General features: G+C 73.7%; 53 protein-coding genes and 1 pseudogene (2 of these 54 running past the window's edge). 32 read left to right on the forward strand and 22 right to left on the reverse strand.

Translation table 11 applies throughout. The features are described from left to right. The 6 genes from Dvina_RS16110 to Dvina_RS16135 all read left to right on the forward strand — a co-directional run. Positions 1–1,823, forward strand: partial view of a hypothetical protein gene (locus tag Dvina_RS16110; protein WP_223103290.1) — the 3' portion only. 145 nt of this gene lie to the left of the window's left edge; 1,823 of the gene's 1,968 nt are visible here — the last part of the coding sequence; its start codon lies beyond the left edge, outside the window; the stop codon is at positions 1,821–1,823. Beyond that, positions 1,820–3,601 carry an Hsp70 family protein gene (locus tag Dvina_RS16115; RefSeq protein ID WP_223103291.1) on the forward strand — a complete coding sequence of 594 codons (1,782 nt, stop codon included), beginning with the start codon at positions 1,820–1,822 and terminating at the stop codon, positions 3,599–3,601. Before Dvina_RS16110 ends, Dvina_RS16115 begins: the two co-directional genes overlap by 4 nt. 105 nt (positions 3,602–3,706) lie before the next feature. Then, the gene (locus tag Dvina_RS16120; protein WP_223103292.1) at positions 3,707–4,786 is read left to right on the forward strand and encodes an RNA ligase RtcB family protein; all 1,080 of its coding nucleotides are present in this window, start codon (positions 3,707–3,709) and stop codon (positions 4,784–4,786) included. Continuing rightward, a complete protein-coding gene (gene prfH / locus Dvina_RS16125; protein ID WP_223103293.1) occupies positions 4,783–5,391 on the forward strand; it encodes a peptide chain release factor H in 609 nt (202 codons plus the stop codon). Before Dvina_RS16120 ends, prfH begins: the two co-directional genes overlap by 4 nt. Before the next feature lie 76 nt (positions 5,392–5,467). Beyond that, complete coding sequence (locus Dvina_RS16130) at positions 5,468–7,120, forward strand: methyl-accepting chemotaxis protein (protein WP_223103294.1); 1,653 nt, start codon at positions 5,468–5,470, stop codon at positions 7,118–7,120. Between the two features lie 53 nt (positions 7,121–7,173). Further along, the gene (locus Dvina_RS16135; RefSeq protein WP_223103295.1) at positions 7,174–8,271 is read left to right on the forward strand and encodes a hypothetical protein; all 1,098 of its coding nucleotides are present in this window, start codon (positions 7,174–7,176) and stop codon (positions 8,269–8,271) included. A gap of 30 nt (positions 8,272–8,301) precedes the next feature. Here Dvina_RS16135 and Dvina_RS16140 read toward each other — a convergent pair whose 3' ends face one another. The 3 genes from Dvina_RS16140 to Dvina_RS16150 form a co-directional block, all read right to left on the reverse strand. Continuing rightward, the gene (locus Dvina_RS16140) at positions 8,302–8,745 is read right to left on the reverse strand and encodes a protealysin inhibitor emfourin (RefSeq protein ID WP_223103296.1); all 444 of its coding nucleotides are present in this window, start codon (positions 8,743–8,745) and stop codon (positions 8,302–8,304) included. A 121-nt stretch (positions 8,746–8,866) separates the two neighbouring features. Next, positions 8,867–9,502 carry an SHOCT domain-containing protein gene (locus Dvina_RS16145; protein WP_223103297.1) on the reverse strand — a complete coding sequence of 212 codons (636 nt, stop codon included), beginning with the start codon at positions 9,500–9,502 and terminating at the stop codon, positions 8,867–8,869. Positions 9,503–9,556: 54 nt separating this feature from the next. Next, positions 9,557–10,054, reverse strand: a complete 498-nt coding sequence (locus tag Dvina_RS16150; protein ID WP_246656247.1) for a hypothetical protein — start codon at positions 10,052–10,054, stop codon at positions 9,557–9,559. Between the two features lie 160 nt (positions 10,055–10,214). Here Dvina_RS16150 and Dvina_RS16155 point away from each other — a divergent pair, with 160 nt between their 5' ends. The 6 genes from Dvina_RS16155 (at position 10,215) to asnB (ending at position 15,643) form a co-directional block, all read left to right on the forward strand. Beyond that, entirely contained in the window at positions 10,215–10,580 is a 366-nt protein-coding gene (locus Dvina_RS16155; protein ID WP_246656248.1) for an RNA polymerase sigma factor, read from the forward strand. Next, the gene (locus Dvina_RS54240; RefSeq protein WP_246656249.1) at positions 10,564–11,556 is read left to right on the forward strand and encodes a hypothetical protein; all 993 of its coding nucleotides are present in this window, start codon (positions 10,564–10,566) and stop codon (positions 11,554–11,556) included. Before Dvina_RS16155 ends, Dvina_RS54240 begins: the two co-directional genes overlap by 17 nt. Positions 11,557–11,597: 41 nt before the next feature. Next, entirely contained in the window at positions 11,598–12,119 is a 522-nt protein-coding gene (locus Dvina_RS54245; protein WP_246656250.1) for a SigE family RNA polymerase sigma factor, read from the forward strand. Positions 12,120–12,121: 2 nt separating this feature from the next. Then, positions 12,122–12,805 (forward strand): hypothetical protein, encoded by a 684-nt coding sequence (locus Dvina_RS16165; protein WP_223103298.1) that lies wholly within the window; start codon positions 12,122–12,124, stop codon positions 12,803–12,805. A gap of 94 nt (positions 12,806–12,899) precedes the next feature. After that, a complete protein-coding gene (locus tag Dvina_RS16170; protein ID WP_223103299.1) occupies positions 12,900–13,856 on the forward strand; it encodes an ADP-ribosylation family protein in 957 nt (318 codons plus the stop codon). A gap of 32 nt (positions 13,857–13,888) precedes the next feature. Further along, positions 13,889–15,643 carry an asparagine synthase (glutamine-hydrolyzing) gene (gene asnB / locus Dvina_RS16175; RefSeq protein ID WP_223103300.1) on the forward strand — a complete coding sequence of 585 codons (1,755 nt, stop codon included), beginning with the start codon at positions 13,889–13,891 and terminating at the stop codon, positions 15,641–15,643. A 221-nt stretch (positions 15,644–15,864) separates the two neighbouring features. Here asnB and Dvina_RS16180 read toward each other — a convergent pair whose 3' ends face one another. Both Dvina_RS16180 and Dvina_RS16185 read right to left on the reverse strand, forming a co-directional pair. Then, positions 15,865–16,239 (reverse strand): hypothetical protein, encoded by a 375-nt coding sequence (locus Dvina_RS16180; protein WP_380028925.1) that lies wholly within the window; start codon positions 16,237–16,239, stop codon positions 15,865–15,867. Beyond that, a complete protein-coding gene (locus Dvina_RS16185) occupies positions 16,236–17,003 on the reverse strand; it encodes a DinB family protein (RefSeq protein ID WP_223103301.1) in 768 nt (255 codons plus the stop codon). The genes Dvina_RS16180 and Dvina_RS16185 overlap by 4 nt, the downstream gene beginning before the upstream one ends. A gap of 92 nt (positions 17,004–17,095) precedes the next feature. Here Dvina_RS16185 and Dvina_RS16190 point away from each other — a divergent pair, with 92 nt between their 5' ends. Then, a complete protein-coding gene (locus Dvina_RS16190) occupies positions 17,096–18,088 on the forward strand; it encodes a S66 family peptidase (protein WP_246656542.1) in 993 nt (330 codons plus the stop codon). A gap of 175 nt (positions 18,089–18,263) precedes the next feature. Here the strand turns inward: Dvina_RS16190 and Dvina_RS16195 are convergent, their stop codons facing one another. Both Dvina_RS16195 and Dvina_RS16200 read right to left on the reverse strand, forming a co-directional pair. Further along, positions 18,264–19,544: a multidrug effflux MFS transporter gene (locus Dvina_RS16195; RefSeq protein ID WP_246656251.1), complete on the reverse strand. Its 1,281-nt coding sequence runs from the start codon at positions 19,542–19,544 to the stop codon at positions 18,264–18,266. A 77-nt stretch (positions 19,545–19,621) separates the two neighbouring features. Continuing rightward, entirely contained in the window at positions 19,622–23,035 is a 3,414-nt protein-coding gene (locus Dvina_RS16200) for an Hsp70 family protein (RefSeq protein ID WP_223103302.1), read from the reverse strand. 161 nt (positions 23,036–23,196) lie between these two features. Here Dvina_RS16200 and Dvina_RS54250 point away from each other — a divergent pair, with 161 nt between their 5' ends. Further along, on the forward strand, positions 23,197–24,681 hold the full coding sequence (locus Dvina_RS54250; protein ID WP_246656252.1) for a histidine kinase: 1,485 nt from the start codon (positions 23,197–23,199) through the stop codon (positions 24,679–24,681). Between the two features lie 416 nt (positions 24,682–25,097). Here Dvina_RS54250 and Dvina_RS16210 read toward each other — a convergent pair whose 3' ends face one another. Next, positions 25,098–25,460, reverse strand: a complete 363-nt coding sequence (locus Dvina_RS16210; RefSeq protein ID WP_223103303.1) for a hypothetical protein — start codon at positions 25,458–25,460, stop codon at positions 25,098–25,100. A 392-nt stretch (positions 25,461–25,852) separates the two neighbouring features. On the opposite strand from Dvina_RS16210, the gene Dvina_RS16215 reads away from it, so the two are divergent. Next, a complete protein-coding gene (locus tag Dvina_RS16215; protein ID WP_223103304.1) occupies positions 25,853–26,494 on the forward strand; it encodes an RICIN domain-containing protein in 642 nt (213 codons plus the stop codon). A gap of 53 nt (positions 26,495–26,547) precedes the next feature. Here Dvina_RS16215 and Dvina_RS16220 read toward each other — a convergent pair whose 3' ends face one another. Continuing rightward, positions 26,548–27,186 (reverse strand): response regulator transcription factor, encoded by a 639-nt coding sequence (locus tag Dvina_RS16220; RefSeq protein WP_223103305.1) that lies wholly within the window; start codon positions 27,184–27,186, stop codon positions 26,548–26,550. Next, positions 27,177–28,841 carry a sensor histidine kinase gene (locus Dvina_RS16225; RefSeq protein ID WP_223103306.1) on the reverse strand — a complete coding sequence of 555 codons (1,665 nt, stop codon included), beginning with the start codon at positions 28,839–28,841 and terminating at the stop codon, positions 27,177–27,179. Before Dvina_RS16225 ends, Dvina_RS16220 begins: the two co-directional genes overlap by 10 nt. A gap of 289 nt (positions 28,842–29,130) precedes the next feature. Here Dvina_RS16225 and Dvina_RS16230 point away from each other — a divergent pair, with 289 nt between their 5' ends. Continuing rightward, a complete protein-coding gene (locus tag Dvina_RS16230) occupies positions 29,131–30,423 on the forward strand; it encodes a ricin-type beta-trefoil lectin domain protein (protein WP_223103307.1) in 1,293 nt (430 codons plus the stop codon). A gap of 72 nt (positions 30,424–30,495) precedes the next feature. On the opposite strand, the gene Dvina_RS16235 is transcribed toward Dvina_RS16230, so the two are convergent. Next, a complete protein-coding gene (locus Dvina_RS16235) occupies positions 30,496–31,650 on the reverse strand; it encodes a serine hydrolase domain-containing protein (protein ID WP_223103308.1) in 1,155 nt (384 codons plus the stop codon). A 111-nt stretch (positions 31,651–31,761) separates the two neighbouring features. Between Dvina_RS16235 and Dvina_RS16240 the strand changes: the two genes are divergently transcribed. From Dvina_RS16240 to Dvina_RS16250, 3 genes are all read left to right on the forward strand, one after another. After that, complete coding sequence (locus tag Dvina_RS16240) at positions 31,762–32,919, forward strand: sensor histidine kinase (RefSeq protein WP_223103309.1); 1,158 nt, start codon at positions 31,762–31,764, stop codon at positions 32,917–32,919. Then, positions 32,907–33,554 (forward strand): response regulator, encoded by a 648-nt coding sequence (locus tag Dvina_RS16245; protein ID WP_223103310.1) that lies wholly within the window; start codon positions 32,907–32,909, stop codon positions 33,552–33,554. Before Dvina_RS16240 ends, Dvina_RS16245 begins: the two co-directional genes overlap by 13 nt. A 105-nt stretch (positions 33,555–33,659) precedes the next feature. After that, a complete protein-coding gene (locus Dvina_RS16250) occupies positions 33,660–34,364 on the forward strand; it encodes a tetratricopeptide repeat protein (protein ID WP_223103311.1) in 705 nt (234 codons plus the stop codon). Between the two features lie 301 nt (positions 34,365–34,665). Here the strand turns inward: Dvina_RS16250 and Dvina_RS16255 are convergent, their stop codons facing one another. After that, the gene (locus tag Dvina_RS16255; protein ID WP_223103312.1) at positions 34,666–35,679 is read right to left on the reverse strand and encodes a pectinesterase family protein; all 1,014 of its coding nucleotides are present in this window, start codon (positions 35,677–35,679) and stop codon (positions 34,666–34,668) included. 172 nt (positions 35,680–35,851) lie between these two features. Here Dvina_RS16255 and Dvina_RS16260 point away from each other — a divergent pair, with 172 nt between their 5' ends. The 4 genes and pseudogenes from Dvina_RS16260 (at position 35,852) to Dvina_RS16275 (ending at position 39,372) form a co-directional block, all read left to right on the forward strand. Next, positions 35,852–36,754: an ABC transporter ATP-binding protein gene (locus Dvina_RS16260; protein WP_223103313.1), complete on the forward strand. Its 903-nt coding sequence runs from the start codon at positions 35,852–35,854 to the stop codon at positions 36,752–36,754. Beyond that, the gene (locus tag Dvina_RS16265) at positions 36,751–37,503 is read left to right on the forward strand and encodes an ABC transporter permease subunit (RefSeq protein WP_223103314.1); all 753 of its coding nucleotides are present in this window, start codon (positions 36,751–36,753) and stop codon (positions 37,501–37,503) included. The genes Dvina_RS16260 and Dvina_RS16265 overlap by 4 nt, the downstream gene beginning before the upstream one ends. A 50-nt stretch (positions 37,504–37,553) precedes the next feature. Beyond that, positions 37,554–38,705, forward strand: coding sequence for a sensor histidine kinase (locus tag Dvina_RS16270; protein ID WP_223103315.1), 1,152 nt, complete (start codon positions 37,554–37,556; stop codon positions 38,703–38,705). Then, positions 38,702–39,372: pseudogene (locus Dvina_RS16275) on the forward strand (response regulator). Before Dvina_RS16270 ends, Dvina_RS16275 begins: the two are co-directional and overlap by 4 nt. Here Dvina_RS16275 and Dvina_RS16280 read toward each other — a convergent pair. The 7 genes from Dvina_RS16280 to Dvina_RS16310 all read right to left on the reverse strand — a co-directional run bounded on the left by Dvina_RS16280 (position 39,269) and on the right by Dvina_RS16310 (position 45,819). Further along, on the reverse strand, positions 39,269–40,003 hold the full coding sequence (locus Dvina_RS16280) for a hypothetical protein (protein ID WP_223103316.1): 735 nt from the start codon (positions 40,001–40,003) through the stop codon (positions 39,269–39,271). The pseudogene Dvina_RS16275 and the gene Dvina_RS16280 sit on opposite strands and share 104 nt — an antisense overlap. Continuing rightward, a complete protein-coding gene (locus Dvina_RS16285) occupies positions 40,000–40,350 on the reverse strand; it encodes a PadR family transcriptional regulator (protein WP_246656253.1) in 351 nt (116 codons plus the stop codon). The genes Dvina_RS16280 and Dvina_RS16285 overlap by 4 nt, the downstream gene beginning before the upstream one ends. Positions 40,351–40,382: 32 nt before the next feature. Further along, positions 40,383–41,249 carry a cytochrome c biogenesis CcdA family protein gene (locus Dvina_RS16290; RefSeq protein ID WP_246656254.1) on the reverse strand — a complete coding sequence of 289 codons (867 nt, stop codon included), beginning with the start codon at positions 41,247–41,249 and terminating at the stop codon, positions 40,383–40,385. Continuing rightward, on the reverse strand, positions 41,222–41,806 hold the full coding sequence (locus tag Dvina_RS16295) for a TlpA family protein disulfide reductase (protein ID WP_223103318.1): 585 nt from the start codon (positions 41,804–41,806) through the stop codon (positions 41,222–41,224). Before Dvina_RS16295 ends, Dvina_RS16290 begins: the two co-directional genes overlap by 28 nt. Before the next feature lie 57 nt (positions 41,807–41,863). Continuing rightward, positions 41,864–42,370 carry a GNAT family N-acetyltransferase gene (locus tag Dvina_RS16300; protein WP_223103319.1) on the reverse strand — a complete coding sequence of 169 codons (507 nt, stop codon included), beginning with the start codon at positions 42,368–42,370 and terminating at the stop codon, positions 41,864–41,866. Positions 42,371–42,510: 140 nt separating this feature from the next. Then, entirely contained in the window at positions 42,511–43,311 is an 801-nt protein-coding gene (locus Dvina_RS16305; protein WP_223103320.1) for a hypothetical protein, read from the reverse strand. A 105-nt stretch (positions 43,312–43,416) separates the two neighbouring features. Beyond that, a complete protein-coding gene (locus Dvina_RS16310; RefSeq protein WP_223103321.1) occupies positions 43,417–45,819 on the reverse strand; it encodes a VOC family protein in 2,403 nt (800 codons plus the stop codon). A gap of 82 nt (positions 45,820–45,901) precedes the next feature. On the opposite strand from Dvina_RS16310, the gene Dvina_RS16315 reads away from it, so the two are divergent. Further along, on the forward strand, positions 45,902–46,798 hold the full coding sequence (locus Dvina_RS16315; protein ID WP_223103322.1) for a hypothetical protein: 897 nt from the start codon (positions 45,902–45,904) through the stop codon (positions 46,796–46,798). Positions 46,799–46,910: 112 nt separating this feature from the next. Here the strand turns inward: Dvina_RS16315 and Dvina_RS16320 are convergent, their stop codons facing one another. Then, on the reverse strand, positions 46,911–47,303 hold the full coding sequence (locus tag Dvina_RS16320; protein ID WP_223103323.1) for an NUDIX hydrolase: 393 nt from the start codon (positions 47,301–47,303) through the stop codon (positions 46,911–46,913). Positions 47,304–47,365: 62 nt separating this feature from the next. Here Dvina_RS16320 and Dvina_RS16325 point away from each other — a divergent pair, with 62 nt between their 5' ends. Continuing rightward, a complete protein-coding gene (locus Dvina_RS16325; RefSeq protein WP_246656256.1) occupies positions 47,366–48,079 on the forward strand; it encodes a GntR family transcriptional regulator in 714 nt (237 codons plus the stop codon). Here Dvina_RS16325 and Dvina_RS16330 read toward each other — a convergent pair. Together Dvina_RS16330 and Dvina_RS16335 are read right to left on the reverse strand one after the other, a co-directional pair. Continuing rightward, positions 48,016–48,429: a DUF6069 family protein gene (locus Dvina_RS16330; RefSeq protein ID WP_223103325.1), complete on the reverse strand. Its 414-nt coding sequence runs from the start codon at positions 48,427–48,429 to the stop codon at positions 48,016–48,018. The genes Dvina_RS16325 and Dvina_RS16330 overlap by 64 nt on opposite strands. Further along, complete coding sequence (locus Dvina_RS16335) at positions 48,426–49,067, reverse strand: TetR/AcrR family transcriptional regulator (protein ID WP_223103326.1); 642 nt, start codon at positions 49,065–49,067, stop codon at positions 48,426–48,428. The genes Dvina_RS16330 and Dvina_RS16335 overlap by 4 nt, the downstream gene beginning before the upstream one ends. A 162-nt stretch (positions 49,068–49,229) precedes the next feature. Here Dvina_RS16335 and Dvina_RS16340 point away from each other — a divergent pair, with 162 nt between their 5' ends. The 7 genes from Dvina_RS16340 to Dvina_RS16370 all read left to right on the forward strand — a co-directional run. After that, a complete protein-coding gene (locus tag Dvina_RS16340; protein ID WP_223103327.1) occupies positions 49,230–50,552 on the forward strand; it encodes an MFS transporter in 1,323 nt (440 codons plus the stop codon). Continuing rightward, positions 50,549–50,938 carry a hypothetical protein gene (locus tag Dvina_RS16345; RefSeq protein WP_223103328.1) on the forward strand — a complete coding sequence of 130 codons (390 nt, stop codon included), beginning with the start codon at positions 50,549–50,551 and terminating at the stop codon, positions 50,936–50,938. Before Dvina_RS16340 ends, Dvina_RS16345 begins: the two co-directional genes overlap by 4 nt. Before the next feature lie 571 nt (positions 50,939–51,509). After that, positions 51,510–52,742, forward strand: coding sequence for a VWA domain-containing protein (locus tag Dvina_RS16350; RefSeq protein WP_223103329.1), 1,233 nt, complete (start codon positions 51,510–51,512; stop codon positions 52,740–52,742). Positions 52,743–52,760: 18 nt separating this feature from the next. Continuing rightward, positions 52,761–53,345: a hypothetical protein gene (locus tag Dvina_RS16355; protein ID WP_223103330.1), complete on the forward strand. Its 585-nt coding sequence runs from the start codon at positions 52,761–52,763 to the stop codon at positions 53,343–53,345. Positions 53,346–53,430: 85 nt separating this feature from the next. Continuing rightward, positions 53,431–54,015 (forward strand): hypothetical protein, encoded by a 585-nt coding sequence (locus Dvina_RS16360; protein ID WP_223103331.1) that lies wholly within the window; start codon positions 53,431–53,433, stop codon positions 54,013–54,015. A 625-nt stretch (positions 54,016–54,640) separates the two neighbouring features. Then, positions 54,641–55,621: a prolyl aminopeptidase gene (gene pip, locus Dvina_RS16365; RefSeq protein WP_223103332.1), complete on the forward strand. Its 981-nt coding sequence runs from the start codon at positions 54,641–54,643 to the stop codon at positions 55,619–55,621. A 109-nt stretch (positions 55,622–55,730) separates the two neighbouring features. Further along, positions 55,731–56,986, forward strand: the 5' portion of a protein-coding gene (locus Dvina_RS16370; RefSeq protein WP_246656257.1) for a family 43 glycosylhydrolase. Its footprint extends 655 nt past the window's final position; the window shows 1,256 of its 1,911 coding nt (coding positions 1–1,256); the start codon lies at positions 55,731–55,733; its stop codon lies off the right edge, out of view.

The following is a 56,986-nucleotide window of genomic DNA, read 5'->3' on the forward strand; positions in this document are numbered from 1 at the left end:
TGCGCATCACCCGTGCGCCCGGGCGCAACGAGCGGCCGTCGCTGGCCTACCTGCGCGTCGACGCGTACGGGGTCGTCCTGCACAAGGTCCCGGCCCGCGACGACCACGGCCGGCCCGGTGCCGCCGTCGCGCACGCCCTCATCGGCCCGGCCGAGCTGATCAACGTCCAGCTGGCGCTGGGCCTGGAGCACTGGCCGCACTGGGCCGGGCGCAACGACCCCGGCGCCTACCCGCCGGGCCGGGTCGGCACCGTGCCGTTCGCGGTGCTGCGCGAGCACGCCGACGCCGCGCTGGCCCAGCCGGTCAACGACCCCGGCGGCGCCTTCGACGAGCTGCTCGACCGGGTCCTGGCCAACCCGGCCGCCCCGCTCACCGTGGTCATGCCCGACGCGCCCGCCACCGCCCTCGTCCGCGGCCTCGTCGACGTGCTCGGCGACGTGCGGGACCTGACGTTCGCGGCCAACGAGGACGACGACACCGACCCGGACCTGCCCCGGCTGGTCTTCCTCGACGCGGTCACCGGCGGCTCCGGCTACGCCGCCACCCGCGAGCGGCTCTACCCCGGCCAGCCCGGCGCCCGCGTCGACGGCTTCACCCAGCAGCTGGCCGACATGTGGCGCCGCGGCGGCGCGGCCGAGCTCGCCCCGCTGCGCGGCGGCCGCAGCCTGTCCCGCGCCGCCGACGTGCAGCAGTGGGAGCGCGAGGTCGTCGTCGGCGGGCGCATCCTGCAGACGACGCTACTGGAGGCGGTCACCACCGGCCAGGCCGCGCCCGAGCACCTGGAGCTGCTGCACACCGAGGCCGGGCAGCGCCAGATCGAGGCGGAGGCGGCCAAGCTCAACGACGGCGACCTCGCCACCGCCTACCAGACCTGGCAGCCCGGCGGTCAGGTCGCCACCCGCTACCCGGGCGCGTCACAGGTCATCACCCGCCTCGTCGTGCAGCGGGCCATGCGCAGCGGCGCCAGCAAGACGCTGCGGGAGGCGCTGAAGCGCTCCGCGTTCGACCCCGAGCTCGTCGACGCGCACCTGCGCGCCTGGGCCGCGCACGGCCGCAACGCCAACGCCGGGCCGGCCGCGATCGTGGAGCTGGCCCAGCTCGCCGCCTCGTTCGGGGTGCCACCGGCCCTGCAGGCACCCGGGATGCGGGCCCTCATGGACCGCATCTCGCTGGCCGACCTGATCGAGCTGGCCAACCGCTACACCGGCTCGAACGTCCACACGGCCGAGCTGCTGCTCAGCGCGGCCGAGGGGCGCGGGTTCGACCCGGGCGCGCTCGACGCGGCGCAGATGGCCCTGGAGCGCACCGACTACCTCATCTACTGCATCCCGTTCCTGCCCGGCGACGCGCGGATCGCCCAGGACCGCTGGCAGCGGCTGCTGCGGGCGGTCTTCGGGGCGCAGCTCGGCGACGAGCACGGGCGCGTGCACCACGACGTCCTGAAGTTCCTCGGGCGCAAGGACGCACCGGAGGTACCCCCGGCGCTGGCATTCGCCCTTCGCACGTTTCCCGGGACCCTGACCGGCAAGGCGCGGGTCGATCAGCTCGCGGCGCGGGACTTCTATCTGGCCGCCGGGCTCGAGGACATCTGGCCGGAGCGCGACGAGCTGCTGCGGGCCGAGCGCACCACGAAGGTGATGCGGCAGCGTTCGTCGCACGGCGACTCGGCCGGGACCGTCACCCGCTCGGCCGTTGCCGCCGCTCCCGCGCGCGTGCGCCGCAGCGTCGAGCCGCGGCTGCTGATGATCATCGGCGGGGCCGCGCTCGTCGTCGTGGCGCTCGTCGCCGTCGTCATCTTCGCCATGTCGGGGGGATCGCAGTGAGCACCGAGTTCCGGCTCAGCATCGACTACGGCACGACCAACACGGTCGCCTACCTGCAGCCGCCGGGCGAGGCGCCGTTCGCGCTGCAGTTCAACGGCGGGCCGCTGCTGCCGTCGGCGGTCTGGGCCGACGAGCACCGCTCGCTCGTCACCGGCCACAACGCGGTGCGCTCGGCCCGGCTCGACCCCGGCCGCTACGAGCCCAACCCGAAGCGGCGCATCGGCGAGCGGAAGGTGCTGCTGGGCGGCGACGAGTTCGACATCGCCCAGCTGATCGGGGCCACCCTCGCGCAGGTCTACGGCGAGGCCGTCCGCATGGCCCGCACCGACCGGCTGCGGGTCGTGCTCACCCACCCGGCCGCGTGGTCGGCCGACCGGCAGGGCGTCCTGCGCGCCGCCGCCGGGCACGCCGGGCTGCACCAGCCGACGCTCGTCAGCGAGCCCGAGGCGGCCGCGGCCCAGCTGATCGCGTCCGGCGCGGCCGTCGCCGACGGCGACCCGCTCGTCGTCTACGACCTCGGCGCCGGCACCTGCGACGTGACGGCGGTGCTGCGCACCGGGCGCGAGTTCCAGCAGCTGGCCAAGGCCGGCGTCGACGACGTCGGCGGCCTCGACCTCGACGAGGTGGTGCAGAAGCGGGTCGGGCGCACGATCGGCGACCGGTACCCGGACGAGTGGGCCCGCCTCATGGAGCCCGAGGGGACCGACCGCTGGCTGGCCCGGCTGCTCTGGGACGACTGCCGCGGCGCGAAGGAGCGGCTCAGCACCGAGCGGGTCGCCCGGGTCCAGGTGCCGCTCATCGACGAGGACGTGTCGGTGACCCGCGGCGACTTCGAGCGCGACGCCCGGCCGCTGCTGCAGCGCACGGTCGCGATGACCGAGCAGGTGCTGCGCCGGGCGAAGATCGGCCGGGACGACCGGGCCGAGCTGTTCCTCGTCGGCGGGGCCACCCGCACGCCGCTCGTCGGCACCCTGCTCGGGCAGGCGACGGGCCGCTCGCCCCGGCGGGTCGAGCACCCGGAGCTCGTCGTGGCCGAGGGGGCGCTGCGCTACCTGGCGATGCAGGCCAACGAGCCCGCACCCCGGCCCCGCACGATGCAGATGCCCGCGACCCCCGCCACGCCGATGACCCCGGTGACGCCGGCCGCCCCGCAGACCCTGCAGGAGCCGGTCGTCGTCGACGCGGCGCCGCCCACGCGCCGCGAGTCCGTCACGGTGAAGCTGCCGCCGCAGCCCGCCCCGGCCTTCGCCCCGCCGCCGGGCGCGTACGGGGCTCCGCCGCCACCGGTGCAGGACAAGCGCAAGCTGATCCCCAACCCGTACCGGTTCCACGGGGCGGCGACGTTCCGGTTCGCCGCGGTCCTGGCCGTGGGCCTGGTCCTCGGGTTCTTCGACGGGGTCCTGTTCACGGTGCTGAGCTGGCTGCTCATCCTCGGCGGCGGCGCGGGCACGGCGTGGAAGCTGTTCCAGTGGGCGCTCAGCGCCCGTGACACCCGGCCGCTGCGCATCGACGGCACCGGCATCACCGTGACCAAGGGCGGGCAGGACACGACGTTCCCGTGGTCGCTGATGGCGACGGTGTACATCCGGCCGTACCGCTCGACCCGGTGGCTGGTGTGCACGCCGGCGTCCAACACCGCGCTGGGCAGCGACCACGGCACGGCCCGGTTCTGGTCGCGGCCCTACAGCGTGTTCTTCCTGACGAGCACCGGTGGGTTCGGCGACGATCTGGTGAAGGAGGCGCTGGAGCAGTACGCGGGGGAGCGCTACCCGCACTGAATAATCGGTTGCCCGGTCGCTCCTTGATCGGCATCCTGGTGCCATGACGTACTGACGGGCTTGAGACGGGTATCCCCACCACCTCTCTTCGAAGGATTCTTCCTTTTGCCTGCCAGTGTTTCCCTATTCGCGTCCCCGAACAGCTGGATCGAGTCCGACGCCGTCGCGCAGTGTCACCAGGTGGCCGCGTTCGACGGGATGCGGCACGTCGCCGGCATGCCCGACCTGCACCCCGGCAAGGGGGCGCCGATCGGTGCGGCGATGCTCTCGTCCCTGCTGTACCCGTTCCTCGTCGGCTCCGACATCGGCTGCGGCATCGCCGTGTTCCCGATCGCCATCAAGAAGCCCGTCCCCGAGCGGCTGGCCGCCCGGTTCCCCGACCTCGACGTCCCGATCGACCCTGACGGCGAGGACGTCCCCGGCGGCTGGGTCGAGGGGCTCGGCACCGTGGGCCGGGGCAACCACTTCGTCGAGCTGGCCCGGGTCGACTCCATTGTGGACGCCGCGCACGCCGAGCGCCTCGGCCTGGCCGAGGGCGCCCTGGTGCTCATCGTCCACAGCGGATCGCGCGGGCACGGCGAGCGGATCCTCCGGGCGCACACCGAGGTGCACGGGGCCGGGCCCGCCCTGGAGCCGGCCGCGTACCTCGCCGCGCACGACGACGCCGTGCGCTGGGGCTCGCTCAACCGGCGGCTGCTCGCCGAGCGGGTCGCCCTCGCCCTCGGTGCGGAGCCGACCGAGCCCGTCATCGATCAGTGCCACAATCTCGTCGAGGTCCGTGACGGGGCCTATCTGCACCGCAAGGGGGCCGCGCCCGGCGACGGGCGGGATGTGCTCATTGCGGGGACTCGCGGTACCCCCTCGTATGTGGTGGCCGCCCACGCGGGGGCCGACGCGGGCTGGTCGGTCGCCCACGGTGCGGGCCGCAAGATGTCCCGGGCCGACGCCCTGCGCCGGGGCAAGGCGAAGCACACCGTCGAGGAGCTGCGCCGCACCCCGGTCGGCTCGATCGTGGTGTGCGGCGACCGGCAGCTGCTGTTCGAGGAGGCCCCGACCGCCTACAAGCGCATCGAGCAGGTCATCGGCGACCTCACCGGGCACGCCCTGGCCACGCCGGTCGCCGTCACCGTCCCGGTCGTCACCTACAAGACGGCCGAGCACGACCGGCGCCGGGCACGTTCATGACCGTGCACCTGATGCTGTCGGCCGGCCGCGGGCCGCTGGAATGCGCGTGGGCCGTGGCCAAGCTGATGTCACGGCTCACGGCCGACGCGGCCCGGCACCGCGTCGGCGTGGCCGTCGCCGAGCGGGTGCCCGGTGAGCGCCCGGGCACGCTGCGCTCGGTCGTGCTGACGCTGAGCGGCGCCGGAGCCGAGGCGTTCGCCGCGGCGTGGACGGGCACGCTGTGCTGGCAGGCGCCGAGCCCGTACCGCCCGAACCACGGCCGCAAGAACTGGTACGTCATCGGTGGGCGCTGCTCGCTCGACGCCCCGCGGACCGCGTTCCAGGAGTCGGACGTCTCGCTGGTGCCCTGCCGCACCGGTGGCCCCGGCGGCCAGAACCGCAACAAGGTCAGCACCGCGGTCCGGGCCACCCACCGCCCGAGCGGCCTGGTCGTCGTGGTCGACACCGAACGCCACTTCGGCCTCAACCGCAGCCTCGCGTTGCAGCAGTTGCGGGAGCGCCTGGAGCGCGAGGACCGGGCCGCCGCCCGGGCCCTGACCTCCGCCCGCTGGCACATGCACGACGAACTCGTCCGCGGCGACCCGATCCGCACCGAACGTCCCTAAAGCCGGGGGATGGGCCGCCGATGAGCAGATCATCGGCTGTATCCGGGCAGCCTCGCCCTGATGGGACGGAAACGGCATGAGCGTGAACACCGCGCCGATCGAGGTGACGGTCCGGCGCAACGCGCTGGGCGGGTTCATCGCCGACCGGCCCGTCGGCGTGAAGAACCTGATCGGCGTGGTGCTCGTCGCGCTCGTCGCCGTCGGGGTCGGGGTGCTGTCGATCGTCAGCATGGGCCGGGTCAACGACCGGCTCGACACTCTGAAGTCCGAGCATCTGGAGAGCGTGCAGCAGCTGGTGGTGATCCGGCAGGGGGTCGCCGAGAACTACCGGGCCCAGTCGCTGTTCGCCTGGTCCTCCTACGACCCGACGCTCGGGCCCCGCGCCAAGGACGCCCGCAGCAACGGCGACACGCTGGTGAACGGGGCCATCCAGGCGTACCAGGGGCACACCGCCGATTCACCGGCCCGCAGCGCCGCGCTCGCGGCGTTCGCGAAGGCCTGGGCCGACTACAGTAACCTGCGCAACGTCGTCGTGTTCCAGGAGCAGCCCGCCGCCGGCACCACCGTCACGGCCGACGCCGCCGAGCGCAACACGCAGTGGCAGGGCCTCGAGAAGCAGATGAACGACTCGCTGTCGCAGCTGCAGCAGCTGGAGGCCACCCAGGCCGACGCCGAGGCCGCGAATGCCGCCAGCGCCTATCACAGCTCGCGCGACTGGACCATCGGTTCGCTGATCGTGGGCCTGGTCGTGGCCCTGCTCGTGGTCGTGCTCATCGGCCGGCGCATGAGCCGGCAGCTGCGCACGGTCTCCGAAACGTTGCGTGCCGCGGCTGACGGCGATCTGACGAAGCGGGCGGAGGTCTTGTCCCGCGACGAGCTGGGTGCGATGGCGGTGGCCGTCAACCAGGCGAACGCCGGCATCGGCCGTACCGTCGAGACGCTGACGACCGCCGCCCGCACGCTGGGCGAGAGCACGCACCGCCTCACCGGCGTCACCGCGCGGATCGGCGACAGTGCGCAGGCGGCCGCGGCTCGGGCGAACGTCGTCGCCGGTGACGCGGGCACCGTGTCGCACAACGTGCAGACGCTCGCCGCGGGCTCGCAGGAGATGGGGGCGTCGATCCGGGAGATCGCGCAGAACGCCAACGACGCCGCCCGCGTCGCCTCCGAGGCGGTCGGGGTCGCGGAGCAGACGAACCACACGGTGTCGAAGCTGGGCGACTCCAGCACCGAGATCGGCAACGTCGTCAAGGTGATCACGTCGATCGCCGAGCAGACGAACCTCCTCGCCCTCAACGCCACCATCGAGGCCGCCCGGGCCGGCGCGGCCGGCAAGGGCTTCGCGGTGGTGGCCAGTGAGGTGAAGGACCTGGCGCAGGAGACGGCGCGGGCCACGGAGGACATCTCGCGGCGGGTGGAGGCGATCCAGGCCGACACCCACAATGCGGTGGCCGCGATCGGGGAGATCAGTCAGATCATCGCGCGGATCAACGACTACCAGCTGACGATCGCGTCGGCGGTGGAGGAGCAGACGGCCACGACGGGGGAGATGAGCCGCAGTGTCGGCGACGCGGCCCACGGTGCGCAGAGCATCGCCGGCAACATCTCCGGCGTCGCCGATGCGGCGCAGACGACCACGTCGACCCTGGCCGAGGTGGACCAGACGGTGGCCGAGCTGACCCGCGTCGCGGGCGACCTGCAGCACGCGGTGGGCCGCTTCCGGGTCTGACGTCTGACGCGAAAGTGATAGTGACAGTCGTCGATAGGTGACAGGGTGTGGGGATGACTCCCCACAGCCGTCGCTTCGTGGCCGCCTTCACCGCCGTGCTGGCCGCCGCGCTGCTGTTGCTCGTGCCCGGGTCGCCGGCCGCGGCCGCCACCGCTGATCGGTTCGGGTTCGCGCTCGTCGACAATCCGGCGGTGCCGACCTGGACGGTGCTGCCGGTGCCGTACCAGTTCGGCAGCTGGGCCTCGCCCGCCGTGGCGACCGGTGGCAAGGTCGCCACCGGGCGGTTCCTCGTGCGCTTCCCCGGCATCGGGGCCGGGGCGCGGGGCAACGTGCACGTGACAGCGGCCGCCCGTGACGGCCGGTTCTGCGAGACCGTGCGGTGGTACTCCTCCGGCCTCGACGAGATCGTCGACGTCCAGTGTTTCAAGGCCGGCGGCTCGCCCGCCGACACGCCGTTCACGGTGCTGTGGACGGTCAGCTCCGGTGTGCTGCCCACCGGCACCGGGGCGTACGCATCGCTCCAGGTCACCGGGAACACGCTGACCCAGGCGTACAACTCGACGGGCAGCCCGGTGTCGGTCACGCCCGTGGCGGTCGGCGTCTACGCGGTGAAGCTCGCCGGTGTCGGCCTGGCCAGCGGCGTGCAGGCGGGCAACGTGCAGGTCACCGCCGTGCAGCCCAACGCGCAGCCGCGCCGCTGCAAGATTCTCAAGTGGGGGGCCGCGGGCGTGGACGTCGTCGGGTACGTCGCCTGCCACGATCCGGTCACCGGCGCCCCGATGAACAGCGACTTCACCGCCTCGTACCACCGTGAGCGGTCGGTTTACGCGTCGTTCGGGCCGCCGAAGTACTTCGGGTACCTCGCCACCCCGTACGGCGGGCCGACGAACTTCTCCTACCCGCTCGGCGTCGGTGCCAACGGCTGGGGTCCGCTGGGCACCGGCACCTACACGGTCAAGTTCCCGGTGCTGCACGAGAAGGCCACGACCGCCCACCTGACGGCGATCGGCGACGGGCCCGGCTACTGCACGCTCCTGGACAAGTGGGTCCTCGCCGGCGCCGCGGACGCGGTGGTGCCGGTGGCCTGCTTCGACAACGCCGGCAACCCGGACAAGAGCGAGTTCAGCGTCGCGTTCTCCTCGAGCGTCTGACCCCGGGCCGCCCCGGGCCCGGCACCGACGTCAGGCCTGGGGCGCGAACGGGCGCACGCCGTAGCGCTCGGACTGGCTGATCACGTCCCACAGGACCTGCGGGGCCCGGGCGCCCTGCATGGTGGCGACGGTCTTGGTGCGCTCGCCGCGGTAGGTGACAGTGACACGGTAGGCGTACCTGTCGCAGCACGTGTGCTTCGGCAGGTACGCGGCGTGCAGGCGCTGGAACCGCCGGGTGCCGGCCAGCCGCAGCGCGGGCGCCCCGCCGACGGTGGTGGTGTCGACGACGAACGCGGTGTGCTCACCGGCGAAGCCGCCCGAGCGCTCCAGCACGATCTGCGTCGCCGCCTGCGTCGCCGCGCCCGCGCCCATCGGCCCCGCCGCCGCGGCCGGTGCGGCCGGTGCGATGAGCGCGGCCGCGGCCGCCGCGGCGATACCGATGCCGGCGCCGCTGCGCAGAATGGTGCGTTGCATGATGGCCACCCCCGTGTGCCGGGCACCGCCGTTCGATGCCTCAGCACGAGCACACCACGCCTCGGCGGCCGGGTGGCCCGGTATCGGCGGAAGTCAGCCGGTGGTGCGGCAACGTCCCGGATCAGCCGGTGAACGTTGCCGAGCGCTTCCGGTCCTCGTACTCGGCCGCCGTCAACAGCCCCTTCGCGTAGTCGTCGATCGCCCGCTCCAGGACGCCGAGCCGATCCGGAGTGCCGGGTTCGGCGAGGACCGCCCGCAGCCGCCGGTACTGCGCATCGTCGATGACGCCGTTGTCGTGCAGCCGCCGCAGCCGGCGCCCGGGCGACCCGGAGCTCTGCGGCTGCGCGGTCCGCCCGGACCGGCGCTGGACGAGGATGCCGAGGCCGACCGGGATGAAGACGCCACCCATGATGTAGCTGCCGAGCCTCGCGTCGGCCGGCATCGAATCCTGCAGCGCGCTCTTGAGGATCGCGGCGACGCCGAGCCCGACGAACCCGGCGACCCACACCCACTGCCCGGTACCCCGCCCGTTGAGCCCGTTGCGGCTGATCGCGATCCCGGCCAGCCAGACCAGCACCCCGCCCACGAGCACCAGCGTGAACGGCACCGTCCCGGGCGGGCACGCGTGCCGGCTGAGGTACGGCCCGCCCGACGCGCAGCTGCCGGTGTTGAGCAGCCAGTGCATCGCGACAGCCATCGCGGCGACCCCGGCCAGCCCGGCCACGACACTCAGCACGTCCCGCACGACGGGTTTCATGCGTGCGAGGGTGACACAGGCCGCGCCGCCACGCGCTGTCCGATTGGCGACGGGCTACCGCTGCAGCTGCTCCGCGACCCGCGCCAGGCCGTCGCGGATGAGGCGGCCGTAGTCGTCGTCGCCGAGGGCGCCGATCGTGTCGCGGGCACGCTGGAGGTACGCCCGGGCCTGATCGACCTCACCGAGCTTGCGGTGGCACTCGGCGAGGTTGAGGTACAGCGACGGGTAGAGCCCGGCCACCGACAGCGGCACGCCGGCCGCGGCGACCTGCTCGTCGGTGATCCGCCCGGCGGCGTCAAGGGCCCGCAGGTCCCAGACGAGCTCGTCGCGGGGGTCGTCCTGCACGTCGGCCATCGAGTGCGCCAGCACGCACACCGGCAGCGGGTCACCCCGCTCGCCGCCGATGTCCGCCCAGATCTCGGCGAACCGCTCCCGGGCCGCGGCCCGCCGGCCCTGGCCGTGGTGCAGGGCCACGGCCTCGGCGATGCGGGCCAGCGTCGCGTCGACGGGCAATGCAGACTCCTGGTGAACCTCGAGCAGTCCCGCGCGCATCGACCGGGTGGAGGCCCACGAGGGAGGTGGCGGTCGCGCACAGCGTACGACAGTCACGGGCGCGGGTGCCCCGGCCGTGTGACGCCGCTGCTGAGAAAAGGCCGGCGCGGCCGGTGACGATCGGGCCGGTGCCGGACACAGACGGGGTGGAGGTGGACGGGTGACGGCCGAGGACGAGTTCTCCGCGGTGTTCGCGCGGCACTACCGCGACGTCGAGCGCTACCTGTACCGGCGCGCGCCCGACGCCCCGGTGACGGACCTGGTGGCCGAGGTGTTCCTCGTCGCGTGGCGGCGCTGGGAGGAGCTCCCGGCCGGCCGGGAGCTGCCGTGGCTCTACGCGGCGGCCGGGCACGTCCTCGCCAACGAGCTGCGCGGGCGGCAGCGGCACCGGCGGCTCGCACCGCCGCGTTCGCGATGCGCCTGGCCCGCGCCCGCCGCCGGCTGCGGGCCGCGCTCGCGCCGCCACCTCCGGCACCGGCGTTCATCCGCACACCGACCGGGGAGCAGGCATGAGGAGACGCATTGATTCGACGCTGGCCGGGCTCGACCCCGCCGCCGGCCTGAGCGACGAGCCCGGCACCGCCGACCGCGCGGCGACGCTGCGGGCGATCCTGGCGACGCCGCGCGACGCGACCCGCCGGACCCCGGGCCGGCCCCGGCGCCGGCTGGTGCTGGCCGGGGCCGGACTGGCCGCGGCCGCGGCGGCGAGCGCGGCCGTCGGACTGCGCGGGGAGCCGCAGCCCGCGTACGCGGCGACGCCACCGCCGCTGCGCTACGAGCGGCCGGCCGGCGGGCGCTCCACGGGCGAGCTCCTGCGGGCGATCGCCACGGCCGCCGCGGGCTCGCCGGTGCGGGGGGTGGGGGACTACGGGTACATCCACCTGCAGCAATGGACGCTGGCCAACCCCAGCATGGCGCCGCGCGGGGCGTATCTGACGGTGGACCCGTCCGAGCTGTGGCTGTGGTACCGGCGGGCCGACGGCTCCGGCCGGACGGTCGTCGCGGACGCGCTCGGGCGGCGGGAGTCGCGGCTGGACCCGGGCTCGTTCAACCGGATCGGCCCCGGCGACCTGCGCGACGCGCTGCTGGTCAGCGGGCGCACGCAGATGTTCGACGTGACCGGGGAGTCGTCGCCGCTCGGCGGATACGCGCAGCTCGGGCACGATCAGGTGCCGGCGCCGGGGCTGCGGGCGGAGGCGTTGCGGCTGCTGGCGGAGCTGCCCGGGCTGCAGTACACCGGGCGCGTCCGCGATCGCGCTGGACGTACCGGAGCGGCCTTCTCTTTGGACTTCGATGCGAGGACGGGGCCGGTCCGCGACACCGTCATCGTCGATGCGGCCACCGGCGAGCTGCTCGGCTTCGAGCGTATGCTGCTGGCCCTGCGCGACCCCCGGTTCCTCGAGGAGCTGACGCCCGGGTGGGCGCCGCTGCGGGTCCGCACGCCGGCCGTCGTCGCGTATACCGTCTTCCTCGAAGCAGCACTTCGCGGGAACGACAGCTAGCCGGTGCAACCTCCGGCACCTCGGAGCCGGTCAAGGTGAACGTGAGACTCATTGGAAGGCCCGGCGTCACCGCCCGTGACCAGCAGTTCCACGAGTTCGTGGCGCAGCGGCGCGGTGCGCTGCTGCACACGGCCCGGCTGCTGACCGCGGGGGACGCGCATCTGGCCGAGGACCTCGTGCAGACGGCTCTGACCAAGCTGTACGTCTCATGGTCGGCGTTCCGGCGGGCCCACAACCCCGACGGGTACGTGCGGCGGGTGCTGGTCAACGCCCTGACCGACGAGCGCCGGCGGGTCTGGCGGCGCTTCGAGCGCAGCGTGCCCGACCTGCCCGAGCAGGCCGGTCCGGACGCCGCCACCGACGACCCCGAGCTCGCCGAGGCGCTGCGCGCCCTGCCGCCCCGGATGCGGGCGGCTGTGGTGTTCCGGTTCGTCTACGAGCTCGACGTCGCCGAGACGGCGCAGGCGCTGGGCATCTCGGCCGGCACCGTCAAGAGCCAGACCGCGCGGGCGCTCGGCAAGCTGCGCGAACGGCTCCAGTCAACCCCACAAGGAGTGAAGTGACAATGGATCTGCAGTCCCGGCTGGAACGCTTCGGCGGCCCCATTCAGCCGCCCGCGGCCGCGCACATCGCGGCCGACCTCGACCGCGGCCGCCGCGCCGTGCGCCGCCGCCGCACGGCCCTGACGGTGGCGGGTTCGGTCGCCGGCGTGGCCGTGCTCGGCGCCGCCCTGGCCTTCGGGGGCGGCCCGGTCACCACCCCCGACCGGACCCCGCCGGCGGCTGCGTCCTACGGCGGCCTGACCCTCGTGGCCTACCAGGGCCCGCAGCCGAAGCACTTCGTCATCGACAAGGTCCCCGCCGGCTACTTCGTCCAGGCCGACGACTACGGCGGCCTGACCATCGCCCCCGACCGCGTGCGGCACCCGAGCCCCGGCGTCGACCCGTCGAAGGACCCGATGTACGACCCGCTGGATCTCCAGGGCAAGATCGCCGTCTACGTCGAGCAGCAGTCCTACCACGCCGATGTGAGTGGCGAGCCGGTCACCGTGGGTGGCTTCCCGGCGATCCTGCACACTGTCGACACCACCCGGCAGCTGCTCATCAAGGTCTCCCCGACGGTCTTCGCCACCATCCAGGTCGACGTCCCCCTGACCCGCGACCAGATCCTTGAGCTCGGCGCGGGCCTGCACGTGAGCCAGGAGGCGATCGACCGCGCCGCGAACGCGAAGAGCAGCAAGCACGACTAGTGACAGCCCGAACACCCTGACCCACCCGACCGGATCGGCCCCCGCCGACCCGGTCAGGTGCATTGACCGGCCCGGCACCTGGTATCAAGGTCGGATGCGCAAGCACCGGACACCCGAAGGCATCGCACCGGCGGTGGCACTGGCCACCATGGAGGCGCGCTTTCCTCGCGTCGAGGAGCATTTCCGGCGGGTGTACTCCCTCAGGCTGCCCAGGCACCTCGCAGTCTTCGCCGCCTTCTGGGAGGGGCTCTCCCACGACGCCGCCGCGTGCCTCGGCGAGCGGCTCGGCCTGTCGCCGTGGGGGATCACCGAGTACTTCGCGGACGGTGGTCTGGACCGCACCACCCGTGACGGGCTCGACGAGCGGCTGCAGTACCGGTTCCGGCGCGACCCCGCCGAGTTCGTCACCGTCATGGGCGGCGACACCGACGGGCTGCACTTCGGGCTCTGGTACGACGACCCCGCCGAGCTGCCCAGCTTCGTCGCCTACAACTACGCGCGGGACTCGGCCGAGACCTGGACCCACCGCGCGCCGACGCTGCTGCAGGAGATCCGGGTCCGGCTGGCCGACGCGAAGCGCGACGTGGAGCTGGACGGGCCGGAGCACTACGAGGGTATGCCGCCGTTCGAGCCCCTCGAGGCCGCCCTCGACGCCTACGCCGAGGCCGACGCGGCGGCGCTCGCGGCCGACGGGGAGATCCGGTGGGCGCACGCGGCGCGGCCGCGGGTGGCGATCACGATCGGGCCGGTGCTGCCCGAGTCGGCCGGCGACCCGCGGGCCGCCGCGTCGGGGCAGCGGCTCGACACGTACCGGGACCCGGCCGCGGCGGCGCCGATCATCGCGGCGGCCCGGGCCGAGCTGGCCGCCGGCCGCCCCGCGCTCGCACTCGTCGTGGGCGGGGAGCTGCACTGGCTCGACGCCGACGAGTACCGGGCCGCGTCGACGCAGCTGCTGACCGGGGCGTACCGGGCCCTGGGCCGCGACGCCCTCGCGCAGATCGTGGAGGTCCACCACGCGAACCGGGATCTGCGCTCGGTCGACGTCTTCTGAGCATTGCCGGTTATCCGCCCTGACCTGCGCATATGCTGGAGGAGTGCGGGATCGCGGGCTGGGTCGACTTCGACGGTGACCTGCGGGGCCACGCCGCCGTGCTCCGGGCGATGACGGCCGCTCTCGCCCTGCGAGGGCCGGACGGTGAGGGCGTATGGCTCACCGAGCACGCCGCTCTCGGCCACCGCCGTCTGGCCGTACTCGACCCGGACCACGGGGCCCAGCCCATGCTCGCGCTGCGCGGCGGCCGGGTGCGGGCGGCCCTGACCTACGGCGGCGAGACCTACAACTTCCGCCGCCTCGGGCTGGACGGGCGGACCGGCACCGACACCGAGGCGGTCCTGCGGGCCTACCTGCGCTGGGGCGAGGCGTTCACGACCCGCCTGGAGGGCATGTACGCCTTCGCGCTCTGGGACGCCGACCGCGAGACGCTGCTGCTGGTCCGCGACCGGATGGGCGTCAAGCCGCTGTACTACCTGCCGCAGCCGGCCGGCGTGCTGTTCGCCTCCGAGCCGAAGGCCATCGCCGCGCACCCCCTGGCCCGGCTGCGCGTCGACCTCGACGGCCTGCGCGAGCTGCTCGCCTCGGTCCGCACCCCCGGCCACGCCGTCTACCGCGACCTGCGCGAGGTCCGCCCGGGCGAGCTGGTCCGGGTCGACCGCTCCGGCGTGCACACCGAACGCTACTGGCAGCCGCGCCCGGCCGAGCACCGCGACGACCACCGCACCACCGTCCACAGTGTCCGGACGCTGCTCGCCGCCGCCGTCGCCGAGCAGTCCCGGGCCGACGTGCCGGTCTGCGCGCTGCTCTCCGGCGGCCTGGACTCCACGGCGGTCGCCGCCCTCGCCCCGCGTCCACTTCGGACGGTGAGCCTGGCCGAGCCGGTCGACGCCGCCCCGGCCGCGGCCGCCGCCGAATACCTGGGCACCGAGCACGAGGAGGTCGCCGTCACCCCGGCCGCGCTGGCCGATCCCGTCAACCGCGCCGCCGCCCTGCAGGCCCTGGAGCTGCCGACCGGCCTCGGCGCGTTCCACACCTCGCTGTACCTGCTGATGCGGGCCGTCCGCGAGCGGTCCACAGTCGCACTGACCGGCGAGGCGGCCGACGAGCTGTTCGGTGGGTACCCGTGGTGGGGCGCCACCGGCACGTTCCCGTGGCTCACCGCACCCCACGCCGTCCGGGCCGACCCCGCGGGCCCGCCCACCGACGTGCTCGACCCGGACCTGGGCCGCGCGCTGGACCTGGACGCGTACCGCGCGGCCGCCTACCGCGACGCACTGTCCGAAGTGGAGCGCAGCGGCGATGCGGCCGCGGACCGGGTCCGCGAGCAGCGCCACCTGCACCTGACCCGGCTCCTGCCGATCCTGCTGGACCGCATGGACCGGATGAGCATGGCCTGCGGCGTGGAGGCCCGCGTGCCGTTCTGCGACCACCGCCTCGTCGAGTACGTCGCCAACATCCCCTGGCCGGCCGACGGCAAACGCCTGCTGCGCGAGGCCGTCACCGCCGACGTCCCACCGGCGGCCCGGGACCGGGTCAAGAGCCCGTACCCGGCGCCGACCGGCCCCGAGTACGAGCTGGCCCTGCGCTCCCAGCTCCTGGAGGTCCTGGAGGACTCGACAAGCCCGGTCCGGCCGCTGCTGGACGTCCAGCGCGCCTGGCACCTCGTGGTCGGCCCGATCGCCCCACCGGCCTACGACGCGGGCCGCCGGGCGGTGGAGCTGATCCTGGGCCTCGACCACTGGCTGCGCCGCCTGCCGGTCACCCTCGACGTCAAGGCCGGCTGAGCGCCCGCCCGGCCGCGGCCCGGGATCGGTGACCCGGGTGCCGGCCAGGTGCACACCGCCGCGGATCTCGGCGCGCACGACCGCCTCCGCGCCGGGCGGGGGATCGCACCAGTCGCCGTGGCGGTACGCGGACCACATCGCGCGCTCGGTCGGCGACCATCCCGGTGGTGGGCCGTCGCGGTCGCGTCGTTGCCGGTGGCCGGCGATGCCGCGCGTGGTCATCAGGGCGCCGGGCGGCGATGGAGGGCCGGGGCGGCGGCGACGGCGATGAGGGCGAGGGCGCTGATCACGGCCTGGGCGAGGCGGGCGATTGGGTCCGGATCGAGCAGGGCGTAGGTGGCGTAGGCGTTGGCCAGCGCGTCGGTGACGAGGACCGCGGCGGCCAGATACGCGCCGGTCGGCCTTCGGCGCCAGAGCAGGAAGGCGGCGAGCGGGTCGAGGGCGGTCAGCGCGGTGAAGTACGCGGCGAGCCACGGGGGTGCCCACGCGTACGGTGGCCAGCCGCTGGTGGCGAGCTGGTACACGTGCACCACCCCGCCGTAGAGGAGGACCACGACGAGCAGGACCGTCACGCCGCGCCGCCACATGGGGCTCACGCCTCCAGGACGGCCAGGTCGCGCTCGGCGAACGCGCGGTGGTGCCACTCCTCGTTCAACACCACCCGCAGGCAGTCCGCGACCACGCGGGAGCCGGCGGGCGGCCAGCCCGGGCCGGGCACCGGGGTCGTGCGCGCGGCCAGGGACTCGGCGGTGGCCCCGTCGATGAGGGCGCGTACGGTGGCCATCCGGTCGTGGCGCAGGGCGAGCGCCTCGTCGAGCGTGGGGCGGGCGGTGCGGTCCCGCGGTACACCCGGCGTGTCTGGCATCTGATCCCACGGAAGGTCAAGCGGGTGCCAGGGTGCGGGGTCGCCGAGGATCGCCCGGCGGACCCAGCAGTCGGTCGCGAACGCGAGGTGGCGCAGGGTCTCGATGAACGACCACTCGCCGTCGACCGACTCGTGCAGGCGCTGCGCCGGGAGCCGGCGGGCGCGCTCGACGGTCTCGGCCCATCGGCGTTCGATGATGTCCCAGGCCTCGCGGAAACCCTCGGGCGTGGTCGGGCGCATCTTGACCCGCTCCGGCTCGCGGCGGTCGAGCTCGGCCTCGACAAGCGGGCCGACCTCGACTCCGTTGATGACGAGGCCCTCGACGTCGCCGCTGATGACCGTGTTGCACAGGTCGACGCCGATGAGGTGCCCGCCGCTCAGGTCGACGCCGCGCATCTGCACGCCGGACAGGTCGACGTTGGTGAACTGCGCACCGTGCAGGGTGACGTCGGTGAACTGCGCACCGCTGAGGTCGGCACCGGAGAAATCGGTCATGCATCGACGGTAACAGCGTGCTTGAATCGACACCCGTGACCCGCGAACTCGTCCATCCGCCCAAGGCCCGGCCCGGGGACCGCATCGCCGTCCTGTCGCCGTCGTTCGCCGCGCCCGCGCTGTTTCCCGCCGTGCACGAGCGGGCGATGGTGCGCCTCGCCGAGGTCACCGGGCTCGAACCGGTCGAGTTCCCCACGACCCGCCGGCTCGGGGCGACACCGCAGGCGCGGGCCGAGGACATCAACGCCGCCTTCGCCGACCCGCGAATCCGGGCGATCCACGCCGTTGTCGGCGGTGAAGACCAGATCACGGTGGTGCCGCACCTCGACCCCGAGCTCGCCCGCGCCGATCCGAAGCCGTTCGTGGGCTACAGCGACAACTCGAACCTGCACCAGTGGCTCTGGACCCAGGGCATCGCGAGCTTCTACGGCGGCTCCACGCAGGTCCACCTCGGCCCCGGCCCGGCCGTCGACGACATCCACGCCCGCTCGCTGCGGGCCGCCCTCGTCACCGGCGAACGCCTGGAGCTCACCGACCCCGGCGAGTCCGAGGACATCGGCGTGCCCTGGGACGACCCGCGGGCGCTCACCGCGTTCGGCGAACGGACGGCGACGGCCCCCTGGGACTGGTACGGCCCCGAACGTTCGGTCACCGGCCGCACCTGGGGCGGCTGCATCGAGGTGCTCCAGTGGGTGCTGACCGCGGGGCGGTTCCCGTTCCCGCCGGACGCTCTCGACGGCGGCGTCCTGCTCATCGAGACCTCCGAGGAGCTGCTGGCGGCCCGCGAGGTGGCGTGGATCGTCCGCGCACTTGGCGAGCGCGGCCTGCTCGCCGCCGTCGACGCGGTCCTGCTCGCCCGCCCGCCGGTCTCCGACTTCACCCGCCGGCCCGATCCGGCCGAGCGCGACCGGCTGCGCGCCGAGCAGCGCGACCGGGTCGTCGAGGTCGTCACCGCCTACAACCCGGACGCCGTGATCTGCGTCGGCATCCCGTTCGGCCACACCCGCCCGCAGTGGGTGCTGCCCCACGGCGGCCTGGTGACCGTCGACGGCGCCGCCCGCCGGGTGTTCGCCGACTTTTCCTGACATTTCGGGGGTACTTCCACAGCCGCCACGGCCCCGCGACGCCCACCGGGAGCGTGGCCGCCCGGCCGCGGGCCCTGCACGCAGCCGAGCGGCGCCCTCGATCGCCGGGGACCGCCGGTCAGAGGGCGACGACGGTGGGCTCGATGCGGCGCCTTCGATCGCCGGGGGCCGCCGGTCAGTGGGCGACGACGACGGTGGGTTCGATGGTGTCGGTGGGGAGGCGGCGGGGGCGCACGACGACGTACAGGGTGAGGATCGCCGCGACCATCCCGCCGAAGACGACGATCGCCATGGCGACAGCGCCCACGCCGAGGACGCCGACGAGCGGGGCGGCGAGCGCACCGACGCCGAACTGGGTGGCCCCGAGCAGGGCGGCGGCGGTCCCCGCGGCCTCGCCGTGGCGGGACAGGGCCAGGGCGGGCGCGTTCGGCATGGCCAGGCCGACCATGGCGAGCACGGTGAACAGCGGCAGCAGTACCCCGAGCAGGCCGCCCGTGTGGGTGAGGGCGAGCACGAGCAGCAGGGCGCCGGCGGCGACCCCGGTCAGCAGCGCGGCGGCCAGGATCCGCTGCGGCGTCCAGCGGCGCAGCAGCTGGATGTTCACCTGGGAGGCCCCGATCAGCCCGACCGCGCCCCCGGCGAACACGAACGCGAACTGCTGCTGGCTCAGGCCGAACTCGTCCTGGAACACGAAGCTCGACCCGCTCACGTACGCGATGAGTGACGCCATCCCGAGCCCGGCGACCAGGATCAGCCCGACGTAGGCGCGGTCGGCGAACAGCCGCCCGTAGTCGCGGACCGTCCCCGCGAGCCCGCCCCGGCGCCGCTGCTCGACGGGCAGCGTCTCCGGCAGCGCGAACGCGGTGGTGCCCAGGATCGCGAGCCCGGCGGCGGCCAGGACGACGAACACACCCCGCCACTCGGTCACCCGCAGCACGAACCCGCCGATCGTCGGGGCCAGGATCGGCGCGACCCCGACCACGAGCATCAGCCGGGACAGCAGCCGCGCGGCCGAGTTGCCGCTGAACAGGTCCCGCACGACGGCCGTGGCCACCACCGACGCGGCCGCCGCGCCGAGGCCCTGCAGCACCCGCAGCGTCCCGAGCATCACCAGGTTGGGCGCGAAGACGCACAGCACCGACGCGACGACGTGCACGGCGATCCCGGCCAGCAGCGGCACCCGGCGGCCGAACGCATCGGACAGCGGCCCGACGAACAGCTGCCCGAGCGCCAGCCCGGCCAGGGTCCCGGTGAGCGTGAGCTGCACCGCGGCCGCCGTCGCGTGCAGGTCATCGGTGATCGTGGGCAGCGCGGGGAGGTACATGTCGATGGTCAGCGGCCCGAGTGCGGTCAGGAAGCCGAGCAGCAGCACGAGGCGGAACCGCCGCCAGGTCGGCAGGAGCTCACCGGGTGAGGTCGGGGCACCGGGTCGGGTCGTTGTCGCAGTCTCGGCCACGACTCAGTACAAGCCACGGCACTGCCGATGTCTTCCGCTTTACCCGAAAGGTAACGGTGATCACGCGAATCCGGCCGTTACCGTCGCGAGGCCGGCACCGGCACCAGGCAGTACTGCGAACCGTCCTTGATCACGAACGGCTGGTTGACGTCGGGGCAGCGCTCGGCCCGCGGGATCTCCTTGATGATCTCGAATGCGCCCCGGGCGTCGCAGTCCACGACGGTGGCCCGGTCCGCGGTCTGCGCGACGCACTCGCCGACCTCGAAGTCCCGCTCCGGCAGGGAGCCGGTCATCTTGAGCGCGACGACGGTACCGGAGCCGAGCGCGACGAGCGCCACGAACAGCGTGAGCGCGGCGCTGACCGGCGGGCTGAGCCTGCGCCGCCGGTGCCTTCTGGGCTTGCCGTCCGGCCGCGCCCCGGCGTCCGGCTTGGGCCCGGCGTCCGGCCCGCCCTTCGGCTGCGACTTCGCCCACCGCCAGCGGAACGCCCGGGCCCGCGCCTCCTTGCGCGAGCGGTCGGCGAGGGTGAGCTTCGGCGCCGGGAACCGCGGCGCGGGCGACACGGCGACGTCGGACAGCGGCGGCTCGACCTCCGGGCCTTGCTCACCGTCCGGCTCCAGCGGATCGGCGAGCGCGCCGCGGCGCGCCGACTGCATGTACCTGCGCACGACCCGCACGAGCGCCCCGAAGTCCTCGGCGTCCGGCTCCGGCTCGACCCGCGTGGCCGTCGCCCCGCTCTCACCCTCAACCTCGGCTGGTGCCACGGCGGCGTGGACGGGCGCGGGCTCGGCCGATCCGTCCGATTCGTCGAGGTCATCGAGCTCGTAGTGGTCGTCCGGCTCAGCATCCAGTTCAGCTTCTGCCTCGGCCTCCGGCTCCGGCTCGATCTCAGCCTCAGCCTCCGGCTCCGTCTCAGCCTCCGGCTCCGTCTCAGGCTCCGTCTCAGGCTCCGTCTCAGGCTCGGGCTCCGGGTCCGGCTCGGGTTCGGTGAGGGCGCGCAGGGTCGCGAGGAGGTCGGGCTCGTCGACGGCCTCGCTGCCGGACACCGCGGCCCAGGGGACGAACGCGTCGTCCTCCTGCTCCGCCTCCGCTTCCGCTTCGACCTCGTCCGGGGCCTCCTCGACGGCCTCGGGCTGCGGGGCGGACCAGGGCTCCTCGGTGACCGGCTCCAGTTCAGGCTCAGCCTCGGGTTCGGGTTCGAGCTCCGCAACGACAGCGATCGGTTCGGGCGCCGGTTCTGGCTCTGGTTCAGGCTCCGGGACGACCGCGACGGGGACCGGTTCCGGTTCTGGTTCTGGTTCCGGGACGACCGCGACGGCGATCGGTTCCGGCTCAGGTTCCGGTTCGGGCTCCGGGACGACCGCGACGGGGGCCGGTTCGGGCTCTGGCTCCGGCTCTGGCTCGGGGTCCGGTGCCGGGGCGGCGGGGAGTTTGGCGGACTCCTCGGCCTCGCGGAGGGTGCGGAACTTGGTCACCATGAGGTCGAGCTCGGCCTCGAACACGTCCAGTTCGGAGCCGGCGCTGCGCAGGCCGACGGCGGCGGCGTCCAGGTCGGTCTCGGCCAGGTCCATCTCGCTGCGCAGGGCCATGACCTCGTTGGCGATCGAGACGAGGTCGGCGCGGACCGTGCGGTACTCGATCTCGGCGGCCCGGCACTCCGCCCGGATCGCCTTCAGCTCCTTCTCGAACCGCCACGGCTTGTCCTGCTCGAGGACCCACAGCTCGGCCCGGATCTCCCAGGGTTCGAGCTGCTTGGCCCGGCCCGGCGCCGCCTGCGGCTGGGTCGCGGCGACCACCGGGGCCGGAGCCGTCGGCGGGGGCGCGACGGGCGCGGGCGCGACAGGCGCGGGCGCGGCGGCTGCGGCGGCGGCCCGTGCGTCGTACAGGACCCGGCCGGACCGCCGCGCACCGGCCGCGGGCGCCGGCGCAGCGGCCGCGCCGCCGGTGCTCGACGGGGTGGCGGCGCCGGACGGGGAGCCGGTCCGCCACGGGGTCGAGACCCTCGGTGCGCCCGCACTCTCCCGGCGCAGCGCCGCCCAGGGGTCGTTGTCGATCGCCGCGAGGCCTGGGCCCGGCGACTGGCCGTGCGCATCGACGGCGTCGAACGCATCCGGGCCGCCGACACCGAACGAGCCCGCGGAGGCAGCGCCCGGCGCGGCTCCTGAGCCGGCCCGCGCGCTGTCCGCCCAGGCGTTCGCCGCCTCCGCCCCGGCCGCCGCCGAAGCCGCCCATGCGCCGCCGGCGGGCGAGCCCGGCGCCGAACCCGTGGACGAGCCGGTCGGCGTGACCGTGCGGAACTGGGCCCGCTGCGGGGCCGCTGGCTGGCCCGGCGCCGCGCCCTGCTGCTGGAGGGCGGCCCAGAGGTCGTTGGGGTCCACGCGCGGGCCGGTGTAGGCGGGGGAAGCGGCGAAGGGCGGCGGTGCCGCAGACGGGGCGATGGCCGCGGACCGGTCGGGCGTCAGCGGGCGCGGGCGCCGCGGGACGGGTGACGGCTCGGCGAGGAGGGCGCCCTCGGCCAGGATCGGGCCGTCGAGGTGTACCGGCAGCACGCCGAGCGTCTGGACGAGCACCTCGGTGACGAGCGGGGTGTGCGCGAGCCCGCCGGTCAGCAGCACGCCGGCCACGTCCGGGACCGCCGCCCCGGCGACCAGGGAGGCGACCGCGTGCATGGCCTTTTCGAACGCCGGACGGGCCAGGTGCTCGAACTCGGTGCGGGTGAGGGGCATGCCCGACGCGGACCACGGCACGGGGATGGTGGCCGCCTTGACGAACGTCAGCTCCTCGCGGCCCTCCCGCGCGCCCTCCAGCAGCGCGCGGTCGGGCTTCCACCGCCACACCTTGCGCCGCGCGAACGTGGAGCCGAGGTGCGCCAGGATCGCCGCGTCCAGGGCCAGGCCGCCCGCTTCGGGCACGGTGGCGCAGGCGAGCACCGTCACGGTCCGCCCGGTCCGCTGCACGACGGCGGCGTCGGCCGAGCCCGCTCCAAGATCCAAAACTACGGCGGCGGTACCGTCGGCAAGCCCCATGATGCCGGCCTCGTCCGCGTGCAGGGCGGCCGCGACCGGCTCCGGCACCAGCCGCAGCGGGCGGAGGCCGACCAGGGCGGCCGCCTTCTCCAGCAGCTGGATCTGCGGGCGGTGCCAGTGGGCGGGGTGGGTGATCGCGACGCTGCTGACGGGGCCGCCGACCACGCGCCGGGCGGCCGCGGCGATGTGCGTGAGCACCGCCGCGAACAGGCTGCGCACCGGGCACTCGACGCCGCCGAGCACGACGGAGCCGCTGTCGATGCTCTGCCGGGGGTACGGCTCGAAGCGGTCGGGGCTCGCGGAGCCGGCCTCGCAGGCGGCGTGCCCGGCGACGAAGTGGGGCGCGTTGTCCAGGCACACCGCGGAGGGCTCGAGCAGCAGCTGCTCGCGCCGTCCGTCCGGCCGCACCAGCACCGCGGCGGTGCGCGCGGTGCCGAAGTCGATCCCCAGGTGGTAGCCCCCCACGCTTACCAAGTTAATACGACCAAAGCGGGTCAAAGGCCACAGAACCGGGATGACGGATGGGTGCCTTGCGGTGCAATCGGGCGCACTTGCAGTACACCGGACAAATCGCCCTCGTACTTTGGACTGATCCGGGCCGTCGGGTGTCCGAATAGCATGAGGGCGTGCTCGCTCGACTGCGCTCCTTCTGGGACGAGCCGGGCCCGGTCGGCGCACCCGGGCGGGTGTGGCGCGACTGGGTGCTCACCGGTGGGTTCCTGCTGGCCGTGGTCCTGGAGGTGCTCAGCCGGCCGGATCTGCCCGACCGGTGGTTCGTCGGCGCCGTCGCGCTGCTCGTCGTCCCGACGCTGCTGATCCGCCGGACGCGGCCGCTGCTCGCGATCGGCGTCGCGTTCGGGGCGTGCGGGGTGGCGCCGTTCGTGAACGGCCGCGATCTCGGCCTCAACTCGTTCGGGTTCGTGCTGATCCTCGGCTACGCCCTGACCCGCTGGGGCTCGGGCCGCCAGGCCGTCATCGGCGCCGGGATCATCACCGCCAAGCTGCTGGCCGGCTGGCTGTTCGGCCACGCGACCTGGAACGCCACCCTGAGTGGCTTCGGCGTCCTGTTCGCGGTCACGGCCCTGGGCGCCGCCGTGCGCTACCGCGCGCGGGCCCGCGCCCGCGAACTGGACCAGGTCAAGCTCCTGGAGCGCGAGCGCCTGGCCCGCGACCTGCACGACACCGTCGCCCACCACGTCTCCGCCATGATCATCCGCGCCCAGGCCGGCCTGGCCACCGCCCCCTTCAACCCCGACGCCGCCACCGACGCCCTCCGCCTCATCGAGTCCGAGGCCAGCCGCGCCCTGACCGAGATGCGCGGCATCGTCCGCGTCCTACGCACCGACGAGCCCGCCGACCTGACCCCAACCCCCGGCGTAGCCGACCTGCACCGCCTGGCCGACCGCCGCCCCACGCCCACCGCACACCGCCAGACCGACCCGCACCCCCAGACCGACCCCGGGCTCGCGCCGGACACGCACCACCCGTCCGACCGGCAGCCCACGCCCGACACCCACCGCCCGCCCGACCTGCACCGCCAGACGGACCCGCGGCTCGCGCCCGACACGCACCGCTCGGCCGACCGGCAGCCCACGCCCGACACGCACCGCTCGGCCGACCGGCAGCCCACGCCCGACACGCACCGCTCGGCCGACCGGCAGCCCACGCCCGACACCCACCGCCCGCCCGACCTGCACCGCCAGACGGACCCGCGGCTCGCGCCGGACATGCACCGCCAGTCCGACCGGCAGGCCACACCCGACGCCCACCGGGCCGGGCCCGCCGTGGACGTCGACATCAGCGGTGACGTCAGCGACCTGCCGGCGCCCATCGGCACCACCCTGTTCCGCCTGGCCCAGGAGTCCGTCACCAACGCCCGCCGCCACGCCCGCAACGCCACCCTCATCCAGGTCATGGTGGAAGCCGACGCCGCCGAGGTCCGCCTCCGCGTCACCGACGACGGCGACCCCACCCCGGCCCGCTCCAGCCGCTCCGGCGGCTTCGGCCTGATAGGGATGATGGAGCGCGCGGGCATGGTCGGCGGCACCTGCTCGGCCGGCCCGGACCCCGTCCAGGGCTGGACCGTCACCGCCGTCCTACCCCGCGCCTGAACCTCCCGCCCTGGCTCAGCACTCACCCGATCCGTCCGGACCCGGCACTCACCTCAGGCGAACCCCGCATGCCGGTGCCACCACCCGCGCCCGGCGCAACGAACTGCTCCCCGCCGCCGATGGTGCCGTGGCCTCCCGCGCCGGTGCGGCCACCCGCACCCGACCCGACAAACCGCCACTCCGCGCCGCCGATGGCGCCATGGACTCCCGCGGCGCCCGGGCGCTGCGGACGTCCGCGGTGAGCCGGCCGGCCGGGGCGGTCGGCCCGCCAAACAGGGAGCCCAGCCAGACGGCGAGGTCAGCCGGACGGCGAGTCGGCCGGACGGGGAAGTCAGGTGGACGGGGAAGTCAGGTGGACGGGAAGGTCAGCTGGACGGGGAAGTCACGTGGACGGGGAGGTCAGCTGGGCGGCGAGGTCAGTCGACGCCGATGCCGGCCGCCTTGTCGAGGCGCTGCAGCAGGTCGTGGGCCGCGAGCTCGACCGCCTTGTGCCGCCACTCGGCGGCCCGGTAGACGCAGGCGATGAGGGCGGTGCGGTGCACGCGCCGCAGGTCGCCGTACACGAACGCGTAGCGGGCCTTTGTCTCGTCGGTCGCGCCGTCGGTCAGGGCCAGGTGCCACTCGGCGTACTCGGCCCACGAGTGCCGGCCGAGATACGCGTTCTCGTCGTCGGCCCGCGGCTGGGACTCGCGCCAGTCGCTCTCCAGCACGTACTGCTTCGCGTCGATCAGGCGCCTGGCTCGCTGCACCGCGGCCGGGTTGACCGTGTAGCTGGACATGACTGCGGGCATACCCGCTCCCGCCGGTCCTCAGACATGCCACCGCCACCGCACCCGGGACGGCCTCCAACGGCCGGTTCATCAGGCACCGGCTCGCATCTCTGGCTCCGCTGCGGCCTCACCCGGTGCGTCATCGACCAGGCCGGATCGCCATGCGGTCCGCGCCCGCAGACGCCGGGTGCGTGGGGCTGCCCGCGCCTGCGGCATCCGCGACCCCCACTGGACTGCTGGGCCAGCGAGCGCCGGGTGGGGTGTTGGTGTCGCCGGTTTCCGCATGGTCGACGACCCGGTCATGGCGGTGACGTGACGGCCGGGCCCGGGCTGCGGGCGGGTCGTGGTCGGGCGGCGCGGGCGGTGATGGAACCGGATGGAACGCCGTAGTGGCCATGCACATGAACATTCGATCAAGCAGTTGGCTCGGGCGGGTCATCACCGCGGCCGCCACGCTCGTCGTCGCGACGATGGTGGTCCTGGTGCCGGGCCCGGCAGCGCAGGCGGACACTCCGAACAGTGTCATCGGTGTCCGGTACAGCGACTGGCTCACGTCGGGCTACCGGTGCCTGGACGTCCGTCAGCAGGACGGCCCGCTGCAGCCCAATGCCCGCATCCAGCTCTGGTCCTGCTCCGGCGCCCTGGAGCAGCAGTGGCGCTCGCACCTCTACGGCTACGCGCCGCCGGCGGGCGAGTTCGGCATCCAGCGGGCGTTGTACCAGATCATCAACCTGCGCAGCCAGCAGTGCATGGAGGTCCGCGACGGCTCCACCGCATCCGGCGCCGCGGTCGACCAGTACCCGTGCGGCTCCGGCTCCATCGATGCGATCGCCGCGCAGCTGTGGATGGTGACCCCGGTGACCTCGCCGCCGGGCTGGCCGACGTACAACGTGAGCCCGTACAGCGCGTACCGGGTCGGTCTCTACAAGTGCCTGGACGCCATGGGCGGGCAGACCGGCAACGGCACGATGATCCAGCAGTGGACGTGCACGGGCCGCTCCAACCAGCAGCTCGTCAGCTGGGGCACCCTGCTGGCCAGCTGATCGCCCAGGGGCCGGCGGCGGCGTCGCGCGGATGCCGCCGCCGGCCGGCCGGGTCAGGGTGGTGCGGCCTCGAGCCAGCGCAGGATCGCCAGCACCCGGCGGTTGTGGCGGGCGTCGGAGGGCAGCCGCAGCTTCTGGAACAGGTTCGTCAGGTGCCGCTCCACGGTCGTCTCCGCCATGTACAGCTCTGCCGCGACCGCCTTGTTGGACAGGCCGGTGGCGACGAGCCGGAGCACATCGAGTTCTCGGCCGGTCAGGTGCTGCGCCGAGGCCGCCTCGATCCGGGCGCTGAGCTGGTCGTCGATGAAGACGCCGCCGTCGGCGATGCGGGTCAAGACGGTGCGCATCAGCTCGTCGTCGTCGGCGTGGTCCTTCTTGAGGTAGCCGACGCCGGTGGGAATCTGCTCCAGCAGCCGCGCCGCGTAGAAGATCTCGTCGTACTGCGACAGCAGCAGGATACCGACCTGCGGATGCTGCCGGCGGATGCGTTCGGCCGTGCGGAAGCCTTCGACGGAGCCGCCGGGTGGCATGCGGATGTCGAGCACGGCAACGTCCGGCGGCGCCGTGGCGATGCCGGTGACGAGGTCGGGTCCGGTGGCGGCGGCGTGGGTGACGTCGATGCCCATCGAGCGCAGCATGAGCACGAGGCTCTCGCGGAAGTCGGCGTTGTCCTCGGCGACGGCTACCCGCACGGGATCACCGCCTCCACCACCGTGCCGTGGCCGGGCGCGCTGGTGACGGTCAGGTCGCCGCGCAGGGATCGGACCCGCTCGGTCAGCGCGGCCAGCCCGGAGCCGGGCGAGGGGCGGGCGCCGCCGCATCCGTGGTCGCTGACCCGTACGAGGGCTACGCCATCGGCGACAGCGGTGGTCACCCGGGCCTGCGTCACCCCGGCGTGCTTGACGACGTTCGTCACCGCCTCGCAGATGAGCAGGTACATCAACAGCTCCACCTCGCGCGCGGCGCGGGCCTCGTCGATCTGCAGGGTGACCTGCAGCGGCAGGCTACGCAGGACGCGTTGCAGCGCGGCGCGCAGCCCGTCCTCCAGGGCCTCCGGATAGATGCCGCGGGCCAGGCTGCGCAGGTCCTCGACGGCCCGGCGCAGCGCCGCCTGCGCGTCCTCGACGGCGGTGCTCGCGTCGGCGAGCTGCTGCGTGCGGTGCCGGTCGTCGTGGGCCTGGCGGTGCCGGCGGAAGTGGAGCCGAGCCCGGCCCAGGTGCAGCTTCACGGCCTGTAGCGAGGCCTGGACGCCGTCGTGCAGCTCGTGGCCGATGCGTTGCCGCTCGGACAGGGCGCTCTGGGTGAGCCGCCGCCGCGACTGCTGGGAGTCGCCGAGCCTGTCCGCGAGGTCGTGCTGCAGGATGCCGTTGTCCAGGACGATGCCGGCGGCCTGGGCGGCGATGTGCACGGCGGGTGCGAGGCGGCGCAGGTCCGGGTCGACGAGCAGCACGGCGATCGGCCGGCCGCCGGGGGCGCGTACATCGACCGGCCAGCGGGTGGCGACGGTTGGCGGCAGCGGGTAGCCGTCACGGGACAGGTACCCGGATGCGCCGGTGCGGACGGCGAGCACGAGCGCCGGGTCGTCGAGCTTCTGGCGCAGGGCGTGCTCGACGTCTCCGATGGTGCGGCAGCCTGCGAGCGGCCCGATCAGCGAGGCGACCGAGCCGACGGCCAGGCGCCGCTGGATCAGGCTGACGATGAACGCGATGGGCGCGACGAGTGCGGCGAGGGCGATGAGGGCGCGCAGCGCGTCGGTGAGGTGTCCGGTCAGGTGCAGCTGCAGCGCGGTAAGGTAGATGCCGCCGACGACGCCGATCGCGACAGCGGCCACGGTGGCCGGCAGCATGTCTGCGCGCTCGAGCCGCCGGGACCGCCGGATCTTGAGCAGCAGCAGGACCGGCAGCATCAGCGCGAGGACGGTGATGCCGGCTCCGACGATGCTGTCGGTGAGCCGGAACAGATGCCGGTCGGCGGAGACCGTCGGCCACCATGCGTGCGGGTTCCAGCGCTTCCACTCCGGCTCGGACACGGCGGCCACGGCCAGCTTGCCGCCGAAGACCCAGATGGCCAGAGCCGCGAAGTAGGTGCGTTCGCTGCGGCGGGTCAGCGCGGGCTCCGGATAGCGCACGAGGGCCAGGCCGCCGACGACGAACCAGCCGTAGCCCAGCACGAAGGAGACGATCGGGGCGGGGCCGGTCTGCCAGGAGGACGGCCAGATCCACCACCACGACACGGCGTAGCAGAACGCGGCGCCGATCATGCCCCAGCCGAGGCGGCCGGTGCGGCGGTCGGCGAGCAGGAAGGCGCCGGTCGCGGCGAACGAGGTCACGTCGAGCACGTACAGCACGCCCGTGAGGAAATCGTCGCCCCAGCGCGGAGCCCATGACGCTATCGCGCATACTGCCGCGGCGGCGCTGACCAGAACCGGGCCCCGCCCGATGGCCTTGCCATTTGCGGAAATCGATGTCCGCCAGGCCGGTTCCACACGTTCATGCTGCTGGATGTGGGCGGACCGGGCAATTGCACGGACGGGCGAACGATTCCGGATCGCGTGATCGGCAACGTGAGGGTTTTCCGGGTATTGGTGGGCGGGTGGGCATCATATCGTCGATTTCCGATCAATTGTCGGAGGTTGCATGATGTACATCAGGAATGGATCGGCCCGGGTCGTGAGGCTGGGCCTGCCGGCCGCGCTGCTGCTGGCGTCGCTCAGCGCCTTGAGCGGGCCGTCGGCCGCGTCGGCGCTCGCCCCGCCCGAGGACCCGGGCCGCATCGTCGGCGACTACAACGGCCGCTGTCTGGACGCGGACGGGTTCGGCACCAAGGGCGCCAACGGCGCGATCGTGCAGATGTGGGACTGCAACAGCAACAAATGGCAGCGTTGGGTCGCCACCGGCGACGGGCACATCAAGAGCCGCTACGACGGGCGCTGCCTCGACGCGGACGGTGGAGGCGGCACCCGCGACCAGCTCGGCGCGATCGTGCAGATGTGGGACTGCAACAACAATCCTTGGCAGAAGTGGACGATCGGCGCCGACCGGAAGATCCACAGCCAGTACAACGGCCGCTGCCTGGACGCCGACCGCAACGCCACCAAAGACCAGCAGGGCGCTCTGGTGCAGCTGTGGGACTGCAACACCAACCCGTGGCAGTCCTGGCCCAACAGCCTGTTCCGCCTCGGCGCCGGCGAGACCCTGAACCCGGCCGAGGCCCTGGTGAGCGGTGACTACACGGCCGAGATGCAGACCGACGGCAACCTTGTCGTCTACGGACCGGGCCACACCGCCCAGTGGTCGACGAACACCTTCGCGGCAGGCCCGACGCTGGAGATGCAGGGCGACGGCAACCTGGTGCTGTACGGGTCCGGGCACGTCGCGCAGTGGGCGACCGGCACCGGGCAGGGCGGCGCCTACGTCGACATGCAGAGCGACGGCAACCTGGTCGTCTACGCGCCGGGCCGGGTGGCGGTGTGGGCCAGCCGCAGCGCGGGCAACTACGCCCTGCCGCTGCCCCGGTCCTCCGTGAGCGTGGCGTCGCTGTCCAGGCCGCACCATGACTATGCCGCGGTGGACATCGCGGTCGGCGCCGGCACACCGTTCTACGCCGTCACCTCGGGCACCGTCTCCACCGTCGACAACGCCGCCTGCGGCTGGGGGCTGCGGATCAGCGGCGACGACGGCGCGCAGTACACGTACTGCCACGCGTCCCGCCGGGACGTCACCGGCGGGCGGGTCGGCGCCGGGCGGCAGCTCGGCCTGTCCGGCGGCGTTCCCGGCGCCCAGGGCTCCGGCGACGCCACCGGGCCGCACCTGCACCTGGACATCGCGTACAACGGGATGCGGTGCCCGCAGCCGATGCTCGTCGCGCTGTACGACAACGCCGCCGTGCCGGGGCCGGCGTCGCTGCCGGCAGGGGGCTGTTCGTACTGACCCGTTCGCGGTCGGGGCGTGCTCACCGCGGGGGTGGTGCGCACGCCCCCGGTGAGTGGTGGCGTCGGATCGCTACGGGTGGGTGCACAGGGCGTGCTGGATCAGGGTGTCGGCGGCTCGTTGCTGCTGGAGGTGGTGCTCCAGGGAGTCGCCCAGGGCGGTGGACATGGAGACGATGGCGCTGCGGCGGCCGTCGGGCGTGACGCCGGTGACGGTGATGTAGCCCGCGTCGCCGCCGTCGTGGCCCCAGTAGACGCCGCCGCAGGGCAGGGGGCGGGCGGCCAGGGCGAGGCCGTAGCGGCCGCCGGGCCAGACCTGCTCGACCTCGGCGTCGATCGGGACCGTGTGCTGCATGGTGGCCCGCTCGGCCGGGGTCAGCAGGTCGCCGGTCATGAGGGCGCGGAAGAAGCGGGCCAGGTCGCGGGTGCTGGAGATGATCGAGTCCGGGTCGCCGGAGACCTGTTCCGTGACGTCGACGAGGTTGCCCGGGCTGAACAGCTCGTAGGCGTGGGCGTGCGGGCGGGGGAGGGTTGGTGCGGTACCCGGGAATGTGGTCTGGGTCATTCCGAGCGGGCGGAGGATGCGGTCCGTGATCTCCTGGTGCAGTGGGTGGCCGGTCACGCGTTCGATGACCATGCCGGCCAGGATGAAGCCGGTGTTGGAGTAGCCCCAGGCGGTGCCGGGCGGGAAGGTCAGCGGGTGGGTCATGGCCCGGGCCACGAGCTGCTCGCGGGTCCAGACGTCGTAGCGCTGCTCGGTGTACTCCTGCTCGTTGGTGTATCCGGGCAGGTCGTCGGGGATGCCGCTGGTGTTCTGCAGCAGCTGGCGCACCGTGATGGCGCGGCCGTCGTAGCCGGGGCCGCGCACGACGCCGGGCAGCCAGCGTTCGACGGTGTCGTCAAGGGCCAGGCGGTGCTCGCCGGCCAGCTGTACGGCGACGGTGGCGACGAACGCCTTGCGGGTGCTCGCGATCCGGAAGCGGCCCTCGGTGGGGACCGGGCGGCCGGTGGTCCGGTCGGCGACGCCGCTCGTGACGGCCAGGCTGCGCTCGGCGGTGCTGACGCGGGCCTGTACGCCTGTCACGCCCAGGTCGCGGATGGCGTCGGCGTCGCGCTGCAGGAGAGGGCGGGTGGCGGCGGCGTCGGCCGCGTGGGCGGTGAGCGGCAGTCCGGCGGCGGTGAGCGCGAGCGCCAGCAGTGTCGCCTTGGCCATCAGGGGCAGTCTCATGCCGTCCGACGGTAGGAGCGGCGCGGGTGCGGGTCGCTACCATGCGCCACCGGATCGGCGTTACAGCGGGCTGTAGTGACAGGGCCGGCGTGGCCGGGCACACTCGACGCCGTGCGGTGGGGGCAGGGTTGGGTGCAGGCGTGGCGCGGCGGGGTCTACCTTCTCGGTGCGCTGCTCTCCGGTGTCGTGACGGTGCTCGCGCTGCCGCTGTTGTGCGTGCCCCGGCTCGCCCGGCTCTGGGCGGACTGGCACGGTGAGCGGGCCGGGCGCCTGCTCGGGACGCCGCCCGCGCCGGCGGCCACCCGCGGCCGGACCGCCCGGGCCCTGCTGTGGCTGCCCGTCCATGCGGTGACCGGGCTGGCGCTCGGGCTGCCCGCGCTGCTGTGCGCCGGCAACATCGTCGTCGGGGTGATCGCCGCGTCGCTGTGGTGGGCGTTCGGGCCGGACGACGGGCCGAAGCTGTTCATGGACATCCCGGTGCACGGATGGGTGACGGCGCTGACGTTCGGGCCGCTGCAGATCGTGCTGCTGAGCATCCTGGCGTACCTGAGCTTCCCGCCGGTCGCGCGCGTGCACGCCCGGATCTGCCTGGCCGTGCTGGCGCACACCGCGCAGGAGCAGCTCGCCGAGCGGGTCGCCGTGCTGACCCGCACCCGCGCCGACGTGCTCGACGCGCACGGTGCGGAGCTGCGTCGGATCGAGCGTGACCTGCACGACGGCACCCAGGCCCGGCTCGTGGCCATCGCCCTGCGGCTGGCCGTGGCCCGGCAGGCGTTCGCCGACAACCCGCGCGACGAGCAGCTCGTGGCCGGGCTGCTGCGCGACGCGCACGAGGGCACCGAGGAGGCCATGACCGAGCTGCGCGAGGTGGTCCGGACCGTCTACCCGCCGATCCTGGCCGACCGTGGCCTCGACGGTGCCCTGACCGCGGTGACCACCCGCTGCGGCATCCCGACCCGGCTGGACATGGGCGAGCTGGAGCGGGTGCCGGCGGCGGTGGAGGCCGTCGTCTACTTCGCGGTCGCCGAGGCCCTGACCAACGTCACGAAGCACAGCGGGGCGACAGCGGCCGGGGTGCGCCTGGGTCGCAGCGCCGACCGCCTCTCGGTGGTCATCACCGACAACGGGACCGGCGGCGCCGACGACCGCCGTGGCACCGGCATCGCCGGCATCCGCCGCCGGGTGCACGCGCTTGACGGCACCGTCGTCGTCGACAGCCCGGCCGGCGGGCCGACCGCGATCACGGTGGAGCTGCCGTGCGGGTGGTGATCGCGGAGGACAACGTGCTGCTGTCCTCCGGGCTCGAGCTGCTGCTGGGCCGGGCCGGCTTCGAGGTCGACGCCGTCGCCGGGGACGCCGACGCGTTCCTGGCCGCCGTGCGCCGGCACCGGCCCGACGTCACCATCGTCGACGTGCGCCTGCCGCCGACGTTTCGCGACGAGGGTATCCGCGCCGCCCTGCAGGCCCGTCGCGAGCACCCCGGGCTGCCGGTGCTGGTGCTGTCGCAGTACGTCGAGCAGCAGTACGCGTCCGAGCTGCTCACGACGAGCGGGGGCGGGCTCGGGTACCTCCTCAAGGACCGCGTCAGCCGGGTCGACGAGTTCGTGGAGGCGCTGGGCCGGGTCGCGGCGGGTGGGACCGCGATGGACCCGGAGGTCATCGCCCAGCTCGTCCAGCGGGCGGGTGATCCGATCGCGGCGCTCACCGCCCGGGAGCGCGAGGTGCTCGGGCTGATGGCGCAGGGGCTCGGCAACACCGCCATCGGGGAGCGGCTGGTCATCACCGACAATGCCGTGCACAAGCACATCGGCAACATCTTCGCGAAGCTGGGGCTGGCCGTGACCGACAGCGGCCACCGGCGGGTCCTCGCGGTGCTCGCCCACCTCAACGCGGCCGGCCGCTGACGGCCGCGTCGAGGTTCGCCGTCCCCGTGTGATTGGTCGCCGTTATGAGAGCCCGCTCTCGGCAGGCGAGGAGAAGGCTGGCAATGCAGCGACTACAGTGAATGGATGAACCCACTCGCCCGGCTCTCCAGGTGGACGGTGCGCACCAACCTGCAGTTGGCCGAGCAGAGCCTGCGGCAGGGTGATTTCGAGGCGGCGATGGCCCGGTTCGAGGACGATCTGAAGGTCCGGCGCCGGATTGCCGAGCGCACGGGGCGGGTCGCCGATCGGGAGGACGTCGCGCGGGCGGCGGTTGAGCTGGCCCGGCTGTACACGGTCAAGGCCGTGCACTTCGACCGGCTGGCCGCTGCCGCCCGGGTTGCGTACGACATCTACCGCGAGCTGGACCGGCCGCTGGAGGTCGGGGTCTCGGCCAGGCTGCTCGCCGGTGCCTACGCCAATCTGCGCCAATGGGGCGATGCCGGTGTGGTGCTGGGCGAGACGTTCGGCATGCTCCGCGCCGTGCTGCCCGACGACCCCGGCACCATCCACATCGGGCACGTGCTGGCGCTGAACCTCGAGGTGCGCGAGGACTTCGCCGGCGCGGCCGAGCTCATGGAGGATCTGCTGGAGCGCAGTCGACGGGTGCACGGCGTCGAGTCGGCCGAGACCAATCGGCTCGAGTGGCAGGCCGGGCGCGTGCTGGCCGCCGTCGGCCGGGTCCGCGAGTCGATCGAGCTGTTTGAGCGGCTGCGCGCCGACGCCCTTGCGCGCGGTGACGAACGCGGTGCTGAGACCCTCGCCGGCTACCTCGAGCAGTTGCGCGGCTGAGGCCCGGCTGAGTGCCACGGATTCCTGAAGAGTGGTCTCAGTGTGCCGCACGACCAAGATTCCACAGGGCACCTGCCGATCCGGGACGCCGCGGATCGTGTGGGACACGACTGGGCAGCAACGGCTCGATCCGTTGCCGCAACCCGCTCTCGTGACGTGGGCGGGCTCGCGTCAGGCCGCCGCCGGCCGTGTGGCGACTCGACCGGCGGGGAAGGGCCGGCCGGGGCGCGACGGGTCGTTGTGCACGGTATTGTGCACGCGGCCGTCGCGCTCCCGGGGTGGTGTTCGGATGGATGCGGGGTTACGGCTGGACGGGGTTCCAGCCGTCGGCGCCGGCCAGGTACTTCTGGGACGTGTAGCCGCTCGCCGTCGACGCGCTCATCTGGGGGCGGTCGCCTGTGCCGTTCGTGGCGCCCGAGCCGGTGTTGTTGTACTCGCTGAAGCGGCAGGTCTTCCAGGAGAAGCCGCTCATGTCCTGCCACGCGCCGGCCTGGCGGATGTGGGCGCCGAGGTTGGAGTCGCGGACGAGGACCTGGCCGATCGCGTCGGCGGCGCCGCCCGCGTGCCAGCAGCGGCCCAGGGCGACCGTCTGCGCGGCGGCGCTGCTGAGCAGTGTGGAGCGGGTGATGAGGATGCCGAACTTGTTGCTGGCGTTCGTGGCCGCGGCGGTGATGTAGCCGTTGTTGGAGCTGCCCCGGTCGAGGGAGCGGATCGTGGTGCTGTCGATGACGAGGGCGCCGTTGCCGTAGATGAAGTCGACGGCGCCTTCGATGTAGCTCTTGTAGACGTACTGGCGTACCTGCGCGCTGCCGGTGCCGCCCCAGGACAGGAACGTGTCCTGGTAGCCCTTGAGCTGGACGTTGCGGTAGACCTGCCGGTCGCCGCCGGCGTAGAGGGCGAGGGCCTGGCTGTCGTGCGCGGCGTAGGTGTTCTGGATGGTCAGGCCCTTGATGGTGGTGTCCTTGGCCAGGTTGAGCACGGTGGCGCTGCCCTGCGTGCCGGCGGTGGACTGCGGCTTGTTGCCGGTGATCACGATGTCGCCGGAGGTGCCGGTGGCGCCCTGCAGGGTGATGCCGGACTTGCTGCTGGGGATGTTCACCTGGCCCTGGTACGTGCCGGCCTTGATGGTGATGACGGTGCCCGTGGACGCGGCCGCGACGGCGGCCTGGATGGTGGTGTAGTTGCCCGAGCCGTCGGCCGCGACGGTGATGGTGCTGGCGGCTGACGCATCGGTGCTGACGGCGGTGACCGCGAGCACCGCGGTCGCGAGGACGGCGCCGGTGGCGGTCAGTGGCCGTCGTGTCGTAGGAGGCATCCCTGACTGTGAGCGCTCACATGTCGGCCTTGTCAAGGTTCTGCAACTGATGGCAGCCGGTGCAAATAGCGGTCGGGTGAAAGTTACGTACGACCTGAGGCGTACCGCCACCCGGGCCGCGGTCGACCTCGGAGGGATTCGCGCGGCCGGCGGTCGCCCTAGCGTCGTGGGCATGATCGAGGTTGAAGGGCTGACGAAACGGTTCGGGGCCACGACCGCCGTCGACGGGCTGTCGTTCGTCGTGCGACCGGGGCGGGTCACCGGGTTCCTCGGGCCGAACGGCGCCGGGAAGTCCACGACGATGCGGATGATGATCGGGCTGGACCGGCCGACGGCGGGGGCCGCGCGGATCGGCGGGCGAGCATACCGGGACCACGCCGCGCCGCTGTGCGCGGCGGGTGCGCTGCTCGACGGGCGATCCGTCCACAGGGGACGCACGGCCCGCCAGCACCTCCTCGGGCTGGCCCGCACGCACGGGCTGCCGGCCGCCCGGGTCCGTGCGGTGCTGGAGCGGGTCGGGCTGGCCGCGGTCGCCGACCGGCGGGCCGGCGGGTTCTCGCTCGGGATGGCGCAGCGGCTGGGGATCGCCGCCGCGCTGCTGGGCGACCCGGCGGTGGTGATCCTGGACGAGCCTGTCAACGGACTCGACCCCGACGGCGTGCTGTGGATCCGCACGCTGCTCAAGGAGCTCGCCGCGCAGGGGCGCACGGTGCTCGTGTCCAGCCATCTGATGAGCGAGATGGCGCTCACCGCCGATCACCTGCTCATCGTCGGGGCCGGTCGCCTGCTCGCCGACGAGAGCATGGCCGACATGGTGGGCCGGGTCCGCGGTGGACGGTGCCTGGTGCGCTCGCCGCGGCTGGATGCGCTGCGGGAGCTGCTCCCGGTACAACCGGCGCAGCTGCACGACACGACTGACGGCCTCGAGGTCGAGGGGGTCGACGCGGCGGCGATCGGGGAGCTGGCCGCCGCCCACCGCATCGCGCTGCACGAGCTGACGCCGCACCGCGCGTCGCTGGAGGAGGCCTACATGGAGCTGACGCGGGCGAGCGTCGAATACGGGGTGGGGGTGTGAGCCACCGGACGAGTTTCCGCCGGGTCGTGCGCGCGGAGTGGGGCAAGTTCTGGGCGCTGCGCTCGACCTGGGTGGTGTTCGCCGTCGTGGGCGTCGCCGCCGTCGGGCTGGCCGCGGCGATCGGCGCCGCCGCGCAGGAGCACCGGCCGGCGCAGGCGTTCCTGGCGGTCGACGTCTTCTCCATCGTGCTGGGCGTGTTCGGGATGCTGATGGTCACCGGCGAGTACGGCTCCGGCCTCATCCGCGCCACGTTTGCCGCCGTGCCGCGGCGCCTGCCGGTGCTGTGGGCGAAGGCGGTGGTGCTCGCGGCGGCCGCGACACCGCTGATGCTTGTCGTGTGCGCCGCGTCGCTGCTGGCCGACTGGGTCTGCACGCCGGCCGCGGACCGCTTCGCCCTCGGCACCGACGGCCTGGTGCGCGCCACCGCGGGCGCCGCGCTCGCGCCCGTGGCGCTGGCCCTGCTGGGCCTGGGCATCGGCGCACTGCTGCGGCACACGGCCGCCGCGATCACCGTGTACGTCCTGTCGATGCTCGTCCTGCCCGCGATCCTCGGCGCGGTGCTGCCCGCCGGGCGCGCCGACGACGTCGTGCGCTACGTGCCGGTGGCCGCCGCCCAGGCCCTGTATGCGCTGCCCGGGGGTGGCTCGGCCCGCATTCTCCCGCCCGGGTCCGCGGCCCTGGTCCTGCTCGCCTGGGTGGTGGTCGCGCTGGCCGCCGGTGGGGTGGCCCTGCGCCGCCGCGACCCGTGAGGCGGGTTCGCTCACGGCCGACTCACCCGCAGGCGAGGAGGATGACGGGCATGCGGATGCGGGCGGACGTTGCGGTGGCGGCGGCGGTGGCGGCGATCTGCGCCATCGTGCTCAGCGGGCGGACCGGCGCGACACAGCACGGCGGTGGGCTGCTGGACTGGGCGGCCTGCGTGCTGCTGCCGGCGCCGCTGATCTGGCGGCGGCGGGCGCCGGTGCTCGTGCTGTGGGGGACGGCCCTGCTGCTCGTCCTGCTCGGCCCGGCCCGCATCGAGTCGCCGGCCGGGCTGTTCGTGCCGCTCGCGGCGCTGCATGCGGTCGCGCGCTACCGGCCGGCCCGGTTCGTGTGGCCCGGCGTCGCGGCGGTGGTGCTGCCCGGCTGGCTCAACCGGCTCGACGAGGCGTTCCCGTGGACGGCGTTCGCGGCGGTGACCGCGATCACCGTGGCGGCGGCGCTGATCGGGATCAACCAGCGGACCCGGCACGCGTACCTCACCGCGCTGGAGGACCGCGCCCGGCGGCTCGAGCTCGACCGGGACCGGGAGGCGCGCCTGGCGGTCGCGGAGGAGCGCACGCGCATCGCCCGGGATATGCACGACATCGTGGCGCACAACCTGGCGGTCATGGTGGCGCTGGCCGACGGGGCCGCGGCCACCGTGCCGGCGGACCCGGGGCGGGCCGCGGACGTGATGCGGCAGGCCTCGGCCACCGGGCGCCAGGCGCTCGACGACATGCGTCGCCTCGTGGGCCTCCTGCGCCGCGGGACGGTCGGGCCGCCGCGGCGCAGCCCCGTGGCCCCGCAGCCCGGCCTCGACGACCTGGACGCGCTCGTCGACGGGGTGCGGGCGGCCGGCGTCCGGGTGGCGCTGATCCGCGACGGCACGCCCGGGCCGTGGGGGCCCGGGGCCGGGCTCGTCGTGTACCGCATCGTGCAGGAGGCGCTCACCAACACGCTCAAGCACGCGGGGCCGAGTGCGGCGGCCGAGGTGCGGCTGCGCTTCGATCAGCGGTCGGCCGAGCTCACGATCGTCGACGACGGCGCCGGGCGGGCGGCGGGCATCCCGGACGCCGCGGATCGGCACGGGCTGACCGGGATGCGGGAGCGGGCCGCGTTCTACGGCGGGGCCGTCGAGGCGGGGCCGCGCGACGGGGCCGGCTGGCAGGTCCGGGCCCGGCTCAGCTTCGAATCGCCGGTGCTCGCATGACGGTGTCGGTGCTGCTTGTCGACGATCAGCCGCTGCTGTCCCTGGGCTTCCGGCTGGTGCTGGAGGCGCAGCCGGACATCGTCGTCGTCGGTGAGGCCGGCAACGGGGAGCAGGCGATCGCGATGACGCGGGCGCTGCGGCCGGACGTCGTGCTCATGGACGTGCGGATGCCGGTCCTGGACGGCATCGAGGCCACGCGGCGGATCGTCGGCGCGGGGGCGGCGGCCCGCATCCTGGTGCTCACGACGTTCGATCTGGACGAGTACGTGTATGCGGCGCTGCGGGCCGGGGCCAGCGGGTTCCTGCTCAAGGACGTGCCGCCGCACGACCTGGTGACCGCGATCCGCTCGGTCGCCGGCGGGCACGCGGTCGTCGCGCCGGCGGTGACGCGGCGGCTGCTCGACACGTTCCTGCCGCACCTGCCGGACCCGGCGGGCGGCCGTCCCCGCACGACGAGCGGCTGGATCGGCTGACCGGCCGGGAGCGCGAGGTCCTGACCCACGTGGCCGCCGGCCGGTCCAACGCCGAGATCGCCGCGGAGCTGTGCCTGTCGGAGGCGACGGTCAAGGTGCACGTCGGTCGTCTGCTGGCGAAGCTGGGGCTGCGCGACCGGGTGCAGGTGGTGGTGTTCGCCTACGAGCAAGGACTGATCCGGCCGCACCGATGACGGCGACGACGGCTGCGACGGGCAGGCTCGACGCGGAGCTCCAGGGGCGGTTCAGGCCTGCGGTGAGCGCCAGCAGCAGCATCGCGAACGGGATCGCGGCAAGCAGTGCGAACCGTGGGCGTGGGGCCGGCCATCGCCATATCACCGCGGCGGCCAGTGGCAGGAGGAGCAGGTCGACCGGCCGGACGCCGCCGCCGAAGAGGACCGCCGAGATGGCCGGCGGTGCGGCGAACAGGGCCAGGGCGGTGCGGCGGGCGCCGAGCAGCCAGGCCACCGTGACGGACAGGCGGAACAGCGTGGGGGCCAGGACCAGGGCGGTCCAGATGGACAGCGGGGACCCGGCGTCGGGGGCGAACGCGATGGCGCCGGTGGAGAGGAGGTAGGCGTCGCGGGCCGGCTCGGCGGTGAAGGCGATCAGGAGCGCGGCCATCAGCAGGGACGCCGCGCCGGGCAGGCGGAGGCGCAGGCCGAGGCCGATCACGCCGAGGGCCTGGCGGGGACTGGGGCGGTCGCGGCCCTCGTCGAGGTCGAGCAGCAGGCCCAGGAGTTCCTCGCCGCGGGCGGCCCGGTGGTCGGGCGGCAGCAGGTGCAGCAGCCGGCGGTAGCGGCGCTCCAGCGGTGCGGCGCTCATCCGCTCAGTCCCAGCCGGGGTGCGGGCTGCTGGGCGCGCCGGGCCAGGCGCTGCTTCGCCGCGCGGGCCTGGGTGGTCATCCGCTCGGTCTCGGCCTGCACCGCGGCGGCGCCGGTGTCGGTCAGGCGGTAGTAGCGGCGCAGGCGGCCGTTCTCCACCTCGTCGCGTTCGGGCTCGACCAGGCCGCGGCCGGTCAGGCGCTCCAGGGCCGCATAGAGGGTGCTGGCCCGCAGCTGGATGCGGTCCTGGGACATGGCGGCGACCTCGGTGACGAGGCCGTAGCCGTGCCGCGGCTGGTCCGCGAGGGCGGCCAGGATCAGGAACGACTGCTCACTCAGTGACTCCACACCGAGAGCATATACCATCGCGCGGTATATGCTCATGACCGGTGGGCGGCGCGCCTTCCGAGGACCAGCGCGGCCAGGAGCAGTACCAGAAACGCGGCGGTGATGACGGAGACGCCGGCCGAGTCGAGGCCGTGGGCGAGCCGCTCCTGGACGCCGGCGGCCGCCCGGATCACCGGGTCCCGCAGCGCGCGCGGCCCGTCGGCGGCGAGACGGACCTCATACCAGCCGTAGTACGCGACGTAGGCGCCGGTGAGCAGCATCAGGACGCCGGCCGCCCGCGCGATCAGCGGGCCGCTGCGGCGGACGCGGGCCAGCAGCGACGTGCGCACGAGGGCCACGGCGACGGCGGCCGCGCCGACGACCAGGCCCATGCCCGCGGCGTACGCGACGAACAGCCCGATGCCGTCCCACGCCGAGGACGCCTGCAGGCTCGACACGACGATGGCCAGGAACGGGCCGATGGTGCAGCTGAGGGAGGCCAGGGCGTACGCGGCGCCGAAGAGCGCCATCGACGGCAGCGAGCGGGTCAGCGCCGGGGCCCTCGACGGGCGCCACGGCAGGGCGGGCAGGCGGTGACCGGCCGCGAGCCAGCCGCCGAGGACCGCCAGCAGCAGGCCGAACCCGATCGTGAACCACGGCAGCCGCTGCGGCAGCCAGCCCAGCGCCGGGGTCAGCGCGGCGCCGACCAGGCCGAAGACGCCGACGAAGCCGATGGTCAGGCCGAGGGTGCTCAGCAGTGCCCGGCCGACCGCGCGGCGGCGGGACTCGCCCTCGTCGAGGACCAACAGGGACAGGTACGCCGGCAGCAGCGCGAAGCCGCACGGGTTGACGGCGGCGAGCACGCCGGCCGCGAGCGCCAGGAGCAGCATGGTCAGTGCTGGTCCAGGTAGGCGACCCACTGGCCCAGGGTGACGGTGTCCTGGTACCCGTTCAGCTGGATCTTGCCCTTGCGGTCGATCATGACGAAGAAGCTCTGCTGGGTGACGCCGAACTTGCGCCAGATGGCCCCGGCCGAGTCGTTGAGGTGGGTGACGTTGCCGACCTCGCCCTCGGCGATGAACTCGTGCATCGCCTTCGTGTTCTTGTCGAGCCCGGCGACGCCGACCATGGTGACCTTGCCGTCGTACTGTTTGGCCAGGTCCCCGACTGTCGACGCCTGGCCGAGGCAGACGGCGCACCAGGGCGCCCAGAACCACAGCACGACCGGGCGCCCGGCGTACTTTGCCGCGTCGAAGGGCTGGCCCTCGAGCGTGGTGCCGGTGAACTTGAGCGCGTCGGGGACCACCGCCGGTGCCGTGGGCGCGGTCGACGTCGCGGCCGGGACGACCGGGCCGTCCGAGGCCGCCGCGGCCTTGGCGTCGAACTTCGGGGCGGTCGCCGCGCCCGAGCCGCCGCACCCGGCCGGCAGCAGCACCAACGCCGCGAGGAGCACGGCCACGACCGGTCTGATGCGCATGCGAGCCCTCCCAGGATCGGCCTTCTCCGGGTCGTACGGAGCGCGGCCGTGCAGAGTTCAGCCCGGGGCGGGCGGCGTCAGGTCGAGCGCGTATCGGGTGCCGGGCTTGCCGCCGAGCTCGGCCGGGTCGGCCGGTCCGGTGGCGGCGAACCCGGCCTTGCGCAGCACCCGCTGCGAGGCGGTGTTGCGCTCGGAGACGGCCGCCCGCAGCGTGCGCAGCTGCAGGCGGTCGCGGGCCAGCGCGCACAGTTCGAGGACGGCCGCGGTCGCGACGCCCCGGCCGGCCGCGTGCTGCGCGACCCGGTAGCCGAGGTCCGCGGTACCGTCGCCGAGGTTGTAGAGGTTGCACCGGGCGAGGACCGCGCCGTGCGCGTCGAGCCGCAGGTAGAAGGCGCACGTGCCGGCGTCCTGGTCGGCCAGGTCGGCGGCGAAGTGCTCGGCGAACCGGGCGAAGTAGTCCTCGCCGCGGTCGGAGATCGTCGCCGCGAACCAGGCCCGGTTCGCCACCTCGAACGCCAGCACCGCCGCGGCGTGCCCGGCGGCCAGGCGCTCCAGCTCACGCACCGGCGGTGCCGCTGTCGCTCGCCGGTGCCTTGCCCGCGCCGAGCGTCAGCCCGCCGGGGACGCCGAGTATCCATCGCAGCATTCGAGGATAGTAATGGCGGCGCCGCCAACTGCGAGGGGCGCGGCGCCGCCGGGTGGGGTCAGCCGAGCAGCTCGTAGACCTTGGCCGACGCCTCGACGGCGCTCGTCGGGGCGGCCACCGGGGCGACCGAGCCGTAGCCGGTGAACGTCAGCTGGGTGGACAGGTCCGCGTCGGCGCCCGAGCCGTCGATGGTGAACGTGGCCAGGCGGCCCCGGTCGTCGAGGGTGGCGGTGAACGGGAGGGCCTTGGCCTTGTCGCCGGCGTTCTTCAGGGCGACGCTCGTCGGGGACAGGATGCCGTCGACGTCGGTGAGGTCGACGGTGCCGGTGAAGTGGGTCTTGTCGGTCTGCTTGACGTCGGCCAGGTCGGCCAGCAGGTCGTCGAAGCCGATCTTCGGGTTGCCGTTCGCGTCGACCGGGTGGCTGGTGCCGGTGGCCTTCGTGCGGTCGACGCGGATCCAGGTGCCGGGCTGCAGGTCGTACTTCTGGTTGAGCCCGTCGCCGAAGTCGGCCTTCACCCACATGTCGGGCGCCACGATCGTGTAGGCGAGCGCGATGTGGACGGAGGTGCCGTCGCCGCGCGGCAGGCTGCCGTTGAGGTCGACGAGCGCGGCGTGGGCGGTGTGGTCGACGCGGCCGCCGCCGCTCGTGTCGCCCTGTTTGATGCCGAAGTTGTACGCCACGGTGTCAAGCGCCTGCACCGCGTTGGCGAGGGCCTCCCGCGGCGGGACCGGCGGCGCGGACGGGGCGCTTGACGCCGCCGCCTTGGCCTTGCCGGAGCTCGTGGACACCGAGACGTCGCAGCCGGCGAGCGTGCCGAGCGTGAGGGCACCGGCGAGTACGACCGCTATGTGTTTCATGGTGTGTCTGTCCTCCTGGTCATGGGCCGCGGCGGGCGCGGCCACCAGGAGGGTAGGGGCGGCGACTTGCGAACGACTGTGCGCTGACTTGCGACGGCTGGCCGGTCAGGGGCAGGCGTCGGCCAGCTCGTGCAGCTGGGCCGCGGTCCAGCGCTGCTCGCCGTGCCGGTTGACGAGCACCAGCTCGGTCATCGCCGGCTGCCGGTTGGGGCACAGCGTGTCGGCCGCGGCCGGGGCGTGCCGCGGGTCGTGCAGCACCCGGGCGAAGCCCGGCCGGTCGAGGTCGTGCTCGGGGCGGGTCGGCTCCAGGTACACCACGAGGATCGTGGACAGGCCGGTCGGCGCGTTCGCGGGCCGGTCCGGCAGCAGCCGGTCCCCGGTGACGGCGGCCAGCCGGTAGATCCGGTTGGCCGTCGTGTCGGTGACCGTCGGTGTCCGGTCGTCCAGGCGCAGGTGCGCGCTGGGGTCGTTGCGCAGCAGGTTCGCGGCGAACTCGAGCTCGCGGCGCAGCGGCAGCTGCAGCGAGGCCTCGGCGGCGCCGGAGGCATTGCGCAGGACGCCGATCAGTGCGTCCGGGTTCTCCACGCGGCCGGACTCGGTGATGGCCCGGACCTCGGGTATGAGCTGCCCGGCGATGGTCAGGTCGAGCGCGGCCAGGAACTGCTGGCGGTCCTGGTCCGTCATGGTCCCGGTCCGGCCCCGGGTCATCGCATCGGCCGCGTTGAGCAGGACGGTCTGCAACGCCGGGTCGAGGGCGCCGACCTTCGGCGACGCCGACGGGTCGAACTGCAGCGCGGCCAGGCGCCGGCGGGGAGCGGGGTCGAGGCCGTCCAGCGCGGGGCAGTACACCTGTGCTGCCTTGCTCTGCTGCCCGGCGGCCTTGTCGTAGGTCATCGACGGTGTCGACGCGGACTGGCCGGGGTCGATGACGCCCAGGTGCGTCGTGACCGGCGCCATGCCGGGGCTGACCGAGGCGATGGCCGTCGCGTCGCACGGTGCGCTGCCCTTGTTCGTCACCTTCACGCTCCACGTGCACCGCTGGCCGGTGCAGTCGCCGTCGTCGGCCTGGGTGACGAACGACGGCGCGGTGAGGCGCACGTGCTCCTGCGACGCGGGTGGTGCCGGTGCGCCTGGCGAGCCCGCCTGGTCCGGCGGTGGCAGCACCTCGCCGACGGCCTGCTCCACCTGGGCGAGCGTCGCATCGTCCGCTGTGGACAGTGTGACCCCGACATACGGCGGCACGTTGTACGGCTGGTACGCGGGCCGGAACCGCCCGCCCGTCGCGTCCGGCAGCGGCAGCAGCCCGCCCCGGCCACCGCGCAGCCCAGCCGGCTGCAGCGGCCCGAGCCCGCTCAGGTGCCCGCCGAACCACACCACCGACCGCGGCTCGGTGCGCGCCTTGACCAGCAGCCAGTCGCCGTTGTCGAGCACGTCGGCGTCGCGCCCGAGCCACGGCACCGTCCCGGCCGCCTTCGGGCTGCCCGACGCCGCGAACCGCACGGACTCGGCGAGGCCCTTGGGCGTCAGGGCGCGCCCGATGTCGATCGGCAGGATCAGCCCGTCCTTCGGCAGGATCCACTTGTCGGCGAGCGCCGACGCCTGCGCCGGGGCCCGCCGCGACCACCAGTTCACGTCGGCCCGCACCACGGTCCGGGTCCCGTTCGTGCGCACCTCGGCCCGCCCGCCGCCGGGATCGCTCACCGTGCCCGTGCCGAGCCCGGCCGCGGTCATCGTGAACTCGGCGTCGACGAGTGTGCCGTTGCGGTCCCCGAACGTCATCGCCGCACGGGTACCGCGAGCGTCCGCGATCGCCGCCACCGCGTCCGCGATCCCGGCCGTCGGGGAGTCGTCGTGCGGTGTCGAGGAGCGCAGCGCGACGAACGCGATGCCCGCGACGGCGGCGACCGCGATGACGATGACCGCGGCGCCCAGCCCGATCAGCAGCCGGTTGCCGGCCGGCCGGCCCGGTGGCGGCGTCGGGGGCGCGGGCGGGGCGGGGGGCGCGGGCCGCTGGACGGGCACGGGCGCGTACATCTCGACGGGTGCCGGCCGCGGCGGCGGGGCCGGCGGCGGTACGAACGGTCCCGGCTTGCGCGGTGCGGGCTGGACCGGGTCGGGCTGGATCAGTGTGGGCTGGGCCGGTGCGGGCTGGACCGGCGGTGGTTCGACAGGCGGTGTGGCCCACAGCGGCAGGCGATCGGTGGGGGCGTACCGGTCCGGCGCCGGGTCACGCTCGGTGACCGGCAGCGCGTAGGCGTCGTCGTAGTCGTCCACCACGGAGAGCTCGGTCTGCTCGTCGACGTACGCGGCAAGCACCTCGACGGGCGCGGGAGGCGGGGGCGGTGCGGGTGCCTCGGCGGCGGGCTCAGCCGGCTCGGGCTCGGGTTCGGCCCGGTCGGCGGCCTGGAACGGCGGGGCGGCCCAGGGCGAGGGCGCGTCGAACGGCGAGGCCGAGTGCCGCCCGGCCCGCCTCCACGGCGAGGACTTCTCCGGCTCGCCGTCGCTCATCGCCGTCACCCCCCGGTGATTACTGAACGTCGTCAATGCGGTGCGCTGCGATGGTACCGCGTGCCCGCCCCCATGGAACGGGATGGAACGCGGCAACGGCGTGACCCCGGCTCAGCTCCAGCCGCCGCTGCCCGCCGCCCTGCAGGTCCTGAGCCGCTGGGCGCCGGCCCTGTGCGTCGAGGCGACAGCGGTGAGCGCCCCGATCCAGTGGCTCTCCCCGTGGGACGACCCGCCGCCACCCGAGCAGGCGGCCCGCTACGCCCGCCTCGAGTCGCTCCCGCGAGCGGTCCGCGTCCTGCGCCGCCCGGCCGTGAACCGGTTCGGCGTGGCCCAGCCGGAGCGGGTCGCCGAGCTGGCGTCGTGGCTGACCGAGGGCGCCGCGGCGGTCCTGGCCCCGGGGGAGCTGGCGCGGCTGGGGGAGCTGGTGCCGTACATCGCCGAGTTGCTCGTCACCTGGATCGCCGTCGACCCCGACGTGCTGCTGCTCGATGCGCCGGGTGAGCCGCCGCACCTGCTGCACCGCACCGGCGACCGCACGACCCGCTTCTCGCTGCGCCCGGCCGCGACCCCACCGGCGCCGGGGTCGGCGAGCCTCGCTGCGGTCGCCGAGCTGCTCGCGTTCGTCCTGCCGATCACGCCGGTGGGCGGCGTCGACTTCACCGTGCGCACCGCGGCCGCGCCGCCCGGGCCGGGCCTGGAGCCGGTCGAGGAGCGGCGGGTCCGCGAGCTGCTCTACCGGGCCGTGTTCATCCACGCGACGGCCATCGCCCACCCGGGGCAGGAGCTGGGCCGCCTGGCCGCCCGCCTGCTGCGCGACCTGCTCGACACGGCGGTGGCCACGGCGGGCGCCGGCGCGGCCTGGCACGCGTCGCCGCTGCCGGCCCCGCTGTGCTTCGCCGCCGAGGGCACGCCGGCGACGGTGGCCGTGACCGGCTCGGCGGGCACCGCCTACGTCACCTTCCCGGCCGTGGCGGGCTAGGGATCACGCGTCGCGGCTGTGCGTCGCCGCCGGGGGCACGGGGTCGACGGTGCCCGTGATCGGCTCGGCGGGCACCGCCTGCGTCACGCTCCCGGCCGTGGCGGGCCGGGCGTCACGCGGGGGAGCGGGGCAGGAGGTGCTCGCGGAGCAGGGGTGCGAGGGCCAGGTCGCCGGGCGCCGCCGGGTCGATCCAGCGCAGCTCCTCGATCTCGGCGAGCGGCGCGACCGGGCCGGTGAGCGGGGCGGTGAACACGTCGGCGTCGACGGTGAAGCCGGCCTCGTTGGCGGCGGGCGCGGCGAACCGGCCCAGGTGCCTGAGCGCGGCGGCGTCGACGCGCAGGCCGAGCTCCTCGTCCAGCTCGCGGACCAGGGCGTCGGCGGCGGACTCGGCCGGCTCCAGCTTGCCGCCGGGCTGCATGAAGACCGTCGTGCCGCGCTTGCGCACGACCAGCCAGCGGTCGTGCGGATCGCGGATGACCGCGGCGACGATGCGGAGCACAGGCACGGTGACGAGACTACTGGGCGGTGGATTGTTCAACGATCCGGCATTGTGCGATGCTGCTGGGCGTGACGCGTGCTGCTGCTCCGGGTGACTGGGCCCTCCGGCTGGCGGATGATCGTGCACAGCTCGACCGGGGTGGCTACGGCGAGCGGGTGGCCGATGTGCTGCGGGACCGGATCACCGAGGGAACCTTCCCGCCCGGGATGCGGCTGAGTGAGGAGGCGTTGCGCGAGGCGCTCGGGGTCTCGCGCAACACGCTGCGGGAGGCGTTCCGGCTGCTGTCGCACGAAGGATTGCTGACGCACGAGTTCAACCGGGGTGTGTTCGTCCGTGAGCTCACGGCCGAGGACGTGCGGGATCTGTACGCGATCCGCCGCATCCTGGAGGGCGCGGCGGTGCGCGGGGTTCGCTCCGCTCCGGAGGGCGCGCTCGAGCGGGTCCGGGAGGCGGTGGAGTCCGCCGAGGAGGCGGCCGCACGGGGCGCGTGGGTCGAGGTCGGCACCGCGAACATGCGGTTCCATCAGGCCGTGGCCGGGCTGGCCGGGAGCCGGCGGGTCAGCGAGACGGTGCGGCGGCTGCTGGCCGAGCTGCGCCTGGTGTTCCTGGTGATGTCGGCGCCGCAGCAGTTCCACGAGCCGTATCTGCGCACCAACCGCGAGATCTACGAGCTGCTCGCGGCCGGCGACGCGAAGGCGGCCGACAAGGCCCTGGCCGTCTACCTGGACGCGGCCGAGCGCCAGTTGCTGGACGCCTTCGAGCGCGCACCGGACGTCGCGTAGAGGACCGGCACGAGCACCGCCGCGACGGCCACGTGCATGAGGCCGAGCGGGATCCTCGTCGACAGTGGCGTGCCCGGGTCGAGCAGCAGCGCGAACGACAGGACAAGCACGGCCAGGGCCACGGCGGCCCAGATCGTGCGGGCGTGGCGGGTGAGGCGTTCGAGTACGGCCAGCAGCAGCCAGCCCAGCAGCGCCGAGACGAGCGCGAGCAGCACGACCACCACGACGTTGACGTCAAGCGGCGGGTCCTTCGCGTAGACGATCAGGTGGTGGCCGAACCCGATCACCGTGACCACCCAGATCAGCGCCGGTGCGGCGGCCGCGCCGAGGACGGCGAGGAGGCGGCTCATGTGAGCGCGCCGTGCAGGAACAGGTCGACGAGTTCGTTGACGGTGACGTCGGGGGTGAGCGGTGAGCGGCCACGGGTGAACGCGAAGGTCAGGAACACGGCGGCCGCCTTCTGCGGGGCCAGCCGGAGCTGATCCCGTTCGGGCTCGAACAGCTCCGCCACCGCGGCGAGGGTGGCCGCCTGGGACTGCTCCCGGCCGGTCGAGGCCGAGCGCAGGGCGTCGGGCGTGGCCGAGCGCTGCATCGGGTGGCCCGTCGAGTGCAGCGAGCCGATCACCGCGCCCATCCGGCCGAGGTGGGCCTCGAGGGTCTCGGCCGCCTCGACCAGGCGGTCGGCCAGGGGCTGCTCGAGCGCGATCGTCTCCAGGTGCCGCAGGACGTTCGTGGGGTCCATGGCCCGCTTGACGACCGCCCGCAGCAGCTCGTCCTTGTCGGCGAAGACCCGGAACACGGTGGCCTCGCCGATGCCGGCGGCCCGGGCGATCTGGGCCGTGGTGACCTTGCTGCCGTACTCCGCGACGAGCGGCAGCGCGGTCTGTAGGATCATCTCGCGGCGCTGTTCGGTGCTCATGCCCGGCGCTCGCCGCCGGGGCGTCTCGGTCGGGGTGGTGGCCGGCTGTGGTGTTGCGGATTCCGTCATGCGCCTCACGGTACGGAGTGAGTCCTCACTCCGTCAAGACCGGAGTGAGTGTTCACTCCGCGCGGAGAAATCGGCCGATGCGCATAAGACTATTGCTGAATCGTTGAACAATCCTCTAGCTTGAGGGTCTGCCTGCTCTGACGGTTCGTGAGGAGCTCATCGATGGCGCAGCAATCCGAACGGCACCTGGCACCCCGGCGGGTCATCCTGGCCGGCCTGGTCGGCACCTCCCTGGAGTGGTACGACTTCTTCCTCTACGGCTCGGCCGCGGCCCTTGTCTTCGGCAAGCTGTTCTTCCCGTCCTTCGAGTCGATGACCGGCACGCTGCTCGCGTTCGCCACCTACGCCGTCGGGTTCGTGGCCCGGCCGCTCGGCGGGATCGTGTTCGGCCACTTCGGCGACCGCGTCGGGCGCCGGGGCGTGCTCGTCGTGACGCTCGTGCTCATGGGCGGGGCCACGTTCGCGATCGGGCTCCTGCCCACCTACGCCACCTGGGGCGCCGCCGCCCCGATCCTGCTGGTGGCGCTGCGGTTCATGCAGGGGCTCGGGCTCGGCGGCGAGTGGGGCGGCGCCGTCGTCATGACGATGGAGCACGGCGGCGCCGAGCGGCGCGGTCTCAACGCGTCGTGGCCCCAGGTGGGGGTACCGGCCGGCAATCTCCTGGCGGCCGGCGTGCTCTGGCTGCTCAACTCGGTGCTCACGGACTCGGCGTTCCTGTCGTGGGGCTGGCGGCTGCCGTTCCTGCTGTCGGGGGTACTGGTGTTCGTCGGCCTGTGGATCAGGTTCGCGGTCGCGGAGTCACCGCGGTTCGCCGAGGTCGAGGGGGCTTCGGCGACGGCGCGGATGCCGCTGATCGAGGTGCTCACCAAGCACCCGCGGGGCCTGCTCGTGGCCATGGCCGCCCGGGTCGGCACCGACGTCGCGTTCTACGTGTTCACCCTGTACGTGCTCACGTACGTCACCGGCACCGTGAAGCTCCCCCGGGACTACGCGCTGTCGGCAGTGCTCATCGGCTCGGCGGTGCAGCTCGCGCTCATCCCGCTGTTCGGTGCGCTCTCCGACCGCATCGGGCGCCGGCCCGTCTACGCCGCGGGCGCCATCGGGGCCGCGATCTGGGCGTTCGCCTTCTTCCCGCTGCTGGACACCGGCAACCGGGGCGCGATCGTGCTCGCCGTGGTCGTCGCGCTGATCGCGCACGCCGCCATGTACGGGCCGCAGGCGGCGTTCGTGGCCGAGCAGTTCTCGACGCGCCTGCGGTATTCGGGGGCGTCAATGGGGTACCAGATCGCGGGGATCCTGGGCGGCGCCCTCGCGCCGATCATCGCGGTCAAGCTCGTCGCGTCCACCGGCACCGCGACGAGCGTCTCCATCTACGTCCTGGCCGCGCTGCTGCTGACCGGCGTGGGGCTGGCGTTCGCCCGCGACGACCGGCCCGCGCAGCCGGAGTCGGGTGCGAGCCCGGCCGCCACCAGGGTGGCGGCATGACGACGCCAGTGGTGCGCAAGCGGCCGCGGGACGTGTGGACCGCATCGATCCTGCTGTGCTTCTACGGCCTGCTCGGGGTGCTGCTCGGGCTGTTCGTCATCGGCCTGCTGGCCGACGAGGACGATATCCCGGGGTTCCTGACCGCCCTGTTCTACGCCAACGTGGTCCTGGCCGCGGCCGAGATCGCCGCGGGCGCGTTCGTCTTCATCGGCCGGGAATGGGGCCGGCGCCTCGCCGTCGGCGTGTGTGTCCTCAATGGACTCGGTGGCATCGCGTCGCTTGGCGCGGGCGTGGTGCTGCAGGCCCTGGTCGCCATCCTGGTCAACCTCGCGATCATCGTCACGCTGCACAAGCCGGAAGTGAGGCAGTGGTGCCGGCCCGGGTGAGGCGGCGCGCACCACTCGCGGCGGCGATCGTCGTGGGGGTGCTCGCCGTCGCCGGGACCTATCTGTGGCTGCGCCCGGCATCGGCGCCGCACGACGGCTTCGGCGGCAACCACGACCGCGCGGACTGCGCGCAGATCGAGCTCAGCGCGTCCACCGAGAAGGGCGACCTGCTCGCCGAGCTCGCCCGGCAGTACAACGACGCCGGGCGCACCTTCGGCGGGCGCTGCGCCGGGGTGGCCGTGCACAAGAAGACGTCCGGCGCGGCGATGGAGTCCCTCGTCACCGGCTGGAACCCCGAGCGCGACGGCGGCCCGGCGCCGCAGGTGTGGGCGCCGTCCTCGTCGCTCTGGCTCGGCCTGGCCCGCGAGCGGGCCTCCACCCTGGACAGGCCGGCGCCGCTGGCCGGCGAGCCCGGCGCCGAGGTGGCCTCGATCGCCCAGAGCCCGCTGGCGATCGGGATGCCCAGGCCGATGGCCGAGGCGCTCGGCTGGCCGGACAAGCCGCTGGGCTGGGCCGACGTGCTGCGGCTGGCGGCCGACCCGCGCGGCTGGGGCGCGCTCGGGCACCCCGAGTGGGGGCGCTTCACGCTCGGCAAGGACAACCCGCACCTGTCGACGTCGGGCCTGGCGGCGACGGTCGCGGCGTACTACGCGGCCAGCAGCAAGTCCAGCGACCTCACCGACGCCGACCTGAGCCGCCCACAGACCCGCGACTTCGTCCGCGGCGTCGAGGCCAGCGTCGTGCACTACGCCGACGACGCCGTGAAGTTCCTGGCCAACCTGGCCGAGGCCGACGCGCAGGGCCGCGCCACCTCCTACGTGAGCGCCGTCGCCATGCAGGAGCAGCTGGTGTACTCTACGACTCGGGCGCGCCCGACGGCGATCCCGGCCGGATCGGCAAGGGCCGGCGGCCCTCGGTCCCGCTGGTGGCGGTACACCCGCAAGACGGCACGTTGATGATGGATCACCCGTATGCCGTCCTGGCCTCGGCCACCGCGGAGCAGCAGGCGGCGGCCGCGGACTTCCTCGCGTTCCTGCGCGAGCCGGCCCAGCAGCAGCGTTTCGCCGACCTCGGCTTCCGCGACTACCAGGGCCGGGCCGGGCCGGCGCTCTCGGCGGCGATCGGGCTGCCGGGCGCGCAGCCACCGCTGTCGCTCATCGACCCACCGGCGCCGGCCGTGCTGTCGCACATGCTGACCGGATGGGACGAGCTGCGCAAGAAGGCGCGGGTCCTGCTGGTCATGGACGTGTCCGGCTCGATGGACGAGCCGGCCGGCGGCGGGCGGACCCGGCTCGAGGCGGCGAAGGAGGCGGCGATCCAGGGCCTGGCCCGGCTGCACCCGGATGACGAGGTGTCGCTGTGGCAGTTCTCGACCGAGGACGCCGGAGGGCCGCAGCCATACGAGCAGATCGTCCCGTTTGCAGCGATGCGAGACAATGGGGAGCGGCTGACCGCAGCGATCAAGGGACTGCATCCGGAAGGCGGCACCGCGTTGTACACGACCGTCCGCGCCGCACAGCGCAGCATGCTGGAGCACTACGAGACCGACCGGATCAACGCGATAGTCGTGCTGACCGACGGCAAGAACGAGTACCCCCGGGACAACGACCTGCAAGCGTTGCTGCGCGATGTCAATGCCGACACGCTCGAGCGCTCCGTGCGGGTGTTCGCGATCGCGTTCGGCGACAAGTCCGACCTCACCACGCTGTCGAGCATCGCGCGGGCCTCGCGGGCCGCGGCCTACGACGCCCGCAACCCGTCGACAATCAACGACGTGTTCATCTCGGTCCTGAGCAACTTCTGACGGCCAGGTGGTGGTGCGGTGAGGTTCCGGCGCGGGCTCTGCGCCTCCGCGGCCGTCGCCGCCGCGGGCGGCCTGTCCGTGTGGGCCGGGTGGTTCGGCTCCGCGGGGTGGTGGCGCGTGGTCCTGGTGCTGCTCGCCATCGGCGCCGCCCTGGCCGTCATGGCGTTCCTCGTGCCGGTGCTCGTCCTCGGCAAGATGCGAGACTCTGCATTGACGATCATCCTGACGGCGGCCGCGCTCGTGGTCGGGACGGCCTGGCTCACCGCCGCCGACATCGAGGTCCGCTCGGGCGAGTGGCAGCCGGTCGTCGTGACGGCCGAACGCTGCGCCGCGACGGACGGGGGCGGCTGCGAATGGAACTACCGCGTGACAGTCCTCAGGACCGAGACCGACCTCGGCTGGATCACGTGCGACGTCGACACGCTCAACCCCGGCGACCGCACAAGGGTCCGCGCCGACCCGCACGGCGAGCACCGCCCGAGCCTGGAGCCGTGCGCACACACCTGGCCCGGCTACACGACAGTCCTGCACGTGGTCTGGGCGGTGTGGGCCGTCCTCGTCGTCGCCGCGCTCCCGGCGACCGGCCGCCTGCGGGTCGCCTGATGGCCCGGCGTGCGCCCCGAGGGTGGACGGGCGCCGGGTGCGTCGCCGCCGCGTTCCCGGTGGCCGCGGGCGTGGGGGCCCGCGCATGAGGTTCCTGCGTGGCCTGGCCGGTGCGGCGATGGTGGCCGGCGCCGGTGGACTGTGCGTGTGGGCCGGGCACATCGGCTCCGCGGGGTGGTGGCGCGGGGTCGTCACCCTGCTCATCGGCGGGCTGGCCCTGGTGGTGCTGGCGTTCGTCGTGCCGGTGATCGCGCTGGAGAACTGGGAGGGCGTCGGGTGCCTGGCCATGTTCCCGGCGCTGATCCTGATCATCGCCACCACCTGGCTCACCGTCATCGACATCGAGGTGCACGACGGCCAGTGGAAACCGGTCACCGTGATGGCCGAGCACTGCACGTCGACCGACAACGGCTGCCAGTGGGAGTACCGCGTCAGCGACACCAAGACCGAGCAGGACCTCGGCTGGATCACCTGCGACGAGAGCACCCTCGACCCGGGCGACCACACCCGCCTGCACTACGACCCGACCGGCCACCACCGCCCCAACCTGGAGCCGTGCGCCCACACCGCACCCGGCTGGACGACGGCGCTGCACATCGTCTGGGGCATCTGGGCGGCCGTGATGCTCGCGGTGATCATCGGCACGGTCTTCGAGGAGTGGTGGGCGTGAAAGAGGGATCGCTGCGCGGCCTGGGTGCGGCCGTGCTGGTGGCCGCCTCGTTCGGGCCGACCGCACTCGCCTGCACGTCGACCCGGTCGGCCACCACCGCCCGGCCCTGGAGCCGTGCGCGCACACGTCACCCAGCTGGACGAGGACCCTGCACGTGATCTGGGGCGTGTGGAGCCTGATCGCACTGCTGGCGATCGTCGCCGTCTTCGCCAAATGGTGACGCCCATCGATTGACAATCGACAAATATCGAAGTACAAAGCTGTGAGAGCGCTCTCCAGTGTCCGCCCGGGCCGGCCGCCACCAGCCCGGGCGGCCACGTCTTTTCCGCCCACCCCGCTGTGCCTCTTTTGGTTGCTCCTCTCCCGCCTCTTGTGGCTGCTCCGCGCGCTCGGGCCCGCCGCGCCCGTCCGTGCTCACCGCCTGCGCGTTTCTGCGCGTTCGGTGTGCGCTGATACCCGGCTGTCCGTCGCGCGTGCTCGCGCCGATGCACGTTTGTGCGCGCCCCGCACATGTCGATGCACGGACACGAGCGACGTGCGCGTGCACATGGTCGACCACCGTGCGCGGCGGTGGCTGCGGGTGGGGCCGTTCGCGCGGTGCGAGGCCGGGGCTGAAGATGTGTGGATGTTTCCAGCTATCGATGCGTATGACGAGGGCATGCTCGACGTCGGCGACGGGCATCGGATGTACTTCGCGGTCAGCGGCAATCCGGACGGGCTGCCGGCGCTCGTCGTGCACGGCGGGCCCGGGTCGGGGTCGGCGGCGGGAGCGCGGCGGTTCTTCGACCCCGGCCGGTATCGGACAGTGCAGTTCGATCAGCGCATGTGCGGGCGCAGCACCCCGAACGCGGCGGACCCCGACGCCGACCTGCGCGCCAACACCACCGGACATCTGCTGGCCGACATGGAGCGGCTGCGCGTGCATCTCGGGGTCGAGCGGTGGGTGCTCTTCGGCGGGAGTTGGGGGTCCACGCTGATCCTGGCGTACGCCGAGCGGTACCCGGAGCGGGTCGCGGCCGTCGTGCTCAACGGGGTGACCACCGGGAGCCGGGCCGAGCTGGACTGGCTGTATCGCGGTGTCGGACGGTTCCTGCCGGCGCAGTGGGAGCGGTTCGCCGCGTTCGCCGGGCACGCCGCCGACCTGCCGGTCGCCTACGACCGGCTCCTGGGGGACCCGGCCACCCGGGACCGGGCCGTCGCTGAGTGGGTCGCCTGGGAGGACGCGGTCATCGCGCACGAGGTGACCGGGAAGCCGGACGCGTACAGCGACCGGCCGCCCCGGGCGCTCGTCACGTTCGTGCGGATCTGCGCGCACTACTTCGCGCGCGGGTGCTTCCTCGACGGGACCGATCTTGTCGCGGGCGCGGCGCGGCTGGCGGGTATTCCGGCCGTGCTCATTCACGGGCGCCTCGACCTCGGCGGGCCGCTCGACAACGCCTGGAAGCTGGCGCGGGCCTGGCCCGGCAGCGAGCTCGTCGTCATCGAGGGGGCCGGGCACACCGGCGGGCCGGCAACCACGGCGGCAGTCCTCGCTGCGCTTGATCGCTTTGCTCGGCTGCCGAAAACGGCATCGGAGCGCGAGGGGTCAACAAAAGACAACGTTTGACAGAAGTGGTGGCGGCGGGCGGCGCGACCGTGCTTGACGGGGTCGTTGGGTTGTGTGCATCTTTGACGGAACCTGAGCGATCCCTCTCGATGCATCGGAGCCGCCACCGATGAGAAGACGTCTGCTTGCCGGGCTCGCCGCCGGCCTGTTGCTCGCCGCCCTTGCGCCCGTGCTGCCCGCCGCGGCCGCCCTGCCTGAATACAGCACGGCCGAGGCCGGGAACCCGTTCGCCGACGGCTGGTACGCCGACCCGGACATCGCCGTGTACGACAACACCTACTGGGTCTTCCCGACCACGTCCAAGAGCTATGCCGAGCAGACGTACCTCGACGCGTTCTCCTCGACCGACCTCGTCACCTGGACGAAGCACGCCAACGTGCTCACCAAGGCGAACGTGTCGTGGGCGACGCAGGCGATGTGGGCGCCGGCGCCGATCGCGCGCAACGGGAAGTACTACCTGTACTTCGCGGCCAACGACATCCAGACCAACTCGGCGCTCGGCGGGATCGGGGTCGCCGTGGCCGACAACCCGGCCGGGCCCTACCGCGATGCGATCGGGCGGCCGCTCATCGGGCAGTACTACAACGGGGCGCAGCCGATCGACCAGGACGTCTTCATCGACGACGACGGGCAGGCGTACATCTACTACGGCGGGCACGGGCACGCGAACGTCGCCCGGCTCAACGCCGACATGACGAGCATCGGCACGTTCCCGGACGGCAGCACCTACAAGGAGATCACGCCCTCCGGGTACACCGAGGGGCCGCAGATGTTCAAGCGCAACGGCAAGTACTACCTGATGTGGTCGGAGGGCGGCTGGACCGGCCCCGACTACTCGGTGTCATACGCGATTGCGAGCTCGCCGCTCGGGCCGTTCACCAAACTCGACAGGGTACTGGCGCAGGACGCCGCGGTCGCGAAGGGCTCCGGACACAACTCCGTCGTCAACATCCCCGGCACCGACACGTGGTACATCTTCTATCACCGGCGCCCGCTGAGCGAGACCGACGGCAACCACCGGCAGCTGGCCTACGACCGCATGAACTTCAACGCCGACGGCACGATCGCGCGGGTCACGATGCGGGTGAAGGACAACTTCGCCGACGGCAACGCGTACGGCTGGAGGACCTACGGCGGCGCGTTCACGGCGACCGGCGGGCGGTATGAGGCGGCCGGTTCGCTCGGCGGAAAGGCGCTGCTGGACACCAACTTCGGCGACTTCAGCTACGACGCCGACGTGACAGTCACGTCCGGCTCGGGCGACGCGGGGCTGGTGTTCCGGACCACCGGCGCGGCCAACGGCACCGACGCCTACAACGGCTACTACGCCGGGATCAGCCCGGCCGGCCGCGTGGTGCTGGGCCG

The organism is Dactylosporangium vinaceum, assembly GCF_019904175.1.
Taxonomy (GTDB): domain Bacteria; phylum Actinomycetota; class Actinomycetes; order Mycobacteriales; family Micromonosporaceae; genus Dactylosporangium; species Dactylosporangium vinaceum.

Coding starts and splice junctions, on each gene's coding strand:
- Dvina_RS16270 (WP_223103315.1), top strand. CDS start 37,554: ATGCGGATGCGGGCGGACGTTGCGGTGGCGGCGGCGGTGGCGGCGATC.
- Dvina_RS16250 (WP_223103311.1), top strand. CDS start 33,660: ATGAACCCACTCGCCCGGCTCTCCAGGTGGACGGTGCGCACCAACCTG.
- Dvina_RS16135 (WP_223103295.1), top strand. CDS start 7,174: ATGACTCCCCACAGCCGTCGCTTCGTGGCCGCCTTCACCGCCGTGCTG.
- Dvina_RS16150 (WP_246656247.1), bottom strand. CDS start 10,054: ATGCGCGCGGGACTGCTCGAGGTTCACCAGGAGTCTGCATTGCCCGTC.
- Dvina_RS16140 (WP_223103296.1), bottom strand. CDS start 8,745: ATGCAACGCACCATTCTGCGCAGCGGCGCCGGCATCGGTATCGCCGCG.
- prfH (WP_223103293.1), top strand. CDS start 4,783: ATGACCGTGCACCTGATGCTGTCGGCCGGCCGCGGGCCGCTGGAATGC.
- Dvina_RS16315 (WP_223103322.1), top strand. CDS start 45,902: ATGGAACGCGGCAACGGCGTGACCCCGGCTCAGCTCCAGCCGCCGCTG.
- Dvina_RS16330 (WP_223103325.1), bottom strand. CDS start 48,429: ATGAGCCGCCTCCTCGCCGTCCTCGGCGCGGCCGCCGCACCGGCGCTG.
- Dvina_RS16345 (WP_223103328.1), top strand. CDS start 50,549: ATGACGACGCCAGTGGTGCGCAAGCGGCCGCGGGACGTGTGGACCGCA.
- Dvina_RS16360 (WP_223103331.1), top strand. CDS start 53,431: ATGAGGTTCCTGCGTGGCCTGGCCGGTGCGGCGATGGTGGCCGGCGCC.
- Dvina_RS16235 (WP_223103308.1), bottom strand. CDS start 31,650: ATGAGACTGCCCCTGATGGCCAAGGCGACACTGCTGGCGCTCGCGCTC.
- Dvina_RS16280 (WP_223103316.1), bottom strand. CDS start 40,003: ATGAGCGCCGCACCGCTGGAGCGCCGCTACCGCCGGCTGCTGCACCTG.
- Dvina_RS16340 (WP_223103327.1), top strand. CDS start 49,230: ATGGCGCAGCAATCCGAACGGCACCTGGCACCCCGGCGGGTCATCCTG.
- Dvina_RS16215 (WP_223103304.1), top strand. CDS start 25,853: ATGAACATTCGATCAAGCAGTTGGCTCGGGCGGGTCATCACCGCGGCC.
- Dvina_RS16305 (WP_223103320.1), bottom strand. CDS start 43,311: ATGAAACACATAGCGGTCGTACTCGCCGGTGCCCTCACGCTCGGCACG.
- Dvina_RS16145 (WP_223103297.1), bottom strand. CDS start 9,502: ATGAAACCCGTCGTGCGGGACGTGCTGAGTGTCGTGGCCGGGCTGGCC.
- Dvina_RS16255 (WP_223103312.1), bottom strand. CDS start 35,679: ATGCCTCCTACGACACGACGGCCACTGACCGCCACCGGCGCCGTCCTC.
- Dvina_RS16130 (WP_223103294.1), top strand. CDS start 5,468: ATGAGCGTGAACACCGCGCCGATCGAGGTGACGGTCCGGCGCAACGCG.
- Dvina_RS16185 (WP_223103301.1), bottom strand. CDS start 17,003: ATGACCGATTTCTCCGGTGCCGACCTCAGCGGTGCGCAGTTCACCGAC.
- Dvina_RS16335 (WP_223103326.1), bottom strand. CDS start 49,067: ATGACGGAATCCGCAACACCACAGCCGGCCACCACCCCGACCGAGACG.
- Dvina_RS54240 (WP_246656249.1), top strand. CDS start 10,564: ATGAGGAGACGCATTGATTCGACGCTGGCCGGGCTCGACCCCGCCGCC.
- Dvina_RS16295 (WP_223103318.1), bottom strand. CDS start 41,806: ATGCGCATCAGACCGGTCGTGGCCGTGCTCCTCGCGGCGTTGGTGCTG.
- Dvina_RS16210 (WP_223103303.1), bottom strand. CDS start 25,460: ATGTCCAGCTACACGGTCAACCCGGCCGCGGTGCAGCGAGCCAGGCGC.
- Dvina_RS16260 (WP_223103313.1), top strand. CDS start 35,852: ATGATCGAGGTTGAAGGGCTGACGAAACGGTTCGGGGCCACGACCGCC.
- Dvina_RS16170 (WP_223103299.1), top strand. CDS start 12,900: ATGCGCAAGCACCGGACACCCGAAGGCATCGCACCGGCGGTGGCACTG.
- Dvina_RS16230 (WP_223103307.1), top strand. CDS start 29,131: ATGATGTACATCAGGAATGGATCGGCCCGGGTCGTGAGGCTGGGCCTG.
- Dvina_RS16310 (WP_223103321.1), bottom strand. CDS start 45,819: ATGAGCGACGGCGAGCCGGAGAAGTCCTCGCCGTGGAGGCGGGCCGGG.
- pip (WP_223103332.1), top strand. CDS start 54,641: ATGTTTCCAGCTATCGATGCGTATGACGAGGGCATGCTCGACGTCGGC.
- asnB (WP_223103300.1), top strand. CDS start 13,889: ATGCTGGAGGAGTGCGGGATCGCGGGCTGGGTCGACTTCGACGGTGAC.
- Dvina_RS16165 (WP_223103298.1), top strand. CDS start 12,122: ATGGATCTGCAGTCCCGGCTGGAACGCTTCGGCGGCCCCATTCAGCCG.